This is a genomic window from Rhizobium sp. ZK1, from assembly GCF_047782645.1.
Classification (GTDB): Bacteria; Pseudomonadota; Alphaproteobacteria; order Rhizobiales; family Rhizobiaceae; genus Rhizobium.
This window is the reverse complement of record NZ_CP180587.1, coordinates 798,583-856,253: the sequence shown is the minus strand read 5'-3', so window position 1 is coordinate 856,253 and position 57,671 is coordinate 798,583. Positions and strand designations below refer to the sequence as shown.

The 57,671-nt window shown below is 60.0% G+C and carries 40 protein-coding genes and 1 pseudogene (2 of these 41 only partly in view); 19 read left to right on the top strand and 22 right to left on the bottom strand.

Translation table 11 applies throughout. The annotated features are described in order from the left end of the window. Nucleotides 1-3,409, top strand: the 3' portion of a protein-coding gene (gene uca / locus ACK9YZ_RS26550; protein WP_416068236.1) for an urea carboxylase. Its footprint begins 131 nt before the window's first position; the window shows 3,409 of its 3,540 coding nt (coding positions 132-3,540); its start codon lies off the left edge, out of view; it ends in the stop codon at nt 3,407-3,409. Between the two features lie 3 nt (nt 3,410-3,412). Continuing rightward, on the top strand, nt 3,413-5,218 hold the full coding sequence (atzF, locus tag ACK9YZ_RS26545; RefSeq protein WP_416068235.1) for an allophanate hydrolase: 1,806 nt from the start codon (nt 3,413-3,415) through the stop codon (nt 5,216-5,218). A 207-nt stretch (nt 5,219-5,425) separates the two neighbouring features. Here the strand turns inward: atzF and ACK9YZ_RS26540 are convergent, their stop codons facing one another. Next, nucleotides 5,426-6,601 carry an adenylate/guanylate cyclase domain-containing protein gene (locus ACK9YZ_RS26540; RefSeq protein WP_416068234.1) on the bottom strand — a complete coding sequence of 392 codons (1,176 nt, stop codon included), beginning with the start codon at nt 6,599-6,601 and terminating at the stop codon, nt 5,426-5,428. 251 nt (nt 6,602-6,852) lie between these two features. Between ACK9YZ_RS26540 and ACK9YZ_RS26535 the strand changes: the two genes are divergently transcribed. After that, on the top strand, nt 6,853-7,050 hold the full coding sequence (locus tag ACK9YZ_RS26535; RefSeq protein WP_183799326.1) for a hypothetical protein: 198 nt from the start codon (nt 6,853-6,855) through the stop codon (nt 7,048-7,050). Nucleotides 7,051-7,116: 66 nt separating this feature from the next. Here the strand turns inward: ACK9YZ_RS26535 and ACK9YZ_RS26530 are convergent, their stop codons facing one another. From ACK9YZ_RS26530 to ACK9YZ_RS26500, 7 genes are all read right to left on the bottom strand, one after another. Continuing rightward, nucleotides 7,117-8,952 carry a dipeptide ABC transporter ATP-binding protein gene (locus ACK9YZ_RS26530; RefSeq protein WP_416068436.1) on the bottom strand — a complete coding sequence of 612 codons (1,836 nt, stop codon included), beginning with the start codon at nt 8,950-8,952 and terminating at the stop codon, nt 7,117-7,119. Nucleotides 8,953-8,985: 33 nt separating this feature from the next. After that, nucleotides 8,986-10,182, bottom strand: coding sequence for an aminotransferase class V-fold PLP-dependent enzyme (locus ACK9YZ_RS26525; protein WP_416068233.1), 1,197 nt, complete (start codon nt 10,180-10,182; stop codon nt 8,986-8,988). A 50-nt stretch (nt 10,183-10,232) separates the two neighbouring features. Then, nucleotides 10,233-10,748 carry a RidA family protein gene (locus ACK9YZ_RS26520; protein WP_416068232.1) on the bottom strand — a complete coding sequence of 172 codons (516 nt, stop codon included), beginning with the start codon at nt 10,746-10,748 and terminating at the stop codon, nt 10,233-10,235. A 21-nt stretch (nt 10,749-10,769) separates the two neighbouring features. Further along, a complete protein-coding gene (locus ACK9YZ_RS26515) occupies nt 10,770-11,978 on the bottom strand; it encodes an amidohydrolase/deacetylase family metallohydrolase (protein WP_216760736.1) in 1,209 nt (402 codons plus the stop codon). After that, on the bottom strand, nt 11,979-12,848 hold the full coding sequence (locus tag ACK9YZ_RS26510; protein WP_216760737.1) for an ABC transporter permease: 870 nt from the start codon (nt 12,846-12,848) through the stop codon (nt 11,979-11,981). It lies immediately after the preceding gene. Next, nucleotides 12,848-13,789 carry an ABC transporter permease gene (locus ACK9YZ_RS26505; RefSeq protein WP_416068231.1) on the bottom strand — a complete coding sequence of 314 codons (942 nt, stop codon included), beginning with the start codon at nt 13,787-13,789 and terminating at the stop codon, nt 12,848-12,850. The genes ACK9YZ_RS26510 and ACK9YZ_RS26505 overlap by 1 nt, the downstream gene beginning before the upstream one ends. A 79-nt stretch (nt 13,790-13,868) precedes the next feature. Continuing rightward, nucleotides 13,869-15,395 (bottom strand): ABC transporter substrate-binding protein, encoded by a 1,527-nt coding sequence (locus ACK9YZ_RS26500; protein ID WP_416068230.1) that lies wholly within the window; start codon nt 15,393-15,395, stop codon nt 13,869-13,871. A gap of 806 nt (nt 15,396-16,201) precedes the next feature. Here ACK9YZ_RS26500 and ACK9YZ_RS26495 point away from each other — a divergent pair. From ACK9YZ_RS26495 to ACK9YZ_RS26470, 6 genes are read left to right on the top strand one after another with little or no spacing between them, the layout of a single operon-like run. Beyond that, entirely contained in the window at nt 16,202-17,200 is a 999-nt protein-coding gene (locus ACK9YZ_RS26495; protein WP_216760740.1) for an NAD-dependent epimerase/dehydratase family protein, read from the top strand. Nucleotides 17,201-17,231: 31 nt separating this feature from the next. Then, nucleotides 17,232-18,407, top strand: coding sequence for a glycosyltransferase family 2 protein (locus tag ACK9YZ_RS26490; protein WP_216760741.1), 1,176 nt, complete (start codon nt 17,232-17,234; stop codon nt 18,405-18,407). After that, nucleotides 18,401-21,412 (top strand): glycosyltransferase, encoded by a 3,012-nt coding sequence (locus ACK9YZ_RS26485; protein WP_416068229.1) that lies wholly within the window; start codon nt 18,401-18,403, stop codon nt 21,410-21,412. Before ACK9YZ_RS26490 ends, ACK9YZ_RS26485 begins: the two co-directional genes overlap by 7 nt. A 6-nt stretch (nt 21,413-21,418) precedes the next feature. Next, the gene (locus ACK9YZ_RS26480; protein ID WP_416068228.1) at nt 21,419-22,504 is read left to right on the top strand and encodes a glycosyltransferase family 2 protein; all 1,086 of its coding nucleotides are present in this window, start codon (nt 21,419-21,421) and stop codon (nt 22,502-22,504) included. Next, nucleotides 22,501-24,243, top strand: coding sequence for an ABC transporter ATP-binding protein (locus ACK9YZ_RS26475; RefSeq protein WP_416068227.1), 1,743 nt, complete (start codon nt 22,501-22,503; stop codon nt 24,241-24,243). The genes ACK9YZ_RS26480 and ACK9YZ_RS26475 overlap by 4 nt, the downstream gene beginning before the upstream one ends. 10 nt (nt 24,244-24,253) lie before the next feature. After that, complete coding sequence (locus ACK9YZ_RS26470) at nt 24,254-25,366, top strand: glycosyltransferase family 2 protein (RefSeq protein WP_416068226.1); 1,113 nt, start codon at nt 24,254-24,256, stop codon at nt 25,364-25,366. Between the two features lie 43 nt (nt 25,367-25,409). On the opposite strand, the gene ACK9YZ_RS26465 is transcribed toward ACK9YZ_RS26470, so the two are convergent. Then, complete coding sequence (locus ACK9YZ_RS26465; RefSeq protein WP_416068225.1) at nt 25,410-26,324, bottom strand: DMT family transporter; 915 nt, start codon at nt 26,322-26,324, stop codon at nt 25,410-25,412. Between the two features lie 298 nt (nt 26,325-26,622). On the opposite strand from ACK9YZ_RS26465, the gene ACK9YZ_RS26460 reads away from it, so the two are divergent. After that, nucleotides 26,623-27,825: an ROK family transcriptional regulator gene (locus tag ACK9YZ_RS26460; protein ID WP_416068224.1), complete on the top strand. Its 1,203-nt coding sequence runs from the start codon at nt 26,623-26,625 to the stop codon at nt 27,823-27,825. Nucleotides 27,826-27,877: 52 nt separating this feature from the next. Here ACK9YZ_RS26460 and ACK9YZ_RS26455 read toward each other — a convergent pair whose 3' ends face one another. From ACK9YZ_RS26455 to ACK9YZ_RS26415, 9 genes and pseudogenes are all read right to left on the bottom strand, one after another. Beyond that, nucleotides 27,878-29,899 carry a beta-N-acetylhexosaminidase gene (locus ACK9YZ_RS26455; RefSeq protein WP_416068223.1) on the bottom strand — a complete coding sequence of 674 codons (2,022 nt, stop codon included), beginning with the start codon at nt 29,897-29,899 and terminating at the stop codon, nt 27,878-27,880. 30 nt (nt 29,900-29,929) lie between these two features. Next, a complete protein-coding gene (locus ACK9YZ_RS26450) occupies nt 29,930-30,400 on the bottom strand; it encodes a GNAT family N-acetyltransferase (protein ID WP_416068222.1) in 471 nt (156 codons plus the stop codon). Nucleotides 30,401-30,412: 12 nt separating this feature from the next. Beyond that, the gene (locus ACK9YZ_RS26445) at nt 30,413-31,339 is read right to left on the bottom strand and encodes an ABC transporter ATP-binding protein (protein ID WP_416068221.1); all 927 of its coding nucleotides are present in this window, start codon (nt 31,337-31,339) and stop codon (nt 30,413-30,415) included. Further along, nucleotides 31,336-32,151 (bottom strand): ABC transporter ATP-binding protein, encoded by an 816-nt coding sequence (locus tag ACK9YZ_RS26440; protein ID WP_416068220.1) that lies wholly within the window; start codon nt 32,149-32,151, stop codon nt 31,336-31,338. The genes ACK9YZ_RS26445 and ACK9YZ_RS26440 overlap by 4 nt, the downstream gene beginning before the upstream one ends. Next, complete coding sequence (locus ACK9YZ_RS26435; protein WP_416068219.1) at nt 32,148-33,050, bottom strand: ABC transporter permease; 903 nt, start codon at nt 33,048-33,050, stop codon at nt 32,148-32,150. Before ACK9YZ_RS26435 ends, ACK9YZ_RS26440 begins: the two co-directional genes overlap by 4 nt. Next, the gene (locus tag ACK9YZ_RS26430) at nt 33,050-34,030 is read right to left on the bottom strand and encodes an ABC transporter permease (RefSeq protein ID WP_416068218.1); all 981 of its coding nucleotides are present in this window, start codon (nt 34,028-34,030) and stop codon (nt 33,050-33,052) included. The genes ACK9YZ_RS26435 and ACK9YZ_RS26430 overlap by 1 nt, the downstream gene beginning before the upstream one ends. 19 nt (nt 34,031-34,049) lie before the next feature. Continuing rightward, on the bottom strand, nt 34,050-35,744 hold the full coding sequence (locus ACK9YZ_RS26425; RefSeq protein WP_416068217.1) for an ABC transporter substrate-binding protein: 1,695 nt from the start codon (nt 35,742-35,744) through the stop codon (nt 34,050-34,052). A 365-nt stretch (nt 35,745-36,109) separates the two neighbouring features. Continuing rightward, nucleotides 36,110-36,301: pseudogene (locus tag ACK9YZ_RS26420) on the bottom strand (Lrp/AsnC ligand binding domain-containing protein); the annotation flags it as partial. Nucleotides 36,302-36,795: 494 nt separating this feature from the next. Continuing rightward, on the bottom strand, nt 36,796-36,984 hold the full coding sequence (locus ACK9YZ_RS26415; protein ID WP_216760924.1) for a hypothetical protein: 189 nt from the start codon (nt 36,982-36,984) through the stop codon (nt 36,796-36,798). Nucleotides 36,985-37,224: 240 nt separating this feature from the next. On the opposite strand from ACK9YZ_RS26415, the gene ACK9YZ_RS26410 reads away from it, so the two are divergent. The 4 genes from ACK9YZ_RS26410 to ACK9YZ_RS26395 all read left to right on the top strand — a co-directional run bounded on the left by ACK9YZ_RS26410 (nt 37,225) and on the right by ACK9YZ_RS26395 (nt 39,945). Beyond that, nucleotides 37,225-37,767: a GXWXG domain-containing protein gene (locus tag ACK9YZ_RS26410; RefSeq protein WP_416068216.1), complete on the top strand. Its 543-nt coding sequence runs from the start codon at nt 37,225-37,227 to the stop codon at nt 37,765-37,767. A 4-nt stretch (nt 37,768-37,771) separates the two neighbouring features. Continuing rightward, a complete protein-coding gene (locus ACK9YZ_RS26405; protein ID WP_216760755.1) occupies nt 37,772-38,140 on the top strand; it encodes a c-type cytochrome in 369 nt (122 codons plus the stop codon). Between the two features lie 195 nt (nt 38,141-38,335). After that, nucleotides 38,336-38,782: an SRPBCC family protein gene (locus ACK9YZ_RS26400; RefSeq protein WP_216760756.1), complete on the top strand. Its 447-nt coding sequence runs from the start codon at nt 38,336-38,338 to the stop codon at nt 38,780-38,782. A 104-nt stretch (nt 38,783-38,886) separates the two neighbouring features. Beyond that, on the top strand, nt 38,887-39,945 hold the full coding sequence (locus ACK9YZ_RS26395; RefSeq protein WP_416068215.1) for an adenylate/guanylate cyclase domain-containing protein: 1,059 nt from the start codon (nt 38,887-38,889) through the stop codon (nt 39,943-39,945). 63 nt (nt 39,946-40,008) lie between these two features. Here ACK9YZ_RS26395 and ACK9YZ_RS26390 read toward each other — a convergent pair whose 3' ends face one another. Both ACK9YZ_RS26390 and ACK9YZ_RS26385 read right to left on the bottom strand, forming a co-directional pair. Further along, nucleotides 40,009-48,504, bottom strand: coding sequence for a GH36-type glycosyl hydrolase domain-containing protein (locus ACK9YZ_RS26390; RefSeq protein WP_416068214.1), 8,496 nt, complete (start codon nt 48,502-48,504; stop codon nt 40,009-40,011). A gap of 535 nt (nt 48,505-49,039) precedes the next feature. Further along, nucleotides 49,040-50,059, bottom strand: coding sequence for a LacI family DNA-binding transcriptional regulator (locus ACK9YZ_RS26385; RefSeq protein WP_416068213.1), 1,020 nt, complete (start codon nt 50,057-50,059; stop codon nt 49,040-49,042). Nucleotides 50,060-50,199: 140 nt separating this feature from the next. Between ACK9YZ_RS26385 and ACK9YZ_RS26380 the strand changes: the two genes are divergently transcribed. The 5 genes from ACK9YZ_RS26380 to ACK9YZ_RS26360 all read left to right on the top strand — a co-directional run bounded on the left by ACK9YZ_RS26380 (nt 50,200) and on the right by ACK9YZ_RS26360 (nt 56,615). Then, nucleotides 50,200-52,533: a family 78 glycoside hydrolase catalytic domain gene (locus tag ACK9YZ_RS26380; RefSeq protein WP_416068212.1), complete on the top strand. Its 2,334-nt coding sequence runs from the start codon at nt 50,200-50,202 to the stop codon at nt 52,531-52,533. 69 nt (nt 52,534-52,602) lie between these two features. Continuing rightward, nucleotides 52,603-53,883 carry an ABC transporter substrate-binding protein gene (locus ACK9YZ_RS26375; RefSeq protein ID WP_416068211.1) on the top strand — a complete coding sequence of 427 codons (1,281 nt, stop codon included), beginning with the start codon at nt 52,603-52,605 and terminating at the stop codon, nt 53,881-53,883. A 63-nt stretch (nt 53,884-53,946) separates the two neighbouring features. Then, a complete protein-coding gene (locus tag ACK9YZ_RS26370) occupies nt 53,947-54,810 on the top strand; it encodes a carbohydrate ABC transporter permease (RefSeq protein WP_416068210.1) in 864 nt (287 codons plus the stop codon). Next, nucleotides 54,807-55,631: a carbohydrate ABC transporter permease gene (locus ACK9YZ_RS26365; protein WP_416068209.1), complete on the top strand. Its 825-nt coding sequence runs from the start codon at nt 54,807-54,809 to the stop codon at nt 55,629-55,631. The genes ACK9YZ_RS26370 and ACK9YZ_RS26365 overlap by 4 nt, the downstream gene beginning before the upstream one ends. A 3-nt stretch (nt 55,632-55,634) precedes the next feature. Next, nucleotides 55,635-56,615 carry an ABC transporter ATP-binding protein gene (locus tag ACK9YZ_RS26360; RefSeq protein WP_416068208.1) on the top strand — a complete coding sequence of 327 codons (981 nt, stop codon included), beginning with the start codon at nt 55,635-55,637 and terminating at the stop codon, nt 56,613-56,615. A 3-nt stretch (nt 56,616-56,618) separates the two neighbouring features. Here ACK9YZ_RS26360 and ACK9YZ_RS26355 read toward each other — a convergent pair whose 3' ends face one another. Next, the gene (locus ACK9YZ_RS26355) at nt 56,619-56,903 is read right to left on the bottom strand and encodes an acylphosphatase (RefSeq protein ID WP_416068207.1); all 285 of its coding nucleotides are present in this window, start codon (nt 56,901-56,903) and stop codon (nt 56,619-56,621) included. 205 nt (nt 56,904-57,108) lie between these two features. Then, a protein-coding gene (locus ACK9YZ_RS26350; RefSeq protein WP_416068206.1) for a helix-turn-helix domain-containing protein crosses the window boundary here: on the bottom strand, nt 57,109-57,671 show its 3' portion. 346 nt of this gene lie beyond the right edge of the window; 563 of the gene's 909 nt are visible here — the last part of the coding sequence; the start codon falls outside the window, past its right edge; the stop codon is at nt 57,109-57,111.

Below are 57,671 nucleotides of genomic sequence, written 5' to 3'. Positions count from 1 at the left end.
GGCCGATGAAGCTGTTCGCCTCGGCCCGGCGCCGGCCAGCGAAAGCTATCTCAACGTCGATGCCGTGATTGCCGCCTGCAAGGCGACCGGTGCCGAGGCGGTGCATCCCGGCTATGGCTTCCTGTCGGAAAATATCGGCTTTGCCGAGCGTCTGGCCGCTGAAGGCATCGCCTTCATCGGCCCGCGACCCGAGCATCTCTCAGCCTTCGGACTCAAGCACACGGCCCGCGAACTCGCCAAGGCGAGCAGCGTGCCGCTCCTGCCCGGTACCGGCTTGCTATCGAGCACCGACGAAGCACTCTCTGCTGCAGAAGCGATCGGCTATCCTGTCATGCTGAAAAGCACGGCAGGCGGCGGCGGCATCGGCATGCAGCTCTGTGGTGATCCGGAAAGCCTCAAGGCCTCGTTCGAAAGCGTGCAGCGAACCGCGCGGGCGAGCTTCGGTGATGCGCGTGTCTATATCGAACGTTTTGTAGCCGAAGCCCGCCATGTTGAAGTGCAGATCTTCGGCGACGGGAAAGGCACGGTCATCGCGCTCGGCGAGCGCGACTGCTCGCTGCAGCGGCGGAATCAAAAGGTGGTCGAGGAGACCCCTGCCCCCGGTCTTTCCGCAGCAATCCGCGCTCGCCTGCACAAGGCAGCCGTCGATCTCGGTTCGTCGGTCTCCTACGAATCCGCCGGCACCGTCGAATTCATTTACGACCCCGTGCGTGAGGAGTTCTTTTTCCTTGAGGTCAACACTCGCCTGCAGGTCGAGCATCCGGTAACGGAAGCCGTCTTCGGCATAGATCTCGTTGAATGGATGATCCGCCAAGCGGCGGGCGAAGACGTACTCTCCGGCACAGAGACCCTGCAGCCGAAGGGTGCAGCGATCGAGGTGCGCGTCTATGCGGAGATGCCGCATGCAGATTTCCGCCCAAGCGCCGGGCTGCTGACGGAGGTGTCATTCCCTGATGATGCACGTATCGACGGTTGGGTCGAGACGGGCACGGAGGTGACGCCTTTCTACGATCCAATGCTCGCCAAGATCATCGTCTCTGCTCAGGATCGCCCGGCAGCGATCGAGAAGCTGAAGGCCGCGCTTTCGAGCACATCGATATCGGGCATCGAGACCAACCTGGATTACCTTCGCGCCATCGCCGGTTCGGATCTACTCGCCAGCGGCAAGGTGGCAACAACGGCGCTGCGTGACTTTTCCTTCGTACCCGAGGTCATCGAGGTGCTTACGCCGGGCGCGCAGTCGAGTATCCAGGAACTGCCGGGTCGCCTCGGCCTGTGGCATGTCGGCGTGCCGCCGAGCGGTCCGATGGACGAGCGCTCGTTCCGCCATGCCAACCGCCTCGTCGGCAACGGTGATATGGTTGCGGCGCTGGAACTGACGGTTTCCGGTCCGGTGCTGAAATTCCATACCGATACGGTGGTGGCGCTCGCCGGTGCCAGGATGGCAATAAGCGTTGATGGAGCGAAATTGCCGCATGGCGAAGCCGTGATTATCCGCGCCGGCCAGATCCTCTCAATCGGCAGCATCGATGGGCCGGGGCAGCGGGCCTATCTGGCTGTGGCAGGCGGTTTTGCCGCTCCCGCCGTGCTCGGTTCACGCGCCACCTTCGGCCTCGGCCAGTTCGGGGGCAACGCTACAGGTACGCTGAAGACTGGCCATGTACTGCATCTTGCCAGAGAGGTTGCTGTCGGGCCGCCGAAACCGGCGACGGAGCCGGCAGAATTGACCCGTGAATGGGATGTCGGCGTTGTATATGGCCCGCATGGTGCCCCCGATTTCTTTGAGGACGGCGATATCGAGACGCTGTTTTCGACGAGCTACGAGGTGCATTTCAACAGCGCCCGCACCGGCGTGCGCCTGATCGGCCCGGCGCCGAAATGGGCACGTAGCGACGGTGGCGAGGCAGGCCTTCATCCCTCAAATCTGCATGACAACGCCTATGCCATCGGCGCGATCGATTTTACCGGCGACATGCCGATCATCCTGGGTCCGGACGGACCGAGCCTCGGTGGATTCGTCTGCCCTGCGGTGATCGCCCGCGACGAGCAGTGGAAGATGGGGCAGTTCAAACCGGGCGACCGCATCCGCTTCCATCCCGTTTCACGTTCTGAGGATCCGATTGCCGGCCCGGCGGTGCATCGGGCCAAGGAGGAGGCGGGCACACCGATCGTCGGCCACCGTGACGATGGACCCGTCTCCGTCGTCTACCGCCGGCAGGGTGACGACAACCTGCTGGTCGAGTATGGGCCGATGACGCTCGATATCGCTCTGCGGCTCAGGGTTCATCTCCTGATGCAGGCCGTATCGAAAGCGCGTCTGCCAGGGATTATCGATCTCACGCCAGGCATCCGCTCGCTGCAGATTCACTATGACGGTACGAATTTGACCCGCAAGCGCCTGCTTGGCTTGCTCGCCGAGATCGAGGCGGGCCTGCCGGCAGCCCAGGACGTCAAAGTGCCGAGCCGCATCGTGCATCTGCCGCTATCCTGGAACGATCCGGACGCGGAACTTGCCATGCGCAAGTATCAGGAGCTCGTGCGGCCGAACGCGCCATGGTGCCCGTCCAATATCGAGTTCATCCGCCGCATCAATGGTCTTGCGGATGAACAGGCGGTGCGCGATGTCGTCTTCGATGCCAGCTACCTGGTGCTCGGCCTCGGCGACGTCTATCTCGGCGCGCCGGTCGCCACTCCGATCGATCCGCGCCATCGGCTCGTAACGACCAAATATAATCCGGCCCGCACATGGACACCGGAAAATGCCGTCGGTATCGGCGGCGCCTATATGTGCATCTATGGCATGGAAGGCCCTGGCGGTTACCAGCTCTTCGGCCGCACCATCCAGATGTGGAATACGTGGCGGCAGACGCCGGTCTTTGCCAAGGACAAGCCGTGGCTGCTCGATTTCTTCGATCAGATCCGCTTCTTCCCGGTCAGCCACCAGGAGCTGGCGGAAGCCCGCAGCGCCTTCCCGCATGGCGGCTACCCCGTCACGATCGAGGAAACGGAATTCTCCTATGCGGCCTATGAAAGGGAGCTGCAGGCGAATACCGCCTCGATCGGCCGCTTCAAGGCAAGACAGCAGGCGGCCTTCGATGCCGAGCGCCAACGCTGGAAGGAGGCGGGCCTCGACAGCTTCGTCACCGACGAAGGCGTGGTCGAAAGCCTGGACGGGGATATTCCCGAGGGATGCTTCGGCGTGGCCAGCGCCGTACCCGGCAATATCTGGAAACTGCTGGTCGAGCCGGGCGTACCGGTCGCGGCCGGCGACACGCTTGCCATCATCGAATCCATGAAAATGGAAATCAACGTCACCGCACATGCGCCGGGCCGAGTCCGCGACCTGCGCGCCGGGCCCGGACGAAACGTCAAAGCGGGCGATATCATTGTTGTTCTGGAGGAATGCTGACCTATGCTGCCGACCATTCTTGATCTGACAAGCCTTCGCGCAGCCTATGAGGCGGGCACAACCCCGCTCGATGTCATCGAGACCGTGATTGCCCGTCGTGCCGCCTCGAAGGATCCGGCAATCTTCATCACGCCGACGCCTGATGACACGTTGCGGGCCGAGGCTCGCGCCCTGATGGAGCGAGCGCCAACGCCAAACAGCCTGCCGCTCTGGGGCATGCCCTTCGCGGTGAAGGACAACATCGACGTGGCGGGGCTGCCGACCACCGCTGCCTGCCCGGCTTTCGCCTATCATCCCGAGAAGGACGCAACTGTCGTTGCACGACTGCGGGCGGCAGGTGCGATCGTGATCGGCAAGACCAATCTCGATCAGTTCGCGACCGGCCTCAATGGTACGCGCTCACCCCATGGAGCGCCACGATCGGTCTTTGACTCCGACTATATCTCCGGCGGTTCGAGCTCCGGTTCGGCGGTGACGGTGGCATCTGGCCTCGCCACCTTCGCACTCGGCACGGATACGGCAGGTTCAGGTCGTGTGCCGGCCGCTTTCAACAATCTCGTCGGCATCAAGCCGACTCCGGGCCTGCTGTCGAATACCGGCGCGGTGCCGGCCTGCAAGAGCGTCGATTGCATCACCATCTTTGCCGCTGTTGTCGGCGACGGCGTCGCAATCCGCAAGATTGCCGAGGGCTTCGATGCCGCCGACGCGTTCTCCAGGCGTGCCAAGCCGGCTTCGCTTCCGGCCGCCGCCCCGCGCGTCGGCGTTCTCGACGGCGCAGAGCGCGAATTCTTCGGCGATGCCAATGTCGAGGCGCTCTACGATCAGGCAATCGACCGGGCCAGAGCGCTCGGCGCGACGATCGTTCCCTTCGATTACGCGCCATTCCGTGAGGCGGCTTCTCTCCTCTATGATGGCCCTTGGGTTGCCGAGCGCCTGGCTGCCGTCGAAGATTTCCTGGCGAGCAATGCCGCCGATTTCGATCCCACGGTCCGCAAGATCATCGAAGGCGCGAAAGGCAAAACCGCTGTCGATGCCTTCAATGGCCGTTACAAGCTCGAAGAGTTGCGGCGCAAGACGGAGGACGAATGGGCAAAGGCCGATCTGCTGCTGCTGCCGACAGCACCGACGACCTATAAGGTCGCCGACATGCAGGCCGACCCGATCGTGCTCAACGGTCGGCTTGGCCGCTACACGAACTTTGTCAATCTGCTCGATTGCGCTGCAATCGCCGTTCCGGCCGGCTTCGGCGACAACGGCCTGCCGGGCGGCGTGACACTGGTTGCGCCAGCCTTCACCGACGATGCGCTGGCTCCCCTTGCCGATGCGCTGCATCGCGCAGCCGCAGCCGGCATGGGTGTCGACCGCACTGCGGCGATGCCTGAGCAGAGCCGTGTCGCCTCGCTGACAGACGATACCATCGCCATCGCCGTAGTCGGCGCGCATCTGACGGGTATGCCGCTCAATCATGAGCTGACAACATTGGGTGGCACATTGGTAAGGGCCTGCCGCACCGCAGGCGATTATCGTCTCTTCGTGCTTCCGAATACTATGCCGCAAAAGCCCGGCCTCGTCCGCGAGCCGGGGTATGACGGGCATGGACTGGAGATCGAGGTCTGGGCGTTGCCGCCGGAGGGCTTCGGCCGTTTCGTTGCAAATATCCCTGCCCCGCTTGGTATCGGCAAGGTGACGCTGGAGGACGGTTCGGGCGTATCGTGTTTTCTCTGTGAATCCCACGCTGTCGCCGGAGCCGAGGAGATCACGGCTCTCGGCGGCTGGCGGAACTATATGCGCAGCAAATCGGCCGCTTGAATCGGAGGGGTACGGCAGTGAAATTCATAGTTCGACTGCTCATCAATGGCCTGGCGGCGCGTGCGGGCGCGCTACGAGGTCGACCTGTCATCTTTGTCCGCAGACCGCTCCATGGCCGAGACGGGGCGAAATGATGGCCACCGTGCGAGCAGCGGCGGTACAAGCTTTTCTATGGCTCCGAGCGAGAGCCGCAGCGACGGCCGAGCTTCAATCCGGCCAGGCGTAAATCACCGCAGGACGAGCGACTCCTTTGAGTGGAAAAATGCCGGCTTTCTCGAAACGGCCCGGCGCCTGCAAAACGAAATCGGCGGATGCCAGCAGACTGTGGCCGATTTCGTCGGCGACTTTCTCCATGCGCGCCGCCTCATTGACCGCTCTACCAATGGCGGTGAAGTCAAGGCGGCGGGCCGCGCCGACATTCCCATAAAAGACTTCGCCGACGTGAAGCACGATATCGACAAGCAGCTCCGGCTCCCCCGCTTCCACCCGCCTGCGATTGACGTCGGCATTGGCATCCATTGCAGCACGCGCCGCCGATAGAGCGCGGCCGCATGCCTCAGCCGGGTTGTCGATATCGGCAGGGAAGATGGCAAGCAGACTGTCGCCCATGAATTTCAGGATCTCGCCGCCCTCCTGCTCGACCGGAGCGCCGATCGCCTCGAAGTGTTCGTTGAGCCAGGCAACGATATGTTCGGGCGCATGTTTTTCATTGAGCGAAGTGAAACTCTTGAGATCAGCGAGAAGGATCGCTGCGTAAACCGCCGTACCGTCGCCACGACGGATATGACCGCTCAGGATACGATTGCTGGTCCTGGTGCCCGTATAAACGGCCAGCACATCCGCCGCGACACGCGTGGTGGCGATGCGGCAACAGGCAAGCGACAGCGCCGGCACCAACCTCTCCAGATCGGCTATAAGCCTGTCCGAAAAGCCCCCGGGGACATCAACGGCGATCGAGAAGCTGACGCCCGCCAGCGCAGTATCGCCGGGGAATGCAACGAGCTTCGTCAGATAATCGGTCGCTCCGAGCTCCGCCAGCTCAGTCAGGAGAGGAATCGGCGGAGCATCCGGTCCCGGCGGCAATCGCCAGCGGGCAAATTGCAGGTTATTCTCCAAGAGATAGGAGATGGGAGAGCGCCGGAACAATTCCTGACCCGCCTCATCATACCCTTGAACCTCGGTCGAGAAGCCGGAAGAGCGATACCAGGCAACCGAAAATCCCCGTTGCAGGGGGTCGATCGACGGCATCGCGATCGAGGCACGGAGGATCGGATATCCGAGATCCGTCAGCCGTTCCGCAACACCTTGCAAAATGGTCTCGATCGTATCCGTCGATAGTCCTTCGGCGATGATCCAATCGATCAGGTCCTGCAAGCGAGGCATGGTCACATCCTTTGGTCCCCGAATTTGTGGAGGTTTGTCCTTCTACTCCAATTTCGTCGTTGGTCCATTGGCCGTGTCATTCCCAGGCAAGGATGGCGCCGTTGCAAAAAATTCGACACTCACGTCGATTGAGGTAAGATGCATGGAACAAAATTGCCGCAGCCGCGTCATACTTCTCTTGGACACCCAAGAGCCTGTTATCGCCCTAACAAGAAGCACAACCCACTTCGAGGAAGGAAAGGAATCTGTCTATGACCGTACGGACTGTTGATGTTGTGCCGCATGACGATCACGTGGTTACGGCCAAAGAGGCCCTGGAGGGACTTTATCTCAGGCTCGAAATGGAGGCAGAGGTTCGGCTCGTCGCCGCGGCGTTGCGTGCCGGCTGGACGGCAGACGAAGCGCTTGACGCAATCGACCAGCTCCGTGCCGACGATACGAAGCATTGAGGCTTGCTGCGCAGAACATCGCTGGCCGCGGCCGCGAAAATCGGCAGCCGCGGCTTATCGGCGTGCCTAGACGGCCACCAGATGCCCCGGTGATATCTCACGGTATTCAAGCGGCTTGATCTTGTAATCGACAGGCCGGATTGGGCTCTTGATCTCGTCATTGACGACAATCCGCTTTTCGCGGCGGCGATCGGGATCGGGAACCGGGACGGCCGACATCAGCTTCTTGGTGTAGTCATGCTGCGGGTTGCCGAAGACGGCCGCCCGTGGGCCGATTTCGACGATTTCGCCGAGATACATGACGGCAACGCGATGGCTGACGCGCTCGACGACCGCCATATCGTGCGAAATGAACAGGAAGGCGAGGTTCAGGCTCTGCTGCAGATCGAGCATCAGGTTGATGACCTGCGCCTTGATCGACACGTCGAGTGCGGAAACGCTTTCATCTGCCACGATGACTTTCGGTTCCAATGCAAGCGCACGTGCAATGCAGATACGCTGACGCTGGCCGCCGGAGAATTCATGCGGGAAGCGCGAGGCCATGTCGGGCGTCAGGCCGACCTTGGTAAGGAGGTCCGCGACGCGCTCCTTCGCCTGCTTGCCGGTCCCCATCCTGTGCTCCAGATAGGGCTCGGCAATGGCATCGCCGACGCGGATGCGCGGATTGAGGCTGGCGAAGGGATCCTGGAAGATCATTTGCACGGTCTTACGCATCTCGCGCATACCCGCCTTGTCGAGCGCCAGCACATCCTTGCCATCGGCAATGACGGAACCGCTCTGCGCCTCGATCAACCGCATGATCGCACGCCCGGTTGTCGATTTGCCGCAGCCGGACTCACCGACGAGCGACAGCGTCTCGCCAGCATGGAGATCAAAGGACACGTTCTCGACCGCATGGACACGACCGGTCAACTTGCCGAAGAGGCCGGAATGAATGTCGAAGCGCTTGGTGAGGTTCTTGACCTCCAACACGGGACGGGATGCCGCGGCAACCGTGTCGGCCGTCTCGACCGGACTGTTCGATTCCCCGGTCGCCGTATTGACCACGGGAAAGCGCAACGGCCGCTCGTAACCCTGCATGGAACCGAGAACCGGCACGGCCGACAGCAGGGCGCGGGTGTAGGGATGCTTGCCGCGATGGAAGATATCCGCCGTTGCTCCCGTCTCTACCTGCTCGCCGCGATACATGACGACGGTGCGGTCGGCGATCTCGGCCACGACGCCCATGTCATGGGTGATGAACAGGACCGACGTGCCCTCTTCCTCCTGCAGCATCTTGATCAGATCGAGGATCTGGCCCTGGATCGTTACGTCGAGCGCCGTCGTCGGCTCGTCCGCTATCAAAAGCTTCGGCCGTGAGGCGAGCGCCATGGCAATCATAACGCGCTGGCGCATGCCGCCGGAGAAGCGATGAGGATATTCATCAAAGCGGGAGGCGGCCGAGGGGATCCGCACCTTTTCGAGCAGGCGGATCGTCTCGGCCCGGGCTTCGGTCTTCGACATCGACCTGTGGCAGAGCAAGGCCTCGGAAATCTGGTCGCCGATCGTGAAGAGCGGATTGAGGCTCGTCATCGGCTCCTGAAAGATCATCGCGACGTCGTTGCCACGGACCTTGCGCATCTGATCTTCGGCCAAGCCGAGAAGATCACGGCCGCCGAGCATGATCTTGCCTTCGATGCGGCTCGAATCCGCCTGCAACAGACGCATGATCGACAGCGAGGTTACACTCTTGCCGGAGCCGCTTTCACCGACGATGGCGACCGTCTCGCCCGGTGCTACGTCGAAGGAGACATTGCGAACGACAGGCTTCCAGGCGCCATCGACGAGAAACGATGTCGTCAGATTCCGGACGGAGAGAACCTGCTCCGCCGTTGTGATGGATTGTGCCTGGATGCCTGTCATCATCGCTTCCTCAACTTTCTCGGGACTTCCAAGTCAATCCGGCCACTTCAGCACACCGTCGAAGCGGCGCTTGCTGCGGTTTTCAAACGGCGTTGCGATGATCTCGTTAGAGGCGCGCGCCTTGTCGAGTTCTTCTGTCAGACGGCTTGCGACGATCTTCTCTTGACCCGGATGCAGGTTGCAGGGATCGAGATAGAAGTAGCGGTGCTCGACTTCATGGTCGCGCACGATGATCGGCGGAGAACCGCGGCCGAGCGCATCGGCGAGATCCCAGGCGGTAATGTGCGCTTCATCGGTGTCGATGATCACGCGCATGCGATCGAGTGGGTTGTTGGTCGGGTCCGGCTCGATCAAAGCGGTCACGCCTGGGCGCCCGTCCAGCGTCTGTTTCCACAGATTGAGATAGTTCGTCTCACGCTCGCGAATGCCGGCATGGTCGCGCTTTTCCCAGGCCTCCAGCGCCGCCATGACGCCGAAGATGCTTTCCTTGCCAACTTTCATGCCGCGGCCGATGCCCATGTTTTGCAGGAAGGCATTGCGCACCAGTTCCTTCTTACCGGCGACGATGCCCGAGGTCGGACCGCCCAGGAACTTGTGGCCGGAATAGAGCACCACATCGGCGCCCTGCTCCAGGAAGATCTTCAGATCATATTCCGAGGCAGCATCGACGATGACGGGGACGCCCTTGGCATGGGCGATCTCCACAAATTCCTTGAGGTTCAGAAGGCCGTAATCGACGACATGGTGCGATACGACATAGACGGCCGCGGCCGTCTTTTCGGTAATCGCATGCTCCATGTGGAAGCGGTGCGTAGAGGTCGCCTGACCGACCAGCACCACCTTGCCGCCAGCAAGGCGGATCGCCTGATCGACCGGCGCACCGTAGCTGACGACGTGGCCCATCTGGACGAGAACCTCGTTCTTTTCCGAGACGATATCCGGCAGCTTTTCGATGGCGAGGAGATTGTTTCCGGTGATCGCGCCGGCCACAGCAAGCGAAATCCCAGCGGAACAGGATGCAGTCACAAAGCCGGCTTCGCCGCCCGTCAGCCGCGCGATGACGGCGCTCGCCTTGCGCTGCAGATCGTTGATCTCGACAAACTGCGGCAGGATCGACGACATGGCAGCAACGGCTTCGGGAACGACGATCGATGCGCCGAGGCTCGTCATGGTGCCGGAAACGTTGATGACCGGGCGAAGACCGATCGATGTGCGGATGTCCTCAGACATGGGTGTCTCCAATTTCAATCTGTTGGGCCGAAACGATCACCGCATCCTCATTAATCCCTGAGCGCGACAATGGCTTCGATCTCGACGGTGATGTTTCCTGGTAGTGAACCGAAGCCGACGGCCGAGCGGGCATGAGGTCCGACCTCTTCGCCGAACACGTCGATCAAGAGATCCGAGCAGCCGTTGATGACGGCGGGATGATCGAGGAAATCCGGCACGGCATTGACCATGCCGAGCAGCTTGACGACACGCTTGACGCGGGAAAGATCGCCGAGCGCCTCATGCATGACGGAAAGTAGATTGATGCCGGTCATCCGGGCGTGGCGGTAGGCGGCCTCGACGTCGACCTCGGCGCCAACCTTGCCGACATGCATGAATCCATCAGCCTCGCGCGGCCCCTGCCCCGACAGGTAGAGCATGTTACCCTCCTGCACATGGGTGACGAAATTGGCAATCGGCGGCGGCGAGGCCGGAAGCGTAATGCCAAGCGCAGCAAGCCGCTCATAGGGCGACATGCTGATGGTGCCGGCGGTAGCGGGAGACTGGTTCACGCAAACTCCTGTCATGCGATTTCTTTTATGCTCTGCTTATCGGTAAGAATAACCGTGGCTGTGGCGCACCAGCTTGCGGGCGCGTGGCACATAACGGCTGGAGGTGAAGGCCTCGTTGCCGATCACCGCATGACGCGGCTCGAAGAGCTTCTTCAGCACCGAGACGTCGCCATTGGAATCGGTCGCCTCCAGATCGGAATCGACGAGATCGAAGACCGTGAACTCAGCCTGTGCGCCGACGGATAGACGGTCGTCCATCGACAGCTTGATGACCGAGGCCGGTGCATGGGTGACGGCATCGATCACCTTGTCGAAGGGCATGCCGACCGAGAGCAGCTTCGACATGGTCGTTGCCAGATCCCAGACCGGGAAGTTCATCGAATGGCCATGCAGGTCGGTGGAAATCGAGAAGGGCAGCAGGCCGCGGGCGATTGCCGCTTCCGCCACCTTGAAGGAAAAGGAGGCGCCGCCATGGCCGATGTCGAGACGGATGCCTTCGGATGCACAGCGTTCGGCGAGATTGAAGAGATCTTCGTCCTCCATGATGCTCGAACCCGCCTTGCCGTTGAAGCAATGGGTGACGACATCGCCGGGACCGAGGATTTCCAGCACCTCGTCATAAAGTGCCGGCGGTTCGCCGACATGCACCATCATCGGCACTTTGAGGATCTTGGCGATCTTCTTGCCGAGCTTGACGGGGGTGACGCCCCAGGAGCCGGTGATCACGTGGCTGGCGCGCACCTTGATGCCGACGATATGCTCGCTGTTTTCTGCATAACATTCGAGGATGCGGTCGAGGTCGATATCCCTGATGTCACGCAGTTCGGCGACACGGTTGCAGGCCACCAGGCCGATGGAACCGAGATTGAGGAAAGCTTTGATGCGCTCCTTCGACGGCTCGATGATATATTCACGGAAGCCGTGGAAGTTGGCTTCACCGGCAGAGCCGGCATCGACCAGCGTCGTCACGCCCCGTTGAAGACCACATTCTGACGGGCGGATCGAGATATCGGTGCCGCCATGCCAGATATGCACATGCAGGTCGATCCAGCCGGGCGAGACGAAGGCGCCATTGCCGTCTATTCGGGCTACGTCGTCAGCAACCGAAAGCTGCGGACCGAGCCTGGCGATCTTGCCATCGGCACCCACAAGGATATCAATCGCCCCATCAGGCGTGCCAGCACCGAAGCCGACAGGCTTCACATTGGTGAGGAGGAGCGGCTTGCCCGCCGTTTCACCGGTCATTCAAAGGTCCTTTCGAAGTTTGGGATCGAGCATGTCACGCAGACCGTCACCGACCATCTGCAGCGAAAGCACGGAAAGAATGATAGCGACACCTGGAAACAGCGTCATCCAGTCGGCCTGGCCGATATATTGGCGACCGGCGGCAATCATAGTGCCCCAGGTCGGGATTTCCGGGCTGACGCCGAGGCCGAGGAAAGACAGGCCGGCCTCGGCGAGCATCGCGCTCGCAAAGAGGAACGTCGCCTGCACCAGGATCGGCGAGAGCAGGTTCCTCAGCACATGACGCGTCATGATATGGAAGGTCGAAATGCCAAGCGCTTGAGCCGCCTCGACATAGGGCAGTTCACGGATCACGAGAGTCGAGGCCCGAACGATGCGGGCAAGACGTGGCGCATAGACGATCGACAGCGCAATGATGACTGTCGTCAGCGACGGGCCAAGAGCCGCGACAAGTGCGATCGCCAGCAGAATGTCGGGGAAAGCCATCATTGCGTCGATCAGCCGGGCAATCGGCGTATCGAGGTTCTTGAAAAAGCCGGCAAGCAGGCCGAGCGTGATACCGATCACAGCCGACAGTGCCACGACCGCAGCTCCGACCAGCAGTGACAGGCGACCGGCAAAGATGGTGCGCGACAGCACGTCCCGGCCAAACTCATCCGTACCGAAGAAGTAGGTTCCGCTCGGCGGCTTCAGCCGGTTGACGATCGAAAGCTTCGACGGCGAATAGGGAGCAACCCATGGCGCGAGGACCGCCAGCAGCACGAAAATCACAAGGACGAGGACGCCGATAGCGACGGTCTTGCGCTTCAGGAAGCGGCTCAGGAATTTGCGGCCTTCGCTTTCGGCCGGTTTGATCGCGATATCCGTCATCAGTAGCGCACCCTCGGATCAACGAGCAGATAGAGCATGTCGATCGCAAAATTGATCAGCACGTAGAGCGCTGCAATCACCAGAAGCGCCCCTTGAATGACCGGGTAGTCGCGGCGCAGAACGGCTGATACGACGAGATTGCCGACGCCCGGCAGACCGAAGACAGTCTCGGTAACGACTGCACCTGAGATCAGCACGGCAGCAGTCAGACCGAGAACCGTGAGGATCGGTATCAGTGCATTTTTCAGGGCATGTTTGAGGATTACCCGGCGCTCGATCAGGCCCTTGGCCCGAGCGGTCCGGATATAATCGTCGCCGAGAACATCGAGCATCGAGGCGCGCGTAAAGCGCAGGATGAGCGCTGAGGAGACGATGCCGAGCGCGAAGGCAGGCAGCGTCAGGTGGTACATGCGCTCGAGAAAGGTCGAACCCGGTCCGCCATATCCTGACACCGGGAAAAGGCCAAAGCGCACGGCAAAGACCTGCATGAGAATGAGACCGAGCCAGAAACTCGGAATGCTTGCTGCAAACATCGCAAGCGTCGTTGCCGCCTGGTCGACGAAGGAGCCACGACGGTAGGCGGCATAGATGCCGATCGGCAGCGCGATGAGGCTGGCGATGACCAGCGAGAAAATCGTCAGGAAGAAAGTCGGTTCGGCGCGATCGAGCAATGCCGAGGTCACCGGCATGTTCAGGAAGATCGACTGTCCGAGATCACCCTTCAGCAACTGGCTGATATAATAGAGATATTGCACGCCGATGGACCGGTCGAGACCAAGGCTGGCGCGCAGATCGGCAATATCCTGCGGCGTCGCATCTGGGCCGAGCATGACGGCTGCCGGATCGCCGGGTGTGACGCGCACGATGACGAAGACGATCGTGACGACGAGGAACATCACGACGATCATGCCAAGCAGGCGCTGGAGAATGTAACGTATCATGAAGTCTATCCCGGTACCGGGGCGGGCACAATGGAAGAAGGATACCGATGCGGGCGCACCGGTATCCCGCAATGGAGCGTTACTTCTTGATGGACGCGTTCCAGAAGTACGGCCACGGAGCCGGATCGACGCCTTCAAGCTTGGTCGACTTGGCCGAGACGGCATTGAAATCGCCGATCTTCATGTAGGGCAACTCGTCATACATGGCCTTTTGAACGTCGGCCCACAGTGCAATGCGCTTCTGTGGATCGACCTCGGACGTGAAGGCATCGACGACGGTCTTGCGTGCCGGTGTATCCCACCAGCCGGGCGAGCTCGGAGACAGAGAACCGATCAACGCCGGTTCTGGCAGGAAGGGGCTGTGGGTGATGTAGATATCCCAGAGCTTCGGATCGGTGCGGCGCTGCGTCAGCGTTGCCCAGTCGACGACCTGCAGGTCGACGGCAAAGCCGGCTGTCTTCAGGTATTCGGCGGCGACCTGCGCCATCTTGTAGTGGAATTCGTACTGGCGGCTGGTCAGAATGCGGATCGGCTCGCCATTGTAGCCGGCCTTCTTGGCCGCTTCGGCGGCGCCTTCGGGGTCCGCGACACTATAATTGCCTTCGACACCTGCGTTGGTATTCCAGACGTACGGCTTGGGATAGATGTCGCCGTCGAGCGTGTAGAAATCCGTGCTGCCGAAAGCGGCGGCGAGCATGTCTTCCATGCTGAGTGCCTGGCGGATGGCCTTGCGGACCTCGACGTTCTTGGCAAGGCCTTCCTTCGTATTGAAGACAAAGACCGGATAGCCGAAAGGCTTCAGGATAACCGGCTGCGATGCGCTCGAAGCTTTCAGCTTGTCGAAGGATTCAACCGGGATCGAGTCGACGTAATCATACTGGCCGGAAACGGCAGCCTCGACGCGCGTGTTCGGATCTGGAACCGGCACGAAGCGGATTTCGTCGAGATATTGGTGGCGGGCACCGCCATAACCGTCGCTCTCACCTTCGCGCGACTTGTAGCCGTCGAAACGGACGAGCTGGATGTATTGGTCCGCCTTGCGTTCCTTCAGCATATAAGGGCCGGTGCCGATGAATTCCTTCATCGGTTCATCCTGCTTCTCGGACGGGATGATGATGGCGGCGGAGTTGTTGAAGGCGAGCAACGAGGTCAGCGGCGCATAGGGCTGCTTCAGCGCGATCTTCACCGTTGCCGGATCGACTGATGTAATGGAGTCGATAAAGCCTGCAACCTGCTTGCCGCGCGAGGCGATCTTCATCCAGCGGTTCAGCGAGGCAACGACGTCTTCCGAGGACATGTCGGAGTTGTCGTGGAACTTGATGCCGGTGCGAAGCTTGATCGTATAGGTCTTACCATCCGCGCTGATCTCCGGCAGGCTTTCAGCCAGAAGCGGCGTGACGTTCCAGTTTTTGTCGAACGTGTAGAGCGTTTCGAAAATGTGCTGCGTGACGATACCGACGAGGTCGGCGGTAGAGGACATCGGATCAAGCGTCGGCGGCTCGCCGATCGTCGCGACGTTGATCACGCCGCCCTTTTCCTGAGCCATCAGGGTTGTCGGCAAAGCGACCAGCGCAGTGCCGAGAAGGAATGCGACAAAAGTCTTCATTTCATGCTCCCGGTTTAATGTTCCGCAATTATGTTATATCGATTTTTATAATAGAATATCGACGGGAGTGACCTTGTCAATCGAGAAAGTCGCTTCGTCGGCGGAAAGGAGTAGACCGCGTCCCGCTGAGACGACTTCACATTTATCATTGAAAGAGGAGCCAACATCTTTGATCCAAAATCAAAGCGCGCTCCTAACGGAATAGGTGGCCAATGAAGTGACAAAACGATGCGCGCCGTCTGCCAGTGTTGTCACCCTCGGAATTACTTGCCCCTGCTGCAGCGACATGAATAAGGCAAAAGTTGTGGCTCACGTCGAACATCGCTCCCCGAAAGATTCAACCATGAATTACGAGCGGCGCGGAAAGCACATCTTGGGTTTTTAATTACTCCGGCCTACTTCGGATGAGGTATATCACATCAGACTAAAGTCCGTGTTCCGCAGCGCACAAAAAGGCTAAACAGCCTTGTTGCTTGTAATCGAGGACATTGTAGGTGCGTTGAAAGCGATCCTCTAACACGGCTGACTAGATGGAGTTTCACCTCGCTAGCGCTCCGATTGCAGATCAAAGCGCGGCAACATCGAAGGCAACTTTCCTCGTTTAAGCCGTTGATCGTCGCGCCCGGCGCGGTGAAGGGCCGGAAATACCGACTGGGTAATTCTAATACAAATTTACTACAATTATTGCCATTAACGACAGATCTTAAGCCTGAATTCTTGAAAAACGCCGCAGTTATTGACGAGTTTACTTAATTACAACTACCCTAATATGAGCAAGATAAAACATGCGATCCGCAGGAGAAGTCATGAAGAAAGTGCTTGTAGCAGGCGGTGCCGGTTTTCTCGGATCACATCTGTGCGATAGACTTTTAAATCGCACGGACGTCGAAAAGCTTGTCGTCGTCGACAATCTTTGGACTGGGCTTGAGGCGAATATTTCCCATATCCGAGACCCCCGCTTCCAGTTTGTGCAATCCGATGTTGAAAACCTTCAGACGTCGGACAAATTTGACGAAGTATACCACCTTGCCTCTCCGGCCTCGCCGCCGTGGTACATGAAGGAACCCAAGAGAACCATTTCGGCAAACCTTATCGGAGCGTTCCGTCTTCTAGACCTTCTGAAAAAAGGAGGACGCTTCTGTTTCACCTCGTCCTCGGAAGTCTATGGCGACCCCCTCGTCTCGCCGCAGCCGGAGTCCTATAAGGGCCAGGTCGATTGCACCGGGCCACGCTCATCTTACGATGAAAGTAAACGCTGCACGGAGTCCTTGCTGTTCGAGATGCAGCGCACACAAGGCCTGGACGTTAAAATCGTTCGACCCTTCAACGTATACGGACCGAGGACCCGACCAGACGACGGCCGGGCCGTCTCCAATTTCGTCGCACAGGCCCTGACCGGCCGCCCCATTACGGTGTTCGGGGATGGTCTCCAATCCCGAAGCTGGGGCTATGTCGATGACATCATTGACGGCTTCGCACGTTATTTCTGGATGAACGAAACGGACTATAGAGGGCCGCTTAACGTCGGGAACGATCGGGAGATCGCAGTCCTGGAAGTGGCTCAGTATGTTTCGCGCCTGATGGGCGGCATTCCGATCGTCTTCGAGCCGTCACCGCCGCACGATCCAACAAACAGACGGCCAGATCTGGCGAATGCAAACTACGTGATGCCCGAATGGTCGTGCACGATTAGCTATGAGGAAGGCGTTGCAAAGACTCTCGACTGGTTCAGGCAGGACATGAAAGTCACTGCGGCGGAGGTGGCCGAGGCGGGCTCCCGCCGGTTGGCCAAGGCAGGACGCTAAACAGTCCCGGCATCTGGTGCAGAGTGTAACAATGAGCGACGTCATCCCGCGTGACATGAAAGACAATGTCTTTCCTGTGCCTATCCGATATCTGGATCTTTCGGATGACGTCGGTGCCAATGCCCCGGCCATTGACACCGGGCTCGTCGTCTTCGTATCCGAAGGCCTTCCCGTCGGTCAGGTCTATATCGAGGGGTCAGAAAACCCGGCCGCGTTGGCGGCGCGCGCCGTGTTGCCAGAAACCGTTGAACACGCTCGGAATGTGATGCAGGTGCCGATCAGGAACCGCGACGTCACCCTCCTGATCTGCACCAAGGATCGGCCGGACGAACTGGCCAGATGTCTGGCATCGATCCCCAAGCAGTCTCTATCACCGGCTGCGGTCATCGTCGTCGACAACGCCTCAACCGGCGATAGCACGCGCCGCGTCGTGGAGGCGGCCGGCGCGACCTATGTGCGCGAGAACAGGATCGGGCTGGATTACGCCCGCAATGCCGCCGTGCGCGCGGCAAAGACCGAGTTCGTGGCGTTCACCGATGACGACGTGGTCCTGCATGAACGCTGGCTGGAAAACCTGATGAAGGCCTTCGATCGACCCGAAATCGGATGCGTCACCGGCCTTGTCCTTCCCGGCGAGCTTTCCACGCCCGCGCAGTTGATATTCGAAACCCATTGGGGATTTGGCAGGGGGTATATGCGCCAGGATTTCGGCCAGGACTTCTATCGCCAAAGTGCACCATACGGGGCGCCTGCCTGGTTGATTGGCGCGGGCGCAAGCCAGGCATTCCGCCGCCAGGTATTCGACGATATCGGATTGTTCGACGTGCGGCTGGATATGGGTGCGGCCGGGTGTTCAGGCGATTCCGAATTCTGGAATCGCCTTCTCCACCACGGTGGTACCTGTCGCTACGAGCCGACGGCAGTTTCCTGGCATTTCCATCGCAAGGAGATGAAGGGGCTCGCCAAGCAGATCCGCCAATATATGAGCGGTCATGTGGCAGCCCTGCTGGTCCAGTACCAGAACACCGGAAACCGGGGCAATCTGCGGCGCATCCTGGTCGCGTTGCCGCGATATTATCTCCAGAGGTTGAAGAAACGGCTGCCCAAGGGAGCGACCTCTGACACCTTCTTTCTCAAGGAGGAAATACTGGGGTGCCTGAACGGCGCCTGGTATCTCCTTCGCCGCTGGAAGAAGCCAGCATGGTAACCGCATCGAAGCCGGACATATCGTTCCTCATCCCCGCCTATAACGCGGCAGAAACTCTGGCCGATTGCCTGCGCAGCCTGCAAAAACAGTCGGCGTCGAACTGGCAGGCGGTAGTCGTCGATGACGGTTCGAAAGACGATACCTGGAATGTGCTCGAAGGTTTTGCGAAAGCGGACAGCCGGATTCTGATCCATCGCCAGGCGAATGCCGGCGCATCCGCAGCGCGTAACACAGCCGCGGGGTTTGCGACCGCCCCTTTTCTTTGCATGCTCGATGCGGATGACTGGCTGGACCCTGTTTTTATCGAAAGCATGCTGCCGGTCGCCGCTAATGGTGCTCAGCCGGTGATTGCCTGCTGCAGCTATCGCCGCGTCACGCCGGATGGGCGGATGCTGGAGATTGAAACGCCCCCCAATCTGGCCGGCGATCGAGCAAAGCGGGAATTCTCGTCATTTTGCGCCCTGGCCATTCATACGGTGGTTTTTCCCAAGGACCTTTTCGTCCGGCTTGGCGGCATGGATGCCGAGTTGCAGACCTGCGAGGACTGGGATCTCTGGCTTCGCATGGCGTTTGCAGGGGCTGCATTCCGGAAGATCGACCAGTGCCTTGCCTTCTATCGCATGAAGGCCGGCTCTCTCTCGGGAGATCCGCAAAAAATGGTAAGGGACGCGGTCCGTGTTACCACCAGGGCGCAAGCCCTGGGCATGGAAGGGAAACAGTCGGCGGACGATAAGGATGCGCGGTGGACGGCGCCGGCTCTCGGGCAATTGCGGATGCTTGCCTGGGCCGCTTCGGCCAACCTGTGCGTGGGGGCCGATCTGGCCGCGCTTGCAGAGCTTCTTCCGGAATTGCCCGACGCCTCGGGTTATGAAGGCTTCCTCGCCTCGGTGATACTGCATGGATTGCGAACAGGTCTGGCAGTTGCGAATGCCGCCGATCTCGTCGATCTGCAGGAACGCTGGAAACCAGCATTCCTCGACATTGTTCAATTGCTCGAACAGCACTCGCTGCCCGGGACCGGGCGTCGGCTGGAAGAGCTCATTGTCTGGTCAATCTCCGCGGCCGACATGTCCCGCTCCTTCGTGCTCGGCCATCTGCAGGTGGCTGCCGTCGATGTCAGCAAACTGATCTCTATTGCCAAGGCAGACGGGGCCGATACGCTGTTGCTGCACGTCTTTTCCGAAGGGCGACATGTCGGGTCGTATGTCGGCCCCCTGTGGGGAGACCTCTCCGTTCGCGCTCAACTCAGGCTCATCATCGATGAACTGCGGGCCGGAAATCAATTGCCCACGCCTTTGACCATTTCCTATGCCCGCTTCTGGGCAGCCGAAGCCATTCGCAACACCACGGTTTTAGGCAAAATCGTCCGTCAGCGGCGGGGGCGACGGCGGCAGCTCGGACAACTTTCCTACGCAATACGTCGGAACGCGTTCATCAAGTCCGCGGCGAAGGAAGTTGGAGACAATGATGCGCGCTTGTTGGAGGTGGAATCCCGTTCCGAGCGGCGATTCACCGGACCGGTTGGTGAGACGAGCGATGCCTCTCCCGAAATGAAAGGCAAGCAAACGGCTCTGCCGGAAGCCGCGACGAAAGAGGAATATTGGGAACGTGTTTTCGAGCGTCCGGATCCGTGGAATTACCTCTCTGTCTACGAACAGGTCAAATACGAGCAGACGCTGAGCCTTATTCCCGACGGTATAGAAAGAGCGCTCGAGCTCGCCTGCGCGGAAGGAATTTTCACGGCAAAGCTTGCACAGAGGGTCGGCTTCCTGACGGCCACGGATATTTCCCGCCGCGCCATTGAAAGGGCATCCGAGAGATGTCGGGACTGCCCGAACGCGGAGTTTCGCGTCCTGGATTTCGTCGGGAGCGAACTTCCGCCCGAGCAGGATCTGATCGTCTGTTCGGAGGTCCTGTACTACATGGACGACGAGAAGATCCTGGAACAGGTATGCCGGAAGATCGCGACGGCCTTGAAACCGGACGGTTGCCTTGTCACGGCGCATGCCCATATCCGTCGCGACGAACCCGACAGAACCGGTTTCGACTGGAATAATCCGTTTGGCGTGGGCACGATCAAGAAGGTTCTGTCGAACCTGCCTGATCTTGTGCTGGAAGAAACGATCGAGACCGAGCTTTACGCGGTCCATCGGTTCGCAAAGCGCAAGATGGCAACACCGGCCGTGCGGATCGAACCTCACGGCGTCCCTCTCGATGCCGATGTGGCCAAGCACATCATCTGGGGGCCGGCAGGCGTCGATCGCGGAGCGGCATGGACGAACGAGATTACGACTTCGGTTCCTGTGCTCATGTATCACAGAATTGCGATCGACGGGCCGGACGCACTCCGTCGATTTCGAGTCGCGCCGGAGGTCTTTCTCAAGCAGATGCAGTTCCTCCGGCGGCAGGGCTATTATACGCTGACAGCCCAGAACCTGGCCGTGCTGCTGCGTGAGGGCAAACCCATCCAAGGACGTCCCGTCGTCCTGACCTTTGACGACGCCTATCTCGACTTTCTCACCGACGCCTTCCCCATTCTGGCTGAGAACGGGTTCGGCGCAGACGTCTTCGTGGTAACGGACAAGGTCGGCGGCCGGTCGGATTGGGATGCCGCCTACGGGGAGCCGGCCCCGCTGATGTCCTGGGCCGACATCAGGATCCTGCAGCGGCAGGGGATCTGCTTCGGATCCCATTTGGCGTCTCACAGGCCGGCAAGTTCACTCGACAACGCTGCATTGCTGGGCGAAGCCGCTCTATCGCGTAATGCGCTCGAAAGCCGGCTAGGCGAGGCTGTGACATCCATCGCCCTTCCCTTCGGCTCTAGCGATTTCCGCGTCCCTGGCATTCTTGCTCACGTCGGTTACGAGATCGGCTTTTCGACAAAGCCCTCAAGGGCGAGCTCTGCCGACCATGCGCTTTCCCTGCCACGCCTTGAAGTTCGCGGCGACCTACCGCTCAAGGCCTTTGCCGAGCTGATGGGTCAGCCCGATGCGTTCATTGGATAGCAAGCAATGAGCGCCGATTTCCTCCCTTTGGTCACGGTCGTCATTCCGGCCTACAATGCCGAGAAAACGCTTATTGAAACGCTTCTGAGCGTATCGAACCAGACCTATGAATGCCTCGAGATCCTCGTGGTGGACGATGGTTCACAGGACAAAACCTACGAACTGGCAAGCGAATATCGCCTCAAAGATCCGCGTGTCAAAATCCTGCGACAGGAAAATGGCGGCGTGGCACGTGCCCGCAACCACGGAATCCGCGAAGCGACCGGAAGCTACATCGCGCCGATCGATGCCGATGATCTCTGGCACCCCCGCAAGATCGAATTGCAAGTCCAGGCTTTGGGAAGCTTAGCGGAAGGACGAGGGGTCGCCTACAACTGGTATGCGGCAATCGACGCCGATGATGTGATTTTCAGCCATTCGAGACCTGTGCTGTACAAAGGCAACGTCTTTGAAATCATGGCTCGGGAAAACTTTATCGGCAACGGCAGCACGCCGCTCATGCCTCGCGCTGATGTTCTGGCATGCGGTGGCTATGATCCGGCGTTGCGTGATCAAAAGGCCGAGGGATGCGAAGATCTGAAGCTTTATCTCGCACTTGCCGAAAGGCTGCCTTTTGCTGTGGTTCCTGGTTTTCTGACCGGATACCGGTTCACGCAAGGAAACATGTCGAGCAACGCCTACCGCATGCTGAAATCTCATACCCTGGTGATGGCAGAGGTCAGGAAACGCTATCCGCGCCTTGCCGCCGCTGCCACCACGGCGGAATTCGATACGGCACGGTGGTATCTCAACAAAGCGATTTCCAGAGGAGACCAAGATCAGATCAGGAAACTGGCGCCGATGATTGCCAGACGGTTCCCTGTGAAATTCGCCGTCCATGGCGCTCGCCTCGTCTGGCGCGCAGCCAAGAGTCGAGCGCGGCGACTGGCAAATCGATTGCCAAAGCATCCAACTCCATTTGCCCCGCCGATGCGAGACGGAGTGATGAGGATCGCATTTCCCGAAAGCGGTACATCATTCCATGATCGTGTTGAAGCGGCTGTCGCCGGTCGGGCCGGTGAGTCCATCAAGCCGCATGCCGGTGATGCATGACGACGATGCGAAAATCCGTTTCCGGCAAGCCAACAAGCGCCTTCAACCTGGTCATCGCGGCCCGTTTCCGAGAGCTTCTGCAACTCGTTCCAGGGCTCCGGATGAAGACCTCGGTGATGATCATCGTCGGCATTCTGAGCGGTCTGATGGAAATGGTCGGGATCACCTTTCTTGTCAGCCTCATTTTTCTCCTCGGCCAGCAGGGTTCTGCTTCCGGTACAGCTGTCGGCTGGCTTCCCGCATTTTTCGGTGGGTTCGATACCGCAATCTCGAAGCCGATGTTGGTCACCATCCTCATCTGCGCGATCGTTCTCAGGATCGTGCTGGGCTTTGCCAACTCCATCATTGCGAGCACTGTCAGCCATCAGATCAGCGATCGCATCCGGCGCCGTCTCTATTCAAAAATCCTGGCGATCCCGTTCCAGCGCTTTCAGCATTACGAGCGCAGCGACATCATGAACGTGATCGCCACTGAATCCTATGCCGTCGCTTCGGCTCATGCGAGCCTCGTTCGCCTCGGGATCAGTCTCGGGACCATCGTTATCTTCGGCGTCGGAATGCTTGTCATGGCATGGCCGATCGCGTTGCTCGGACTTGTCTTCGGCGTTGTCCACAATCTGACGCTCGGTCTGTTCGCCAATGCCTATCGGCGTATCGGCGAGACCGCCCTTTCGGCGGTGGAGGACTTGACGCAATTGACCTGGACCACGCTTCAGGCCTTGAAGGCGGTGAAAAGCTTCGGCCTGGAAAAACGCCATGAGAGCATTTTCAATGCCCTTTCCAAAGATGTCGGGCAAGCCTGGTACCGTTCCGACCGTTTGGGCGCGGCAACGTCGCTATTGAGCGAGGCGCTGACATTCGGCGTGATCCTGACGATCATCCTGTCTTCACAGTTTCTCCCCGTGGATTTCCGCGCAGCATTGTCGGCCACCGTCCTTCTCTACAGGCTTCAGCCGCATATCAAGGACTTCGACTCGCAGATCCTTGGCCTCCATGCCCTGGAGGCCTCCTTGCAGAACGTTCTTACGATAATTTCCGAAGCGGACGATGCGCGACAAGCCTCCGACCGAGAAGAGCTGCGACATCTGCAAGGTGAGATTGTTTTCCACGATGTTTCCTTCTCTTATGAAGGCAGCAGCGTTCCGGCCGTCAGCCACGTCAGCTTCTCCATCAGAACAGGAGAGACGACCGCGCTGACAGGGCCAAGCGGCTCCGGCAAGACAACCATCCTCAATATGCTTCTCGACCTCATCCAGCCGACGGAGGGTCGCATCACCCTCGACGGCAAGGATCTTTCGACCATCGAACGATCAAGCTGGTTGCGGCAGCTTTCAGTCTCGGGCCAGGATGTCGAACTGATGGAGGGCACGGTTCTCGACAATATCCGCTTCCGTCGCGAGATCTCCGAAGCTGATGTCCGCTGGGCCGCCGATATGGCCTGCGCGACTGAGTTTATCGAGAAACTACCCTACGGCTTCGACGAGTGGCTGGGCGATGAGGCGATAAGGCTTTCGGGCGGCCAGCGGCAGCGCATTGGCCTGGCGCGGGCGCTTGCCGGCCGGCCTGAGATACTGCTCCTGGACGAAGCGACAAATGCGCTCGACGAGGCGACGGAAGCGCGGGTGCTTTCTCTCCTGCTTAAGGAATATCAGGGCCGAACGCTGATTATCGTCAGCCACCGACCGTCCGTCGCCAGCCTGATGAAGCATCAAATCTGCCTCGTCCCGGCTTTGGCATAAGGAAGAGGCGATGGATCGAGGAGACGCTTTTCATTCCACCCTGCCGCTGGTTTCCGTGGTCATTCCGGCCTTCAATGCTTCGACATATATCGAGCGCACGCTTCGATCCGCTGCGCGCCAGACCTATCCGGCACTGGAGATCATCGTCGTCAACGACGGGTCCACTGACGACACGGCAAAACTGGTCGAGCAAATAGCGATGACGGATTCACGGATCCGCCTCCTGTCCACCCCAAACCGCGGTGTAGCTGCCGCAAGGAATACCGGAATCGAGGCATCGTCAGGTCGATTTGTGGCATTCCTTGACGCGGACGATCTCTGGCACCCGACGAAAATCGAGAAGCAGGTAAACGCTCTCAATCGCTTGTCCTCGCAGTGGGCTGCGGTCTACGTGCTGCATTATGTCATCAATCATGACGACGAGATCATTCGACCCGGCGGCTCCAATGTCGCACGAGGATATATCTATGCCCGACATCTGACTTTCAAATATATAAGCAATGGAAGCGCGCTTCTTGTCCGACGGGACATTGCACTCGAGATCGGTGGGTTTGATAGCTCCTACGCAGCAGCGGGTATCGGAGGCTGCGAAGATCTCGACTTCGAACTCAGGCTAGCCGCACGTTATTGCATCGAAGTCGTGCCCGAACGTCTGGTGGGATACAGAGAGTATCCGGGCAATATGTCATCCAATCACGTACGAATGGGCAAGGGTGCCTTGGAAGTCATCAGGCGCTCACTAGCCGCAAATCCGCAGCTTCCGAGATACGCAGCCAGGAGCGCTGTCGTACTCACTCAAAGATATGCATTCCGGCAGTATAGAGAAGCCAAGAGCCTGCATCTGTCACTCATGATTGCTTGGGCGATTTTTCAAAAGGATCCACGTTTCATACTTGGACTCGCATTGCAAACCAGCCGGCGCCTCATGAAGCGACGACTCACTCTCAAGACAACGGCGGCGAAGGTTGAAGATCCGCCGCAATGCAATAAACCGAGGTTCGACGAGCAGATCACCCCTTCGCATGTCAAATGCCCGGAGGGGACCGTGCGGTCACGACGTCATCTGATGCGGCTGACTGCCGTGGATATCAAGCTGAGTTCAATCTGTGAGAGCGCCGAGTGAAGAGCTCCCCCGGCGCTGAGATCACCATAAGACCACGTGACCTTTAATGCCCGTCAGGCGGCACGTCAGATCTGGACGTGACGTCCACCATGTTCTTGCGATGGAAGATGAAGAGGCCTGCGAGAACGATGATGAGCGAGCCAACGAGGATCTGCTTGTCGGGCAGTTCGCCGAAGAAAATGTAGCCAAGGACGATTGCCCAGAGCAGCAGGCTATATTGGAGCGGCGCAAGCAGGGATGCCGGCGCAAGCTTCAGCGCACGCGTGATCATCATATGCGCGCTACCCGCGACGATGCCGAGCGCCAGCATGGCGGTGAAGTCGAGTGCGGAGGCGGCGCGCCAGTTGCCAATACTCAGGATCAGACCTGTGACCAGCGCACCGACCGTCTGCCATGTGACGAGTGTGACATCGCCCGTCTGCCGCAAACGGCGACCAAGGATCAGCGTCAGCGCGAAGGAAAGGCTGCCGATCACGCCGAAGATCGATGGCCAGGACAACATGGCCGTCGAAGGCCTCAGTGCAATCACGACACCGATGAAGCCGATGATGACGGCGAGCCAGCGACGCCAGCCGATCGTCTCGCCGAGGAAGACGTGCGAAAGAGCCGCGACATAGATGGGACCGGCCATGTAAAAGGTCATGACATCGGCAAGCGGGAGATAGGCAACTGCGGCGTAGAAGAAGGCGACGTCACCCGTCGTCAGGATCACGCGCAGGATCTGCAGGGGCACACGCTCGACCCGAAACAGCGAGCGAGGTCCTTGCCTGGCGATCATCGGAGCAAGGATGAGAAAGGAACCGAACGAGCGGATCACCAGAACCTGGCCGACCGCAAAGCTCGCCACCAGCCATTTGCCCATGGCGTCATTCAGCGAAAACAGCAAATCGCCAAGCAGCATCAGAAGGACACCGAAGAGCGCTGCGTTTCCCGCGATCCGGCTGACGCGCAAATTCATGATTCGTCCCAATTGGTTAGGTTTCTTTTCTCCCATAGAACTTCATCCTGCCATCGTCGATTCCTGACTGAGGATTTTCATGACAGAACTCTAATCACTGAGAGGAATTCCGTGCTTGTCCGGCGTCGTCAATCGCATCGATGGCAGCGACACAGCCGTTAAAGTGATATGTGAAGAGCGACCAGAACAATCGGCATCAACTGTCGCCGCGATCACATTGAAAAGACTGAACACTTCTCCCCCTTCCCCATGTGATCGTCTTGTGGCAATGGTGAGGCTTAACCTCTGTAAAGACATCATGAAAGCGATTTCAGGTACCAATCTCGAGCAGGCCAAGTCACACAACAGGCGTGTCGTGATTGAGGCGATCCGCACCAACGGTCCGCTGTCGCGCGCCGCGATCGCCCGCATGACGGCGCTGACGGCGCAGACGGTCTCAAACATCGTCGAAGAATTGCAGCGCTCGCACCTGCTCGTGCCTGCGAAAGCGCAGAAGCTTGCCCGCGGCCAGCCGATTATTCCCTATTCCATCAATCCGCATGGGGCCTATTCCATCGGGCTCGAGCTTGGCCGCCAGCGCGCCAGCGGTGTGCTGACCGATCTCTCGGGCGCCGTCTGCGCGCGCATCGAACGCCATATCGAACATCCGGATCCCGAACAGGCGATGCCGGTGCTCGGTTCTATTGTCGAGGATCTGCAGCAGGCATTTTCCTTCGATCGCGATAGGCTGCTCGGTGTCGGCATGGCCCTGCCCGGCCGTTATGCAGACGGAGGTATCACGTCACTCAGCCCGCAGAACCTACCCGGCTGGCAGGACTTCCCGGTCGGCTATGAGCTGGAACGGCGCGTGAAGGTGCCGGTGCTTGTCGAGAATGACGCAACGGCTGCGGCCATCGGCGAGCGCCTGCACGGTGTTGCCCGCGGCTTCAGCAGCTTCGTCTATCTCTTCCTTGCCGGCGGCGGCGGGATCGGCGCCGGCATGTTTCTCGACGGGCATCTCTACAAAGGCAGCCGGCACAATGCCGGCGAGATCGGCCACATCATCGTCGAGCCCCACGGCCGGCTCTGCAGCTGCGGCAAGCGAGGCTGTCTGGACCGCTACGTTTCGCCAACTGTGGCCTATGAATTCATGGGTATCGCCGATGCCGAGGAGCTTTCGCCGGATGAACTCGACGCGCTGATCGCCGGACGTGAAGAAGGCCTCAGCGCATGGCTGGATCAGGCTGTCCAGCCCCTGCGTCAAACCATCGATTTCCTTGAGCTTGCCTTCGATCCGCAAACCATCGTACTCGGCGGCAGTATCTCGACCATCATGATGCGCGGGCTTGCGGAGCGGCTGGAGCCGCTGCACCTACCGATTGATCCGACCGGGGAAAGAACCATTCCACGCGTCATGATCGGCATGACCGGCAAGGATACTGCAATTCTTGGAGCGGCAGCCCTGCCGATCTTCTCGGAAACCAATCCCCGCTTCGACGTGTTGCAGAAGCCGATCGGCTAAGCTCCGCCTCGCTTCCCGAGGCGGAGACCAAGCTATCCCTGTCGGGCTGTAGCTAGGATTGCTGCAGCCCGTAGAGCAGCGGCATCAGCCCGGCGAGCGCCTTGAAGCGTTCCCAGGATTTTGACGATGGCTTCGTCCAGCCCGTTTCGGCAAGGGCCGAAAGACGTGGAAAGACGAGCCGGTCGAAGACGGCGCGGTCCGTCATCGGCTCGGACCAGATGCAGGCCTGAATGCCGCGCAGCTTCTGTTTCTGCGTTTCGGTCCATCCACCGACCGGATCGAACGTATAGAGTTTCTCTGCGTCCGACGTGCCGGCCCAGCTCGCACCCGGTTCGTCCCAGTCCGGCCGTAGTGCCATATCGAGATAATAGACCTGCCCTGGGCAGACGACGATCTCATAGCCGCGGTCGGCAAGCTCGGCGGAGACTTCGACATTGCGCCATGAGCAGAGGTAGCTTTTCGCCTTGTCGATGACGTCGCCATGCGCCGCCTCCTCCCAGCCGCCGGTAATGCAGCCCTTGGAAGCCAGGAAGCTCTGGATGCGCTTCAGGAATTCCGCCTGCAGGATCGCCGCGCCCGAGCCATGGATGTCGTCAGCGCCATGAGTATTGGTGATGACATTCAAGCGCTTGGCATGCGCATCGACGATATCGTCGCCGGCGAGCGTACGCAGCCACGCGAGTGCTTCCGGCGAGCCGGACCATGCGCCGAGCGGCACCTCGTCGGCGCCGATATGAATGGTTTTGAAGGGGAAAAGCTCGATGAGTTCCGAGAAGATGGTCTCGATGACCTGATAGGTCTTTTCGCGCGCCGGATTGATGCAATTATCCGGGAAACCCTGAACCGAATAGTAGCTGCCTGCTTCCTCGGGATCGCGCAGATCCGGTATTGCCTGCAGCATGGCGTAGCAGTGCCCGGGTATATCAATCTCCGGCACGATCTCGATGCCAAGCTCCTTGGCATAAGCGACGATCTCGTGGATCACGGATTTGGTGTAGTAACCGCCGGTGCGCGCCGGACTGGAGCCGAGCAGTGGCGGCAAGGCAAGGCCATGGCCCCGCCACGCGCCGATTTCGGTCAGTGCCGGATAGGCATCGATCTCGACACGCCAGGCCTCGTCGTCGGAGAGATGCCAATGGAACCGATTGAGCTTGTTCCAGGCGAGCACCGCCATCAGCTTCCTGATTTCCGCCTCGCCATAGAACTGACGGGCGACATCGAGATGCAGACCGCGCCAGCCCATCGACGGCTCGTCGACGATCTCGCCGGAGGCCGGGAACTGGAAGGTTCGCGGATGCAGGCGCGCGCCGCGCCAGATCTGGCCGAGCGTGATCAGACCATAGAGGAAGCCGGTCCGGCTGCTCGCCTCAACGGTGATCGCCTCCCCTTTGAAGCTCAATCGATAGGCCTCGGGGCCGAAACCGTCAGCCTTCTTGAGGGTTACGGCTGCAGCGCCCTCAGCGGCCGAGCGGATAATGCCTTCGACGGCGAAGAGATGATCGACCAGCATTTTGAAGCTTTCGGCTGCAGCCTTTGCTTCCGCATCATCAGCCTGCAACGTGAAACCCGCTGGCAAAGCCTGTCTTGAGGCAACCGCCACGTAATTCGGCCAGGGAATGATCGACACCTGCACCGGCACGCTGGCCGGCACGGGAAAGATCTCGGCACCGCGCTTCAATGGCGCGTTGCTGGCGGATGAACGTGTGGGTTCGAGCGCGAGCGAAACGGTGCTTCCATCCGCAAAAGCGAGATAGCCGCTTGTTGCACCATCCGTCCAATGGCGGAACTGCCAGCTCAGCGCATGGACCGAAATCGTCCAGGTCTCGCCAATGCCGAGAACGAAGCCCTCCGGCGGCTGGAATTCGGTGAAGTTCGACAGTCTCCTGGAGACCGTAGCCCCTTCGACACTTCCGGCAGGATCGACACGCCCCGGTCCGCTGACGCAGAGCGAGAAGCCGGAAAGCGGTTCGGCGGTCAGATTCTTGAGGTTCAGGACATAGGAAAAATCCTTGCCATCAGCTGGCGGGTTCCAAAGGGTCTCGAGCCGCAAGGCATGGTGTCGCGGTGTGGACATGGTCGTTTCTTTCTGTTCGGACTATGGAAATCAGGTCTTGAGCATGCCGGCATAGATGCCAGAAGCGGAATCGGGGATGGGAATGGCGCCAACGGCTTTTTCGTAGAAGGCGGATGGGCCGACGTCGCCGATGATCGCATAGCCGTAGCCCATGGCCTTCAGGTCATTGAGACTGGCAAAGAGCAGCGCCCGGCCGATGCCAAGCCCGCGCAGGCTCTCGTCCACGCCGGTCGGCCCGAAGAAGTCGGGTGCGGTCGCTTCATGACAGGAAAAGCCGACGAGCTTGCCTTCGCGCGTGGCGATGAAACAAGTGGGCGGCTGGTGCGAGATCGCAACTGTCGCCTCGCTTGCCCAGGCTTCGCCGAACTGCTCGTCGATCCAGCGGACAATCAGCTTGAGTTCAGGCGGCAGTGCACGGCGGATAGTGACGCCTGCCTTTGCCATGGCATCGGGTGACTTTGTGTCCTGCGGGAGGGTCGACAGGTTGACGAGATAATCCATGGAGATGCCCTGTTAGCTCTGCGTGCCGAGCGCACGCGTGAAGTGATTGGGACCGATCTGTTCGATGACGGTGGATTCCGGGCGGCTGAGTGACCGGACGCGCTCTGCCTGTTCGAGGAAACGTGCGCTGCCGCCGGTCACGAAGGGGCGCCTGCCATCAGGCACCGCGGAGAGCAGCAGCTGGGTATAAGGATGACGCGGATTGGAGAGCACCGTTTCGGTATCACCCCATTCGACCGTCTGGCCGGCGAACATCACGACGATTTCCTCGGCCACATGTGCAGCGGTCGCGATGTCGTGGGTGATATACAGCATCGCCAGTCCATTCTCCTGCTTCACCCGGGCGAGCAGATCGAGAATGTCCTTGCGGATGGAAACATCGAGCATCGAGGTCGGCTCGTCAGCGACCAGCACGCTTGGCGCCACCGCGAGTGCCCGGGCGATATTGACGCGCTGGCGCTGGCCGCCGGAAAGTTCATGCGGAAACCTCTGCTTCGACACGGCCGGATCGAGACCGACGCTTGCCAGCAGTCCGGCAATATCCTCCTCGAGGGCTGAGCGTGATGTGTTCTGCCGGTGGAGTTGCAGCGGCCGGGAAAGATGATGGCTGACGGTAAAGGCAGGATTGAGTGACGAGAATGGATCCTGAAAGACCATCTGCACGTCCTTGCGATAAAGACGCTCATCCTTGGCCGTCCTCTGCGCTGTCAGATCATGCCCGCGAAAGAACAGCTTGCCACCCGTCGGCCTGTCGAGGCGCGCAATGATGCGGGCGCAGGTCGTCTTGCCGCAGCCTGATTCACCGACGAGCGCCAGCGCGCGGCCGGGAAACAGCGAGAAGGAAACACCCTTCAGCGCGTGCACCGGGCCGAACTGACGCCTGATCTCCTCAAGCCGTATGACGGCTCCGGCTGGGGACGGATGTGCCTCGGGCTTCATGCGAACGCTCCTGAAAGATGGGACTGGGTTGGAAGCTGGGGAATGGCGTTCCAGAGCTTACGCGTATAGTCGTGCAGCGGCGTCTGACTAACCTGGCGCACGTCGCCGGCTTCGACGAGCTCGCCCTTCAGCATGATACCGATGCGTTGGCAGAGCTGCGCCATCAGATGCAGGTCGTGAGTAATGAACAGCAGCGAGAAACCGTATGTCCGCTGCAGATCGACGACCTGTTCGAGGATTTCGCGCTGCACGACGACATCAAGCGCCGTCGTCGGCTCGTCCATGATGATGAGTTCCGGCCTCAGCGCCAGGCAGATGGCGATGACGATACGCTGGCGCATGCCTCCGGAAAACTGATGCGGATAGTCGCCGATGCGCTGCGGTGGGATGCCGACGAGCCGGAACATCTCCTCGCCCCGTGCTCGCGACTCCTGCCGCGAGCAGCCGGTATGCCGGTAAAGCACGTCATGGAATTGTGCCTCGACCCGCATCAGCGGATTGAGCGAGTTCATCGCGCTCTGGAAGACCATGCCGATGCGTTTCCAGCGAATTTTCTGCAACTCGCGCTCCGGCATTTTGAGCAGATCCTGGCCGTCCATGCGGATGCTGCCGCCGCTGATCCAGGCCGGAGCTTTGGAAAGCCGCGTGATAGCATAGGCAATCGTGCTCTTGCCGCAGCCGGATTCACCGGCCAGACCGAAGATCTCGCCCCGCCCGATATTGAACGAGACGTCCTTGACGGCGCGAAACTCACCCTTGTCGAGCAGATAGTCGACATTGAGGTTTTCGATTTCCAGGAGATTGCCGCTCATCGGCCTGCCTCCAATTGACGGTTGCGGGCACGACTGAGACGGAACCAGCGCGTCAAGGCCGGACCGGAGCGGAGCTGCGGATTGGCAATTTCGTCGAAAGTGAAGTTGAGCAGTGCGAGACCGAGCCCCGTCAGTGCAATGCCGATCGCGGGAATACCGACATCCCACCATGCGCCGACCATGATCGCCGAGGCGTTCTGGGCATTGTAGAGCATCGTGCCCCAGGTAACTTTCAGGGGATCGCCGAAGCCGAGATATTCAAGTGTCGTCTGCGCGACGATGGCGTAGATGATGCTGCCGACCAGATTGATGCCGATCAGCGGCGTCAGGTTCGGCAGGATCTCCACGAAGATGATGCGCCAGGCCGGCTCGCCGATCATTTTTGACGCAGTAACGAAATCACGATTGCGCAGCGCCATGGTTTGAGAGCGCGTCATTCGGGCGCCCCATGGCCAGGAGGTTAGCGCGATGATCGTCATGATCGTCATCGGGCCGACCGTGCCGGCGAAAGACGCGAGCAGTATCAGCAGCGGCATATTCGGGATGACCAGGACTGCATTCGTCGCAAGATCGAGCGCCGCATCGGTCTTGCCGCCGATATAACCGGCGACGAGGCCGATCGCGGTGCCGATCACCGTGATGGCAATACCGGTCGCAAAACCGACCGAGAGGGAACTGCGCGCACCCCAGACGAACTGGCGATAGACGTCGCGGCCCATTTTCGTCGTGCCGAGCACATGTTCGGCGGATGGCGGTTGGTGCGAGCGACCGACACGCGCGCCGGGCTCTCCAGGGGCTATGACGGGCGCACAAAGGGCCATTAGCCAGAGGCCGACGACGATGACGAGGCCGGCGACGGCCTTCTTCTGGCGAAGTATGGATCTCAGCGTGAAGCTCATTACACGGCATCCCCCAGTCTGGGGTCGATGAACCCGTAGATGATGTCGACGAGGAAGTTGGCGCCGAGTGTTGCGAGCGTCATCAGCAACAGCTGCCCCTGGATGACCGGATAATCGCGGGCAATGCTCGCGGTATAGAGCGTCAGACCTAGCCCCGGATAATTGAAGACAATCTCGGTGACGATCGAGCCGCCAAAGACGGCGCCGAGCATCAGCGCAAGATTCGTCAGGACCGGCAGCATGGCATTGCGCACACCATAACCGAACATGACATTCAGATGGCTGAGCCCTTTGGCACGGGCCATCGTCACATAGTCCTCGCCGAGGATCGAGATCATCGACGAACGCATGGTCGTCTGGAATTCGCCGATCAGAAAAGGCGAGAGCGTCAGCACCGGCAGAATAGCATGCATGAAGACGCTGCCGGCAAATGTGAAGTTGAAAGCAGGATCGAGATTCGGATCATAGGCGTACCCCACCGGGAACCAGCGAAGTGAAACCCCGAACACGAAAAGCGTCGTCAGCGCGATGATCACGGGCGGCACCGAGATCATGATGACGGAGAGGGGCGAGACGATCGTGTCAAAGCGTCCGCCACGCCGCCAGGCCGAAACCGCTCCAAGCACGACACCGATGCAGAGCGAAAAGATGATGGCGGTCACAACCAGGAAGATGGTCCAGATCGTCGAGCGGCTGAGAACCTGCACGACGGTCTGGGGATAATATTTGACCGAGACGCCAAGATCGAGGGTCGCAAGACCTTTCAGATAATCGACGAACTGAAAGAGCATCGGTTGGTCGACAACGCCGAATCGTGCCTTGATCGCCTCGACGGCTGCGGGCGTCGCCCGCGGGCCGAGCTGGGCGACCATGGCGTCGACGGGGGTCCCCGGCATGAGCCGGGGAAGTATGAAATTCATCACGATGGCGAATGCCAGGGCGACCGCATAGACGCCAAGGCGTCGTCCGGAAACACGCATGTCCCTGCCCTCGACGGTCTTATTGGACCGGCTTCAAGCGCAGGAGATGCATCAGGCGCATCCGGTTGTTGTCGTGATCTTCCGGGTTCATGATCGGGTCCTTGTCGGTTACCCAGCCGGTGAAGCGTTTGCTGGAGAACTGGTACCAGGTCGGGCCGTTGAAGACAGGTACGACTGGGAAATCGTCGGCAACCAGAAGCTGGATGTCGTTGAAGATCTTCTTGTGATCATCATCCGACGTCGCCTTCAGATACTGATCGAAGAGCGCATCGAGCTTCGGATTCTGATAGCGCGAGGGGGCTCCGGTGACGCGCCCGGCATAGGCCGTCGAGAGGCTCTGATAGTAGCCGCGGAACGGTGTGGCCCCATCGGCACGCGAGTTCATGACAACCTCGAAACTGCCATCGAGGATCTGCTTGCGCCATTGTTCGTATTCGGGCGTGGCGACCGATGCATTGATGCCGGCCGCGCGCAGGCCTTCAACGGCGATCTGTACGGCGTCGATCCAATCGGTCCAACCATTGGGAACGATGATCGGGAAGGTGATCGGCTTGCCGTTCGGGGTCGTGCGGAAACCGTCGGAACCCTTCTTGTAGCCGGCATCGTCAAGGATCTTGTTGGCCTTGTCGGTGTCAAAGCCCATGAAGGCGTCCTTGTCGCCTTCGGCCTCCTTGTTGCGCCAGCCTTCAAACCGCGGCGGCAGGCCGGAGGCATGCTCGTTGACAACGGGATAGCCGAAGCCGGCAATGTCGACCATCGACTTGCGGTCCATGGCAAGGCTGAAGGCGTGGCGGAAGTTCAGGTCCTTGTAGGCCTCCAGATTGCCGTCATCCTTGGTCTTGAAGTTCATCTGGAAGGCGACGGTTTCGGCTGGCGGTTGCCAATAGCCGTTATGGTCGGCATCGAGCGCAACGAAGGTCTTGTCGATTTCCGGAATGAAGGAGCCGATCCAGTCCATGTTGCCCTCGGGCAGGATGGCGAGCATCTGGTCATTGCCGGAAATCTGCGGCAGCCTCAGGCAATCGACATGCAGCGAGGCGGCATCCCAATAGTTCGGGTTGCGGCATTGCTCGTAGACCTGCGGCGTGAAACGGCGCACCTCCGTCATTGGTCCCGACCCGACCGGCTTTTCATTCTTGAAGGCGACGGGATCGGAGACATCCTTCCAGACATGTTCGGGAACGACGGCGAGATCGGCGAGCGATTCCGGGAAGTCGGAGTTCACAGCCTTGAGGTTGATCGTGACCTCGGTCGGCGACGGCGCCTCGACGGATGCCACGGTCTCGCCGACACCGACTGTGTCGAGGGCGGCGTTCTTCAGCATCAGATCAACAGTATATTTGACGTCGGCCGATGTGAGCGGCTTGCCGTCCGACCATTTCACGCCCGAGCGCAGTTCATAGGTGATCGACTTCATGTCGTTCGAAAACTTGTAGTTCGTGGCAAGGCGCCAGACCGGCTTGCCACCGTCCTGCGCGTTGAATATGACGAGCGGCTCATAGATGAAGTCCATTGTGCTCTGCCGACGGCCGGCAAGGTCGAACGGATTGAAGTTCTGCACCCAGCTCGACTGTTCTTCGATATGCATCGTCAGCACCGCTTCCGCAGCCGAAGCAGCCGATGCACCAAACGCCATGACCGCCGTCAGGGCGGTCGCTGCCGCCCAGCCGGCACGCGCGGAAACACTGCGGCTTGCGCTCTTGTCCAGTCCCATTTTTACGTTCCCCTGTTTGTTATTTTATGAGTCAATCAAATTGATTTAATCAAGCTAACGCAAGATTTCCGATCCGGTCAATCGGGTGGAAACCAAAAATTTCGGCTTCCAACATCTGAACCTGATTTGCTTCGGCACACGCGTTGGCGGCCAACTGAGGATGCGTCGAGAAAATAAATTGTCATACTTATTGTGCGCTGCGAAAAGCTTGGCGCAAGCGCGACCCGTCAGACTGAGTTCGTTGAAATGTCGTTATTTTGATCCGGCCTATGTTGAAGCCATGACGGCTTGTTTTTCAGCACGATCAGCCGTCCAGCATCTGCTGGGCGGCTATTCCAACGACAGTCGGGGTTCAGATCAACTTCCTAAAGTCCTACAGGAAAACCTTCGAACGGCTTGATTTCCTTAAGAACGAAGGTGGTCTGCATTTCCTTGATGCGCGGCAGGCGGCGCACAACAGAGATGGCGAAATCGGCATAGGAATCGAGATCGGGCGAGACGACCTGCAGTAGGAAGTCCGAGTCTCCCGCAATGCTGTAAAAGGCAACGACCTCTTGCCGCGAGCGTAGAACGGGTCGGCGCTGATGATCGAAAGTGGCGACGACATCCTATGGGAATCCAAATTGCAGATACGTTCCTCTACTGCTCTCTTGGTCCAGGCACCTGTTGAGGGATGTCGCCCGGTCGGATGACCGGCATGTTGCCTGTGGATGGGACCGGTTCGACCAACCCGCGATCGCCAGTTGGTGGAGGCGTCAGCACGCCTTTGCACCGAGATATTTCGCTTTCCGATCTGCCATTCTCCGCCCGCCGATCCTTCTCGGATGACGACTGGCTATCCGCCTGACACTCCGGTTGCTGTTCCTTGCTGTCGGCCTGGCTCATGGCAGCCCGAGATCCGGCAACAAGCAACCAGAAGGCAAGTCCAAACAAGAGAGACTTACCGGAAAGGCGATGCATCGAAAGCCTGGTCAGGGATATTGGCCGCAAAGTCCACATTGGTGGCACTCCCCGCTCCCGAGAGGCCAAACTGCTGCGAGCGACACGGAGGTCATCGCTTCCCCTCACGAACGCGAATGCCTGGCTTGCCAATCGGCATCAGCCGAGGATCATTGATGCCTGGCCTTATGGCATCCTGCTCGCTTGACTCCTTGACCGGCGGCCCGCGCTCGACCTTGTTTTCCGGAGCATCGGGAGGTGTCTGCAAATGTTCGCGATGTTGCTTGTCGAGTTTGCTCATAAGCGCCTCCTTCTATCGGATCAATCGCGTCTCGGGCCGGGTATCCCGCGACGGCTTCTCGGACATGAACGCGGGTTGTTACCGCCAACGCCAGAGCGAGAAAGCGACAATGAACGCCATGGTGCGGACACCGTCTTGTCCCTCATATTAGGTCCAACCAGCACGGACCTCGAATGTTCCGGATAGAAACGGAGAATTGGCCCTCGGAATCTCCGCAGCCAAGCGCTATGTGGTTCCTGCATGATCATGAGAAAAGGTGAACTCGTGCAGACCGACCTCCAGAAAGACATGGCGGCTTGGTTCCAGTCGCTCGAACCTGTCGATCCCATAGAGATGATCGGACTTTGGAGAGGTGCCGGCATTCCGTCAGGACACCCACTGGACGGCGTTCTCGAGAATTTGGGATGGTTCGGCAAGCGCTTCCATCCCGACAGGCGGGCGGACCCCCTGCTCTTTCAGTGGCGTCCGGGACGGCTCGTGGCCATCGATCCGCGCTTCGCCCCTATCGGGTTGGCGATCAGGCTCGCGCCGCTGGGACGAACATCCCTTGCCCGGAACCTGTTTTCACATCTTCAGAAGGCGTTCCGCGCAAAGGGCACGACAGCCGCCCTGGAGGTTCGGACATCCGGGCAGATCGCAAGCGCTGCGATGATCTACGACGCGCAACCGATCGTCGACCACTTCAGACGAGTAGCCGATGACACCTTGGCTGGCATGATGTGCGTGCGTGACGACGAAAGACGGTTCTACTTCAAACTCACGAAGATCGCCTCCCAGACCTAGGACGATGTTGAGAACAATAGTATGGGCGATCACGGCAGCAGTAGCGGGCAGCAGTTTTGCGGCCGACGTAGATCGTGGCGCGAGAATTTTCCGGGCCTGTTCTTCATGTCACATTGTCGATGACACCAGAAGTACCTTCGGCCCCTCTCTGAAGGGTGTCGTGGGACGGCGGGCAGCGATCAAGGACGACTACGTCTACTCTCCCGCCCTGAAGAAAGCCGGCGAAGACGGGCTTGTCTGGAACGAGCATGAACTTGCGGAGTTTCTGGCAAGCCCGAGCAAAAAAATTCCGGGCACAAAGATGCGCTTCTGGGGACTCTGGAGCTTCGAAATCGACGACCTTATCGCCTTCCTGAAGGCAAATCCGTCTTAGCGTCGGCGGCCAACTGCGGCAGGCATATATGAGGTCGGTCGGCCGCCTTCTCCACGTGAAATCTCAGGACGACAGCCTCCACGATTCAAGCGCTGGCAACGCAAGACACCCTTGCTGCGAAGGATCCTCCCCCTAAACTAATTCGGGATACCGCGTCGTACCCGCGGCCGGTGCAGACCAAACTGGGAGAAAGCGATGCAAGACGCCCTCGTCGTTCGCCGCGAAACGCATCTTTCCGCGCCGCCTGCCGCAGTATTCGCCCTGCTGACGGATCCGGAAAAGATCCTGCGCTGGATGGGAACAGAAGCCGAGATCGAGGCACAGCCGGGAGGACTCTATCTCGTCAACGTGACCGGTGCGCGTTTCGCTCGCGGTTCTTTTCGCGAAGTGGTGCCGGTCCATCGCCTGGCCTATAGCTTCGGCTGGGATGGCAGCGAGGTGGTGCCGCCGGGGTCGAGCCTGGTCGAAATCGATCTGATTGAGCAGCCGGACGGAACGCTCTTGCGTTTGACGCATACCGGCTTGCCCAATGCCGAGCAATGCGCCGGCCATGCCGAGGGCTGGGCTCACTACCTTGGCCGATTGAGCACGGTTGCGGCCGGACGCGACCCGGGGCCAGATTCCTTTCATGGCAGGAAATGACCAGGCTTCTCATTTGAAGAGAAGTCGAATTCATGAGGGAGGCGACGTCTGGCTGTGGCCGCCGCCTGGCTGACATCAATTGAGCGCTATGGCATGATCGAGGCATGGATTTGCCCGCCCACCTCGCCTGGCTGATCGATGAGGCCAGCGCCTCGTCCAGCCCCGAACACTTTATAGCCGAGCTTGGCCGGCAGTTGCTTGCCGATGGTCTGCCGCTTGCGGGCGGAGCCCTAACTCTTGCCGTTCCGCATCCGATCATTGCGCGCCGCACCTGGTTGTGGCGGGCAGAAAACGATGCAGTCATCGAAGCGCTCGACTTTGCCGGCAGCTCGCTCAACAGGGCCGCAGGCGACTGGCTTGCCGGGCTGGGGCCTATACACGAAGGAGAGATCGGCCGCGGCTCCCGCAGTCCGATGTTAGGCTGGGCCGGAACCCGATCGTTTGATCCGGCTGAGGCGGATCGGCTATGCCAGGCCGCGCGCTTTGCGGCGGCACCCCTGGCAGCTCTGACCGCGCGAACGGCGCTGACAACGCTACTGGAGGCTTATCTCGGGCGGCGCAGTGCCGCGCAGGTGCAGGCCGGAATGCTCGGCCGCAGCAGCAGCGAAACCATCCATGCCGCTTTGCTTTGTGCTGATCTGCGCGACTTCACGGCCCTCTCCGAAGCGACGGAGCCCTCCCTTATGATCGCCACTCTCGATGCGTGGTTCGATCGTATTGCCGGAGCGGTCCACGCTTTCGGCGGCGAGGTGCTGAAGTTCATTGGCGACGGTGTTCTGGCGATCTTTCCCGTTACCGGCACGCCTGGTGAGGCCTGCGAGGCCTCCTTGCGCGCCGTCGCGGCCGCCCGTGCCGGCATGGCCCATCTCGATGCCGCGCGGCAAGCACAAGGCCTGCCACCGCTGCCGTTCGGCGTGGCACTGCATTTCGGCGAGATGCTCTGGGGCAATGTCGGTGCCGCCGACCGGCTCGACTTCACCGCCATCGGCCCCGCAGTCAATCTGGTCAGCCGGCTGGAGGGGCTCTGCAAGTCCCTTGGCTACCGCGTGCTGATATCAGGCGCACTCGCCGCGCAGATTACGATACAACTGGCCCCCCTGGGGGAACACCGGTTACGCGGCATCGCCGATCCCTGCGCCGTCTTCACTCTGCCAACGGATTGAACGAAGCAGGCGCGGCAATCGCTGGGGGCAGTGACACCGGTCAATCTGCCCCGCAGGGAGGTCTCAATTGGCTTCCAGCAGATACCCCTCGCTCAGCTCATCGAGCGCCGCGCCGTTGATGGTCACAGAGCAGCGACCCGTGTCCACCTTCGAAACGGAAACCTGGTATTTACCGCTCGGCAGTTCAAGCTCAGCCGAGAAGCCGTCCCATCCGGCCGGCAGAACCGGTTTGACATGCAGGCGGCCGTTCTCCGAGCGGATGCCGAGGATGCCCTCGATTGCCACGCGGTAGAACCAGCCGGCCGAGCCCGTATACCAGCTCCAGCCACCGCGGCCCTTGAGGTTGTCTTCGCCATAAACGTCGCCGGCAATCACATAGGGCTCGATGCGATAGACATCCGCGGAGGCTTTATCGAGCGAGTGATTGATCGGGTTCAGCATTTCGAAGGCGCGCCAAGCGTCTTCCCCGCGCCCCATTCGGGCGAGAGCAAGGACTGCCCAGGTGGCGGCATGGGTATATTGGCCGCCGTTTTCACGGACACCCGGCGGATAGGCCCTGATGACACCGGGGTCGTTGACCGGTTTGACGAAAGGCGGCGTCAGCAGACGGATGAATTTGCCCTCTTCATCGACGAGCTTGTCGAGGACGGCCTTCATCGCCATTTCGCTGCGTTCAGGACTACCCTCGCCCGACAGCACACTCCAGGACTGGGCGATCGAGTCGATCTTGTCCTCTTCAGACTGGCTGGAGCCAAGCGGCGCGCCATTGTCGTAATAGCCGCGGCGATAATATTCGCCGTCCCAGCCGGCCGTTTCGATCGCGTTCCTGAGCTTTGCCAGATGGTCCGACCAGCGGCCGACACGATGGGTGTCACCACGGGTTTCGGCGTAGGCAATGAAGCGGCGCAGTGCACCGGCCAGGAACCAGCCGAGCCAGACGCTCTCGCCGCGGCCGGCCATGCCGACACGATCCATCTTATCGCACCAGTCGCCGCTCATCATCAACGGCAGGCCGTTGACGCCGGTGCGCTTGATCGCGAGATCGAGGCCGAGTGCGGCATGCTCGTAGAGCGACGCGGTCTCGTCGGAAACGCGCGGCTGCAGGAAAGCATCATATTGGCCGGGGCTGAGCTGCGCGCCTTCGACGAAGGGCAGCATTTCATCCATGATCGCGGCATCGCCGGTCGCCGTGCAATATTGATCGACCGCATAGGCAAGCCAGACCGGGTCGTCGGAGATGTTCGTGCGCACGCCGGCGCCGCTGTCTGCCAGCCACCAGTGCTGGAAGTCGCCTTCCGGGAACTGGCGCCGGCCGGTATTGAGGATCTGCTTGCGAGCGATCTCCGGCGAATGCAGCAGGAAAGCCAGTGAATCCTGCAGCTGGTCGCGCAAGTTCCACGCGCCGCTCGACTGGTAGAAGGCGGTGCGGGCCATGATGCGGCAGCCATAGGTCTGATAGGGCAACCAGTTGTTGACCATGAAGTCGAGGCGCTGGTCCGGCGTCGAAACGCGCGTCCGGCCGGTGAAGCTCTTCCAGAAACCGCGCGTCTGGCCGAGAACGTCCTCGAAGCTGACGGCGCGGATCTCGGCAATGAGAGCCGACGCTTCCTCCTGCGAGGCCCCATCGCCCATATAGAAGCAGATATCACGCACTTCGCCGGGCTCGATCGTCAGATCGAAGGCCATGGCGGCTGCCGGATCGCCGTCGAGATCCATGGCATTGGAGAGGCGCGAGCCCGCCGAGACGGTCCGTGGCTGCTGGATCGTTCCGTGGCGGCCGATGAATTCGCGGCGGCTGGTGGAAACGCTCGACGGCGTTTCGCTTGCCGCAAAGGCTGCGACACGCGTTCCGAAATTCACGCTGAACGGATTGCTCGCGAAGATCGCTCCGCTCTCGCGATCGAAGCTGGAGATAATGAAGGGTTTGCTCTTCGTCGGGTTGTTGCCGAGGATCCATTCGGCATAACCGTAGATACGAAGCTTGCGTGCTTCGCCCGCATCATTGCGGATGCGCAGCTGCGTCAGCTTCACCGATTTCTCCATATGGAGGGTCTGCGTGACCTCCAGGGCGATTTCATCCTGAACTGTCGAGAAGACCGAGTAGCCGAGGCCATGTCGCGCTTCAAAGCGCGTGTCGGAGCGCTGCGCCAGAGACGCATAGGGCACGATGACGGAGCCGCGGTCGAGATCCCTCAGATAGAAGGCTTCGCCCGGTCGGTTGGCAACCATGTCATTGGTCCAGGGCGTCAGTTGGTGGTCACGGGAGTTCTGGCTCCAGGTGAAAGCCGCGCCTTCAGCCGAGACATGGAAGCCAAAGCTCTCATTGGCGATGATATTGACCCACGGATGCGGCGTCTGTTCACCGCCCGACAGGCGCATGACATATTCGCTGCCTTCGGCTGCAAATCCGCCATAACCGTTCCAGAAGGCGAGATCGCCGCCTTCGGCTGGCGCCGGGGCGCCGATGCTGCGATCCATTCTCGGTACGAGAGTGGAATCGCCCCATTGGCCGAGCAGCGCCGGTGAGCCGGAAACGGAACGCGCCTTCTGCAGCTGGTCGATGAGGCTGCCGTCGCGGCCGCGCAGCACGACGCGCGAAGCGGCAATGATGGCCTCATAGGCTTCCGGTGTCGTCAGATCCTTGCGCAGGACATAGATGTTACGCTGGATGCCCGCCACTTCGCTGGCGTGGCGCGCCGCGTCGCAAAGCTGGTCGATGGTGCGCTGCATCTCGGCTGCAGCCTCGCCGGCGCGCTCGTTGAAGATCACGAGATCGACCTCGACGCCGCGCGATTGCAGCAGGCCCTGGGCGCGCAGCAACTCCTTGACGAGATCCGTGCCAAGCTCGTCGGTAATGCGCAGCGTCATCAGCGGCGCATCGCCTGACAGCGTCGCGCCCCAAAGGACGGACTGGGACTTGAGGCCTTCGCGCACCGCCTTGCTGTCGGCACGCAGCGCCATGTCGGGATAGATGATATAGCGCGCAAAGCGCTGGTAGGCGGCCGCTTCCTTCGAGTTGACGCCGATCTGGCGCAGCTGGCTCTGCGTTCTCGTCCAGGCCTGAACAAGGCCCTGGGCGAAGCTTTCCGGCTGGCGATAGTGCTCCAGCGCCGCCTCGAGTTCGGCACGATCCGCACCTGCAATCGTCCAGAAGGTCACGCTGACCTTCTCGCCGGCCGGCACACGAAGCGTCCGGCGCAGCGACACGCAGGTGTCCATGGTGAAACCGTCGGTGCCCGAGAGTTCCGCACCAGCATCGAAGGCCGCTGCTTCGGTCAATGTCCGTCCACGGCCAAGGAAGCGCATACGATCGGTTTCATATTGCGTCGGGCCATCTTCGCCGGACGTGTCGACGATGAGCTGGGCAATCGCGACATCGGGATCGGTCAGGCCGCGTTTCTGGCGCTCGACGAAGATAGCATCGCCGCGGTTGGCGATCTCGGTCTTCAGGAACATGCGGGCAAAGACCGGATGGCCGGTGTCGACGATATCGAGCGTTGCGACCGGCTCCATATACGAGGTCACTTCGATGACACGGTCCTCGGTACCGGTGTTGGTGATCGTCAGGCGGCGGCCTTCCGCATCATAATTGCTCGCGACGAAGACTTCCATTTCGCTCGTCAGCTCGCCGACGGTCTTGATGAATTCCGCCTTGTCGTCGCTGAAGCTGACGCGGACATGCTCGTTGGCGATCGAGCGCGGCTCTGCCGTCGCAGACCACCACTCGTTCGACGCGGTATCCCGCAGAAAGATGAAGGAACCCCAGCGATCCTCGGTTGGATCGGCTCGCCACCGGTTGATGGAGAGGTTTTTCCAGCGGCTGTAGCCGGAGCCCGTCGCCGTCAGCATGGTCGAATAGCGGCCGTTCGACAACAGCAGCAATTCGCGTTCACGCGATGCCGGGTCTTCCAGGCGGCGGACTTCCGGACGCATCAGGTCACCCTGAATGGTCGCCGGCGCATCTGTCTCGTGCTTGGAGGCCATGACCGGAATGTCGCGCGGCGCCTTTTCCTGCAGCAGGAGTTCGGCAGCTTCGATCACAGGATCGGCATGGAAGAGCTCGCGCAGCAGTCCGTCGAAGGCGACGTTGGCGACGGCAGCAATCGACATGCCGTGATGGTGCGCATAATAGTTGTAGACGACAGCGCACTGCTTGCCCTCGGGCACGCGGCTTGCCGTGAAGTCGACGGCATCATGGAAACCATACATGCCGAGCGCGCCGACCGCCCTCAGCCTGTTGAGGTTTTCAAGCGCCGCAACAGGGTGATACTGGCTCGCCAGAAGCGAGGCATAGGGCGCGATAACGGCGTTCTGGCCGAGACCGCGCTTCAGGCCGAGTGTCGGCACGCCGAAATTGCTGTACTGATAGTTCATCTGGTGGTCGCGGGCGTTGAAGGCCGCTTCCGAGATGCCCCATGGCGTGCCGAGGCTGCGCGCATAGTTCATCTGCTCGAGAACGATCAGATTGTTGGTCTGATTGAGAATGCCCCCGCTGCGCTCCTGCATCACGAGCGGCGGCATCAGATATTCGAACATCGAGCCGGACCAGGAGACCAGCGCGCCGCGCGATCCAACCGGAACGACATGACGGCCGAGCTTATACCAATGCTCGGTCGGCAGATCGCCCTTGGCGACGGAGAAGAGGCTCGTCAGACGGGCCTCCGAGGCAAGCAGGTCGTAGCAGGCCGCATCGACTTCCTCCGTCTCGACCCGGAAGCCGATCGACAGCAACCGACGCTCGGGACGGTAAAGGAAGCTGAAATCCATATCGAAAGCGATTTCGCGGGCGCGATTGCCGACACGGCTCAGTCTTTCGCTGATGGCATCCACCTGCGAATGATCGAAGGCCTTGTCGGCCTGATGAAGTTCGCAGGTCTCTACGAGCTTTTCGGCCCAATGGACAACCTCGTCGCTTTGCGCCGTCTTCACCTCTCGGTCGAGGCTGCCGGCAAGTTCACGGATTTCCCGCGCCTGCCCAGCAAATCGCTCGATCAGCCCCGAAGAGAATTCTTTCTCACGCTTGCCGGTAGCGACTGCCGCTTCAAGGTCGGCAATTCGGCCATCGAGCCGGTCGTGCAGAGGGCGGACAGATTTGTTGTCTTGCCCAAGCTCGGCAAGCACCTCGCGAAGAATGGCCGCGACATCGCCAATACCATCGAGGTCGGTGTGAATGTGGGAAAGAGGAGACTTGGCCCAGATGCGGCAAGCCGACGATACGGCAATCAAGTGACCGGCAAAATTGCCGCTGTCGACCGACGACACATATCTGCGGCCGAGCGGCTTCAGCGTATCCGTATGATACCAGTTGAAGAGATGGCCGCGATATTTCTCGAGCTTATCAACCGTCTCGATCGTCTGTTCGATGCGCTTAACTGCATTTTCGAACGAAATCCAGCCGAAACGACGCGCCGAAATGACCGACAGCAGATAGACGCCGATATTGGTCGGCGAAGTACGCATGGCGACGACGGCGTGCGGCGTCTGCTGGACATTGTCCGGCGGAAGGTAGTGCTGGCCGGGAACCACGAAGTGGTCGAAGTAGCGCCATGTGCGCCTTGCGATCTTGCGCAGCTCGTTGCGGACATTGTCCGGCACATCGAGCCGGTCTTCGGTTTCCGCCGTCTGGCTGACCGTCCAGGCGATAGCCGGCGAGAGCACCCAGAGAATGACGAAGGGAAGGCCGACCATCCAGGCGCTGTCACCGGAGGAGACGGTAAAGATCAGCGCCAGAATGGCCAGAACCGGCGCCCGCCACATGACCTTGTAATGGCCGAGGATCGTGGTCTGCGCCATGGCCTGGGCGCTGGCGGCGGTGCGCCATTGCAGCATCAGCCTGCGGCTGACGAAGAGGCGGTAAAGCGAGCGAATGATGGCATCAGCCATGACGCAGGCGATATCGGCAATGAAGACGATGCGCATCGCCACCTGGGCGTTGGCATTCTCGATGTCTTTCCAGACCGTGTGCAGATGCGCCTGCAGGATGATGTCGCTGGTGCGCGGAATGATGCCATTGATCAGCGACAGGGTCGGCGCGACGAACAGGCTGAAGATCAGCAGGATCTGCCAGATGAGCGCGCCGAGCGGGTCCATCCAGTACCAGCCGAGCACGGATGCCAGGAACCAGGCGATCGGCGTCAGCGAGCGGCGCAGGTTGTCGAACATCTTCCAGCAGCCGAGCGCGGTGACGCCGCGACGGTCATCGAAAATATAGGGGAGAAGCTGCCAGTCGCCGCGCGCCCAGCGATGTTGACGCGAGACTTCGACCTCGTAGCGGATCGGGAAATCCTCGACCAGTTCGCAATCCGTCACCAGCGCGCAGCGCGCCATCGAACCTTCGAGCAGATCGTGGCTCAGAACCGAATTTTCTTTGATCCGGCCCTTCAGCGAGGCCTCGAAGGCATCAACATGGTAGAGGCCCTTGCCAGTGAAAGTGCCTTCGCCGGTAATGTCCTGATAGACGTCGGAGACGGCGAAGACGTAAGGGTCCAGGCCGCGATTGACCGAGAAGACGCGCTGGAAGGTCGATGCATCCTTGCCTGTCGTCAGCGACGGCGTCACGCGGGGCTGCAGTACGCCGTAGCCGTCGACGACACGCTGTTTCTTTTCGTCGAAGACCGGACGGTTGATCGGATGATGCAGCTTGCCGACGAGCTTGGTCACGGTGTCGCGTACGACGCGCGTGTCGCTGTCCAGCGTCATGACATATTTGACGTCCTGCGGCACGACGTTGGCGCCGGGCAGGAAGCTCGTGTTGGAACCGCCGCGCAGCAGCATGTTGAGTTCGTGCAGCTTGCCGCGCTTGCGCTCCCAGCCCATCCAGGCGCCTTCGGCCGGGTTATATTGCCGGCGGCGATGCAGGAGATAGAAGCGCTGCTTGCCATCCTCGGCATAGCGTGCTTCCAGATCGGCGATCTGGCTCAGCGCATAATCGAGGACTTCAAGATCACGGGCGTTCTGCTCCTCCTGGGCATCCGGCCAGTCGCTCAAGAGCGCGTAGTAGATCTCTCCACGCGCATTGGCGAGGTAATGGACCTCAAGGTTGCGGACGAGCTCATCGACATGTTCGCGCCTGCCGATCAGGCAGGGAATGGTGACGAGTGTGCGGGCTTCCGCTGGCAGGCCCTTCTTGAATTCGTAGCCGACCAGCCGGTCAGGCGTGATGAAGAAGGTGGCAAAGAAATTGAAGAGACCGGTCGCACCTTCGGAGGCCGGAAGCGCAAACATCAGCAGCAGCACGACCGTTGCAAAAAGCGGCATGCCGGCGTCCACGAAAACGCGGTCGACCACGATTAGTGCCAGCAACGTCAGGAGCAGCACTGGTATGGCGATCGCCAGCCAGTTCAGCTTGCGGATCGCGCGCATGAACCGCAGACCGAGCGTCGGCCGGAAGCCGATTTCCGTTTCCAGCGCCGGGCGACCATTGCCGACGAAGTAATAGCCGACATTGCCGGCTGACGCGGCGAGATCCTGGCTGCCTGCCGTCGCGCGGTCGGCCAGACGGACGGCCGCTTCGGCGATATCCATCTCCGTTTTGTCGGAGCGCTTGGCAAGCTTTTCGATCTGGCGGCGATAGCTGTTGCGGGAGCCGGAATCGAGCTCGGCATAATCCGTCTGCTGCCAGAGCAGCTTGTCAATGGTGCTGACCTCTTCGACCCATTCGGACCAGTCGGTATCGTTGATCTCGCGCAGGCTCTTGATGATGCTGCCCATCAGCGCATTGGCCGCGCCGAGACGGATCTGCTCTGCCGACATTACCGCTTCCGCATCGGTACCCTTTGCGGAAAGCTTGCTTTCGAGCCAGTTCAGCGCGGCCTCGGTCGGCTCCAGCGCATTGCGAAGGCGATAGTGCAACTGAGTGACGAAGGTCGTGTCATCGAGATTGGCAGTCAGCGTCTCCAGGAATCCGGCGGATCCGGCATCGCCAAGCGTAATCGCCTGGGTGGCCGCCGCATTTGCGCTCGACCGCATCTCGCGGCTTTTGTCGATCCGCGTCGCCACACGACGAAGATTGTCGATCAGCACGTAGCGAACGAGCGAAGGCAGCGCCCAGAGCTCGCCGATGCGCAGCGTCTCCTTGTCCTGGAACCCTTCCGTGACAGCCGCCATGCCGGCATTGCTGATATTGCTGTGTGCATGCGCCATGTAGAGCCAGGCGAGCGCCAGCGTGCGCGGCACCTCCGTCCCGTCAAGTTTGATCTTGCGCAGCTCGCGATAGAATTTTTTCGGAAAGTCGCGACGCACTTCCTGGATCGCTTCCTCCACAATGTAGTGGTTGTCGAGCAGCCATTCGGTGGCCGGCGTGATGCTCTCGCCCGCATCGACATCTGCAGCGGCGGCGCGATAGACCCTCAGGATCTCGGCCTCGTTCTCCCGGTGCCGCTGGAAGAAATCGAAATTCGTGAAGCTTGTAACATCAAGCGTACGGCTCTCCGCAAACTGCGCGGCCCGCAGCCTCAGCTGGTCATTCGACAGCAGGGGCGCGCGGATGCCGAAATCGGGATCCGCGGACGATGCTTGAACATGCGCGCTCGAAGCACCCACAATATTTTGAGAGGTCATAGTGTTTTCTCTTCTACTGGGTTCGTGTCCAACGATTGCATTCTTGCGGAACGGGATGCGAGCAGGAGCACGAGCGTTTCGAATTAGGCATCTTCATCGCTTTTGAAAGGAAGTTTACATTCAAACTGGGATTGTTCGAAATGGCGGATAGTGGTCAATAGCGACCACAAAATGAACGGGCGATTAATCGGGTTGCTCACCGGCCAAAATGGCCCCATCGGGGAGCAGCAACCGACCGCGAAGACGGATTCCTCGTCCAATAAGTGGCGGCCCTCCATCCAATTTATCGTGTCAAGACGGCCTTTATAACGAATCGACCAGGCGAAGTCGTAAATCGGCTTCGCCTGGTCGCGAATCTGAGAGGTATGGGATTTAACCGGCCGCTTGTCGGTTGGTCCGTGAATTCGACAGCTGCTTTTGTCGGCGTCTTCGACCGGTATAGCGTCGCCGTATCATAGAATTAGAACAGAAAGAGGTGCTCAGGGCATTCTGTCCCACCGCATGATCTGCGTGGTTCCGGAAGGTCACATGCCAGTCAGGTGCTTCCGCGCATTTCCACATGCGGCTCGATCAGCAGATGCCGGGCCTCCTCGCGGCCATCAATCCTGCCGAGCAGCATCTCGGCTGCAGTACTGCCAAGCCGGGCGGCGTTCTGGTCCACGCTGGTCAGGCCGACAAGCGGTATGGCCGCCATCGGCGAATTGTCGTAGCCGATAATCGCAAGGTCCTCCGGAACCCGTATCCCACTCATGCGCGCGGCATTGATGAGCGGAACGGCATCGAGATCGGACCAGACGAAGACTGCACGCGGACGATCCTTCAAGGCCAGGAAATCATTGATCGCAGCGCGACGGTCGGTCCCCACCAACGGCAGTCGGATGATGCGAGCCTCCAGACCCGCCGCCTGCATGCCGTCAAGATAACCCTTCTCGCGCTGGAGGGCGACGATGGTCGGCGGTGAATCGGCAAGATCATATCCGAGCATCGCAATGTCTCGGTAGCCGGACCGCAATGCAGCCTCGACTGCCAGGTGAGCGCCCCTGCGATCATCGGAATTGACCGTGTCGTAGGTCAGGGCATGCGGCTCGTGATGGGCGATGACGACGAGCGGAATCTGGCGCGCATAACGCTCCAGCACCTTGCCTGATATGCGCGGTGCAATGATCAGCACGCCATCCATGCGATTATCGATCATTGATTCGATCATCGAGGCCTCGATCGGGCTTGTGGATCGGCCAATCCCGATCAACGCCTTGAAACCGCTTTCCGAAAGGGTTGCGTTGGCCTCTTCGATGACGCCCGCCAGGAACGGGTTCGACAATTCGATGACCAACACACCAACCGTCTGCGTGCGGCCGCGCATGGCGCGCGCTGCGACGGAAGGTCGGTAATTCAGCTTTTCGATCGAGATCTCCACCTTCGTTCGCAGGATTTCGCTGACGCCGTAGGCATTGCGCAGTACCTTCGATACCGCAGCGATGGAGACGCCAGCGTCCTGCGCCACATCACGGATCGTGACCCTGTCCCTCATCGCGTTAACGGTCTGATTTTTCATTCCAAATTGCCTCACTCTCAGGTCTCGTGAAAATTATAGGCACAAAACCTCTTGCGCGGCAATCGATAGTGTAGAATGATATACATAGAACGATACACACAGGTGGCCGCCGGAGGAATTGGCGGTTGAGGAGGTTCTAAATGAAGACTGTTTCGGCCCACGGCATCGCCGGGGAAGACGGGCTTGCCGGTTCTGCTTTCCAGTTTACGGCGTCGATGATCGCCCCGTCCTGCGACGGTGGGCAGGCGACGGCCGGCACCTTCGTGTCGCGTGAATTCACGCTCGAAGCGGTTCCGGCTGAAGCAACGTTGCGCATCTCGGCGCTCGGTCTCTACCGCGCCTTCATCAACGGAAAGCGCGTGGGCAGCGACCTCCTGACGCCGGGCTGGACCTGCTACGATGATCGCATCGCCTATCAGACCTATGAGGTCGCACAGCTCCTGCAGCCCGGCGGCAACCGTATCGAGATCTGGCTCGGTGATGGCTGGTACCGCAGCCAGCTCATGTGGGCTTCCAATCCGATCGTCAACTGCTGGGGTGACCGGACAGCGGCAATCGCAGAATTGCGCGCAGGCGGCGAACTGCTCCTGAAGACGGATGACGGCTGGAAGAGCGGCTTTAGTCCTGTCGTGCGTAACGGGATCTATTTCGGCGAGGATTATGACGCCCGCATCCGTCCGCAGGACAGCCACGGCGTCGATCTCCTTCCCTTCGATAAGGCCTTGCTCGTTCCGCACGAGACCGGTGCGGTTAAAGAACTGGACGCTCTCTCACCGATCGACAGCTGGACGGAGGCCGATGGCCGGACCGTCTATGATTTCGGCCAGAACGCCGGTGCCTATATCCGCCTGCGCCTGAAGGGTGCGGCCGGGGCGCAGGTGCGCGTGGAGCATTCCGAAGTGCTCGGCCCTGACCGCTTCTTCGACAACCGCAATTATCGCAGCGCGCGTGCCGAATTGACCTATACGCTTTCGGGGCAAGGCGAAGAGGATTATGCGCCGCTCTTTACCTTTTTTGGATTCCGCTATGCGCGCATCACTGTGATCGGCCAAACCGAGTTGGTCGCGGTCACCATGGTGCCGGTGACCTCAGTGCCAACAAGCGCCGGTGGTTTCACCTCTGGTGTTACGGCCGTCAACCGGCTCGTCGAAAATACCATCTGGTCGCAACGCTCAAACTTCATTGAAGTGCCGACCGATTGCCCGCAGCGCGACGAGCGCCTCGGCTGGACGGGCGATGCCCAAGTCTTTGCCGGAACGGCCTGCTGGCTTGCCGATAGCCAATCCTTCCTCAAGAAGTATCTCCGCGATGTAATCCACGACCAGCGTGCCAACGGCGCGGTCTCGCATTTTTCGCCCGATCCGACGCGATTGCACCCGATCGACGGCCGCGGCGATTGGGCGGGCTCGACCGGTTGGGGCGATGCAATCGTCATTATCCCCTGGCAGCTTTACCTGCATTACGGCGACAGCGCTGCTCTAGAAGAGTGCTTCCCGGCAATGCTGCGCTGGCTCGATTACCTCTGGGGCATCTCGGATGGGCCGATCATCCGCCCGCCCGCCGTATGGGGCGCGCATGGCTTCACCTTCGGCGACTGGCTCCAGCCGGTCGGGGATAACCGCAAGCCGCGCCCGACCGTGGCGGATGATTGCGCAGCGACCCTTTACCACTTTATTTCAACGCAACTGACGGCAAAGATCGCTCGTATTCTTGGTGAAAACGTCGAGGCCGCGCGGCTCGACAAGCGCGCTGACGAGATCAGGGCCGCGTTCAAGCACGAGTTCTTCGCGCCCTCCGGCCGCATTGCGCATAACGACCAGACCTCATGGTCCCTGGCATTCCTCTATGGCCTCGTTCCGCCGGAATATGAGCCGGCTGCCCGCGACTATTTCCGCAGGGTGGCCGAAGAGACCGATGGCGTCATCGGCACAGGCTTCATCGGCACTCCTGCCCTGCTGCCGGCACTGACCCGGCTCGGCATGCTGGACCTTGTCGAAAAGATGTTCCTCAACCGGAAGGTTCCGGGATGGCTTTACCAGGTCGAGCGCGGCGCGACATCGATCTGGGAGCGATGGGACGCGCTCGCCGAGGACGGCACGATCTATGATCCCGATATGAACAGCTACAACCACTATGCCTATGGCGCGGTATGCCAATGGCTCTTCGAAGATGTTGCCGGCATCAAGCCGCTGGAAGACAAGCCGGGCTTCGAGGAAGTCGTCTTCGATCCCGCGATCCTGCCTGCTCTCTCGCCGGTTGCAGCCTGGCATGACACGCACTTTGGCCGTATCGAAGCTGGGTGGACCCTGGAGGAGGGAGCCGTCACATGCCGTCTCGTGCTGCCGCAAGGCGTGACAGCGCGTCTGCAGGGCAAAGGCGACCGCAAGTCATTGAAGGCAGATGGCACCCTGATCGAGCAAGGTGAGGAGATCAAGCTCGGCGCAGGAGAACATACGATTACATTTTCTATCTGATGCGGTTGCTCGCGGATTTTCGATCCGCGGGCAAGCAGCCCAACGCATTCCGGTCTTCAAGAGGAGGAAATGACTATGCGAATGACGAAGTGCAGCATCCTTGCAGCCAGTATCATGGCTCTTGCCGCTGGAGTGGCGCATGCAGATGTGACCCTCAGCGTGCTGATCGACACCAATCCGGAGACGATTGCCTCGTTCGATGCCGTTTCCAAAGCCTATATGGAAAAGCATCCCGACGTCACATTTGACGTCGAGCAGCGTGCCGGAGGCTCGGAGGGCGATAACATCATCAAGACCCGGCTCGCCACAGGCGAAATGGCCGATGTCTTCCTATATAATGGCGGCTCCCTCTTCCAGGCTCTGAAGCCGCAGGAAACGATCGCAGATCTTTCCGATCTTCCATCGGAAGCCGGTATTCTCGACAGCTTCAAGAAGGTCGTCACCAGCCCGGACGGCCATGTTCGCGGCCTTCCATTTGGTCCTGCCATGGGCGGCGGCATCTTCTATAATAGAAAGATCTATGCCGATCTCGGGCTGACGCCGCCGAAGACATGGGCGGAATTCATGAGCAACAACGAGAAGATCAAGGCAGCCGGCAAGGTCGCTGTGGCGCAGACCTATGGCACAACCTGGACCTCGCAGCTCTTTGTGCTTGCCGACTTCTATAACGTCCAGACCGAGGTTCCGAATTTCGCGGCTGACTATACCGCCAACAAGATCAAATATGCCACCACGCCTGCTGCCCTGCGCGGCTTCGAACATCTTGAGGAGGTCGCGAAGGGCGGTTTCCTCAACGCGGACTTCGGCGCGGCGACCTTTGACGACGGCATGCGCATGGTCGCCACAGGCGAGGCCGCGCACTATCCGAACCTCACCTTCGGTATCGGCAACATCCAGCAGAATTTCCCTGACAACCTGAAGGATCTGGGCTTCTTCGCTCAGCCTGGAACGGACGCTGCCAAGAACGGCCTGACCGTCTGGATGCCTTCGGCGCTCTATGCTTCCGCAAAGTCCGAAAACCTGGAAGAGGCCAAGAAATTTCTTGATTTCGTCGGCTCCAAGGAAGCCTGCGACCTGATGGCGAAGGCCGTTCCGTCAGGTCCCTACCTCGTCAAGGGATGCGAACTTCCCAAGGACATTCCGCCGGTTGTTTCCGACATGCTGCCGTATTTCGATACCGAGGGACGCAACGGTCCGGCGCTCGAATTCCTCTCGCCCGTCAAGGGACCGGCGCTCGAGCAGATCACCGTCGAGGTCGGAACCGGCATACGCTCCGCCAAGGATGCGGCCGCCCTCTACGATCAGGATGTCGAAAAGCAGGCCAAGCAGCTCGGCCTGCCGAACTGGTAACCTTCCAGCCGATCTCCCACTCACCTCCTTGAGCCTGCGTGGGGGACGCTTCACGGTGTCCATATGATAAAACGCAAGTCACCCTATCCCTACTGGTTCGTCCTGCCGGCGGCGGTGATATTCACCGTCCTCTTTCTGGCACCGACGGTCGCCTCCTTCTGGTTCAGCCTCACGCGCTGGGACCTGTTCACCACGCAGTTCATCGGCCTGGAAAACTACCGACAATTCTTCCGCGAACCCTTCCTGATCCAGGGCCTCGTCAACACCGTCATTTATGCGGTGCTGACCTCAGGCACGAAAACCGTTCTCGGTCTTCTACTCGCGGTATTATTGACCTCCGGCCTCTGGGGACAAGGGCTACTGCGCACCGTGATCTTCTTTCCGGTTCTGGTATCGACTATCGGTGTCGGCATCACCTTCTCGGTGCTCATGCATCCGACCCGCGGGCTGATCAACGTGGCGCTCGCCGCCATCGGCATTCATGGCCCCGGCTGGCTGACCGATCCGGCTCTCGCGCTCTATTCCATCGTCTTCGTCGACCTATGGAAGGGTATTGGGCTTGCGACCGTGATCTATATCGCAGGGCTCGCATCGATCAGCCCCGACTATTATGAGGCCGCCCGCATCGATGGGGCGACCCGCGCCCAGATGTTCTTCCGCGTGACCGTCCCGCTCGTCAAGCCCGCGACGGTGACGGTCGTGACGCTCTCGCTGATCGGTGGTCTCAGAAGCTTCGACCTGATCTGGGCAATGACGCGCGGCGGCCCCGGCTTTTCCTCGGATGTGCTGGCAAGCGTCATCTACAAGCAGTACCAGGCGGGCTTCTATGGCCTTTCAACGGCCGGAAACGTGATCCTCTTCCTCCTTATCGGCCTCATTGTTCTGCCGCTAACGGCCTGGTTCAATCGCAAGGAGGTGGATCTATGAGCCGCCGCCAACTCTATACCGGGATTGCGGCACTGGCCGCCTGCGGCGTGATCTTCGTGCTGCCTTTCCTCTTCATCTTTATCACTGCCGCCAAGACGAAACAGGATGCGGCAACGCTGAGATTCAGCTGGCCGGTCGAGTGGCAGCTCTGGCAGAATTTTATGGAGGTCGTGCAGACTCGCAATTACATGCTGCTGCTCGCCTACTTTAACTCGACCGTCATCACGGTCGTCGCCGTCACCCTGCTGGTGCTGTTCGGCGCCATGGTCGGCTACGTGCTGCAGCGCCGCCCCTCGCGCTGGAATGCGGTCATCTATGGCTGCGTGCTCGCCGGCCTGATGATCCCGCCGGCGATTGTTCCGACCATATGGGTGCTGCAACTGCTCGGCCTCTTCAAGACCTTGTCCGGCATGGTGCTGATCCAGGTCGCCTATGGCCTCGGCTTCACGGTTCTCCTGTTTCGCAGCTTCATCGCAACCATTCCGCGGGATCTCGACGAGGCGGCCATCATCGACGGGGCAAAGCCGTTCCAGATCTTCTTTCGCGTCATCCTGCCGCTTTTGAAGCCGGTCACCGTGACTGTCATCGTCGTTCAGTCGATCGCCATCTTCAACGATTTCACCAACCCGCTCTACTACCTGCCAGGCCGGGAAAAAGTCACCGTCCAGCTCACGCTCTATAATTTCCAGGGGCAGTTCCAGACCCAGTTCAACCTGTTGTTCATGAACATCCTTCTAGTGACCATTCCGCCCCTGATCGTCTTCATTTTCTTCAACCGGCAGATCGTTGCAGGCATGACCGCCGGTGCAGTCAAGGGATAGACCATGACATCAGTTGTACTCGAAAGTGTCCGCAAGAGCTTCGGCAGCCTGGAGGTGATGAAGGGCGTCGATCTCACCGTCGATGCCGGCGAATTCTGCGTCTTCGTCGGTCCGTCCGGTTGCGGGAAATCGACGCTGCTGCGCATCATCTCCGGACTGGAGACACAGACGTCGGGCAAGGTCTTCATCGACAGCAAGGACGTCACTTATGCCGAGCCGTCCGAGCGCGGTATCGCCATGGTCTTCCAATCCTATGCGCTTTATCCGCATCTGACTGTCGCAGAAAACATCGGCTTTGGCCTGTCGCTTGCCAGGCGACCGAAGGCGGAGATCGCCGAAAGGGTGAAGCAGACAGCTGATATCCTGCAGCTCTCGCATCTGCTCGATCGCAAGCCGAAGGCACTCTCCGGTGGTCAACGTCAGCGCGTCGCAATCGGTCGGGCGATCATCCGCAATCCGAAAGTCTTCCTGTTCGACGAGCCGTTGTCAAACCTTGACGCGTCACTTCGCTCGCAGATGCGCATCGAGTTGACCGACCTTCATGCCAAGCTCGGCGCGACCATGATCTACGTCACCCACGACCAGGTCGAGGCCATGACGATGGCCGACAAGATCGTCGTTCTGAACGGCGGTCAGATCGAGCAGGTCGGAACGCCGATGACGCTCTACAACAATCCGGCCACTCCATTTGTCGCAGGCTTCATCGGTTCGCCGAAGATGAACCTGTTCGAGGGAGAGATTGCGGCGCGGGAAGGCTGCAAGACCTATGGTATCCGCCCTGAACACGTCGCGCTCTCATCCACTGAAGGGAAATGGCAAGGCAAAGTGCGTCACATCGAGCGGCTCGGTGCCGATACGGTAGTCTATCTCGATGTGCCGGAATTGCAGACACTTGTCGCACGCACGGACGGTGACCGGCCGGTCAAGATCGGCGAGACGCAATTCGCCTCGCCACTCACCGGGAAGGAACACAGGTTCTCCTGATCTCTATCGGACGATACGAAAGTCGCTCGGCACCTCATCGAGCGCGGCCTCCTCGGCCTTCACCTCCGATACCGAGGAGCCGGCGGGACCGCTCCAGAAACGCTCAAGCATGGAACCGGTCGCGGCCGGAGAGCCGATGATCAGCGCGCTGACCGAGCCGTCAGCCTCATTCCGCACCCAGCCCGTCAAGCCGAGTTGGAGGGCCTGGCCGCGGGTCCAGGCGCGATAGCCGACGCCCTGCACGCCACCGGTAATGCGTACACGAAAAGCATCCAGGGTGACGGTCATTTGAAGTCCTCTCTGGCAACGAGATGAAGATGCCGCTGCTGGCCTTCATTGCAAGGGTCTTATTTCGACCAGCGGAAGACCCACGCATTCAAGACATCTTTTCATGGCATCTCTTGGCTCTTGGGCAGCTATGTCAGCGCCCGAGCGAGACTAGGCGATCGGCCTCCGTGATCAAGACCCATTTCGAAGACAAACCAAGGGCGTCTCAACCGGCGGCAGAGAGAGTGCTGATCACCGAGCGCATATCCCGCCGGAAATCGGATGGCGACATGCCGGCAATATTCCGGAAGGATTTGTTGAAAGCACTGATGGAGCCGAAGCCGCTATCCATCGCAATTTGAAGAACATTCGCCCCTTCGCCCATGAGCTGCGCCTGAGCATGTGAAAGACGCAGCAGATTGATATATTTGCTGATCGTCATGCCCGTCGTCTTCTTGAACAGGTTCATCGCATATTTCGGATGAAGATCGACCGCGCGAGCGATTTCGACGGTGTCGATGTCCTGCAGGAAATTGCTCGCAATAAAATCGCACATGCGCGCCACGCTGCGGGAAAGATGCGAATTGGGCTGCTCAAGTCCCTCGACGCCGGTGCCGGGCACCATCAGGTATGATTCCAGGGCAATCCGTTCGATGCGCAGAAGCAATTCATCGACGGCGTGCTGCGTTTTCCTAGGATCGTTGGATTTCGCATAGTCGTACCAGCGGGGGAAATTGGCCTCATCCGCCGCGTCGGTCGCCGATGTCAGCAGAATTTCTCCCTTCATCA

Excerpts from the sequence above, each read along its gene's own strand:
- atzF (WP_416068235.1), top strand. The coding sequence starts at position 3,413 with ATGCTGCCGACCATTCTTGATCTGACAAGCCTTCGCGCAGCCTATGAG.
- ACK9YZ_RS26540 (WP_416068234.1), bottom strand. The coding sequence starts at position 6,601 with ATGCCTCGCTTGCAGGACCTGATCGATTGGATCATCGCCGAAGGACTA.
- ACK9YZ_RS26535 (WP_183799326.1), top strand. The coding sequence starts at position 6,853 with ATGACCGTACGGACTGTTGATGTTGTGCCGCATGACGATCACGTGGTT.
- ACK9YZ_RS26530 (WP_416068436.1), bottom strand. The coding sequence starts at position 8,952 with ATGACAGGCATCCAGGCACAATCCATCACAACGGCGGAGCAGGTTCTC.
- ACK9YZ_RS26525 (WP_416068233.1), bottom strand. The coding sequence starts at position 10,182 with ATGTCTGAGGACATCCGCACATCGATCGGTCTTCGCCCGGTCATCAAC.
- ACK9YZ_RS26520 (WP_416068232.1), bottom strand. The coding sequence starts at position 10,748 with ATGACAGGAGTTTGCGTGAACCAGTCTCCCGCTACCGCCGGCACCATC.
- ACK9YZ_RS26515 (WP_216760736.1), bottom strand. The coding sequence starts at position 11,978 with ATGACCGGTGAAACGGCGGGCAAGCCGCTCCTCCTCACCAATGTGAAG.
- ACK9YZ_RS26510 (WP_216760737.1), bottom strand. The coding sequence starts at position 12,848 with ATGACGGATATCGCGATCAAACCGGCCGAAAGCGAAGGCCGCAAATTC.
- ACK9YZ_RS26505 (WP_416068231.1), bottom strand. The coding sequence starts at position 13,789 with ATGATACGTTACATTCTCCAGCGCCTGCTTGGCATGATCGTCGTGATG.
- ACK9YZ_RS26500 (WP_416068230.1), bottom strand. The coding sequence starts at position 15,395 with ATGAAGACTTTTGTCGCATTCCTTCTCGGCACTGCGCTGGTCGCTTTG.
- ACK9YZ_RS26495 (WP_216760740.1), top strand. The coding sequence starts at position 16,202 with ATGAAGAAAGTGCTTGTAGCAGGCGGTGCCGGTTTTCTCGGATCACAT.
- ACK9YZ_RS26490 (WP_216760741.1), top strand. The coding sequence starts at position 17,232 with ATGAGCGACGTCATCCCGCGTGACATGAAAGACAATGTCTTTCCTGTG.
- ACK9YZ_RS26485 (WP_416068229.1), top strand. The coding sequence starts at position 18,401 with ATGGTAACCGCATCGAAGCCGGACATATCGTTCCTCATCCCCGCCTAT.
- ACK9YZ_RS26480 (WP_416068228.1), top strand. The coding sequence starts at position 21,419 with ATGAGCGCCGATTTCCTCCCTTTGGTCACGGTCGTCATTCCGGCCTAC.
- ACK9YZ_RS26475 (WP_416068227.1), top strand. The coding sequence starts at position 22,501 with ATGACGACGATGCGAAAATCCGTTTCCGGCAAGCCAACAAGCGCCTTC.
- ACK9YZ_RS26470 (WP_416068226.1), top strand. The coding sequence starts at position 24,254 with ATGGATCGAGGAGACGCTTTTCATTCCACCCTGCCGCTGGTTTCCGTG.
- ACK9YZ_RS26465 (WP_416068225.1), bottom strand. The coding sequence starts at position 26,324 with ATGAATTTGCGCGTCAGCCGGATCGCGGGAAACGCAGCGCTCTTCGGT.
- ACK9YZ_RS26460 (WP_416068224.1), top strand. The coding sequence starts at position 26,623 with ATGAAAGCGATTTCAGGTACCAATCTCGAGCAGGCCAAGTCACACAAC.
- ACK9YZ_RS26455 (WP_416068223.1), bottom strand. The coding sequence starts at position 29,899 with ATGTCCACACCGCGACACCATGCCTTGCGGCTCGAGACCCTTTGGAAC.
- ACK9YZ_RS26450 (WP_416068222.1), bottom strand. The coding sequence starts at position 30,400 with ATGGATTATCTCGTCAACCTGTCGACCCTCCCGCAGGACACAAAGTCA.
- ACK9YZ_RS26445 (WP_416068221.1), bottom strand. The coding sequence starts at position 31,339 with ATGAAGCCCGAGGCACATCCGTCCCCAGCCGGAGCCGTCATACGGCTT.
- ACK9YZ_RS26440 (WP_416068220.1), bottom strand. The coding sequence starts at position 32,151 with ATGAGCGGCAATCTCCTGGAAATCGAAAACCTCAATGTCGACTATCTG.
- ACK9YZ_RS26435 (WP_416068219.1), bottom strand. The coding sequence starts at position 33,050 with ATGAGCTTCACGCTGAGATCCATACTTCGCCAGAAGAAGGCCGTCGCC.
- ACK9YZ_RS26430 (WP_416068218.1), bottom strand. The coding sequence starts at position 34,030 with ATGCGTGTTTCCGGACGACGCCTTGGCGTCTATGCGGTCGCCCTGGCA.
- ACK9YZ_RS26425 (WP_416068217.1), bottom strand. The coding sequence starts at position 35,744 with ATGGGACTGGACAAGAGCGCAAGCCGCAGTGTTTCCGCGCGTGCCGGC.
- ACK9YZ_RS26415 (WP_216760924.1), bottom strand. The coding sequence starts at position 36,984 with ATGAGCAAACTCGACAAGCAACATCGCGAACATTTGCAGACACCTCCC.
- ACK9YZ_RS26410 (WP_416068216.1), top strand. The coding sequence starts at position 37,225 with ATGATCATGAGAAAAGGTGAACTCGTGCAGACCGACCTCCAGAAAGAC.
- ACK9YZ_RS26405 (WP_216760755.1), top strand. The coding sequence starts at position 37,772 with ATGTTGAGAACAATAGTATGGGCGATCACGGCAGCAGTAGCGGGCAGC.
- ACK9YZ_RS26400 (WP_216760756.1), top strand. The coding sequence starts at position 38,336 with ATGCAAGACGCCCTCGTCGTTCGCCGCGAAACGCATCTTTCCGCGCCG.
- ACK9YZ_RS26395 (WP_416068215.1), top strand. The coding sequence starts at position 38,887 with ATGGATTTGCCCGCCCACCTCGCCTGGCTGATCGATGAGGCCAGCGCC.
- ACK9YZ_RS26390 (WP_416068214.1), bottom strand. The coding sequence starts at position 48,504 with ATGACCTCTCAAAATATTGTGGGTGCTTCGAGCGCGCATGTTCAAGCA.
- ACK9YZ_RS26385 (WP_416068213.1), bottom strand. The coding sequence starts at position 50,059 with ATGAAAAATCAGACCGTTAACGCGATGAGGGACAGGGTCACGATCCGT.
- ACK9YZ_RS26380 (WP_416068212.1), top strand. The coding sequence starts at position 50,200 with ATGAAGACTGTTTCGGCCCACGGCATCGCCGGGGAAGACGGGCTTGCC.
- ACK9YZ_RS26375 (WP_416068211.1), top strand. The coding sequence starts at position 52,603 with ATGACTATGCGAATGACGAAGTGCAGCATCCTTGCAGCCAGTATCATG.
- ACK9YZ_RS26370 (WP_416068210.1), top strand. The coding sequence starts at position 53,947 with ATGATAAAACGCAAGTCACCCTATCCCTACTGGTTCGTCCTGCCGGCG.
- ACK9YZ_RS26365 (WP_416068209.1), top strand. The coding sequence starts at position 54,807 with ATGAGCCGCCGCCAACTCTATACCGGGATTGCGGCACTGGCCGCCTGC.
- ACK9YZ_RS26360 (WP_416068208.1), top strand. The coding sequence starts at position 55,635 with ATGACATCAGTTGTACTCGAAAGTGTCCGCAAGAGCTTCGGCAGCCTG.
- ACK9YZ_RS26355 (WP_416068207.1), bottom strand. The coding sequence starts at position 56,903 with ATGACCGTCACCCTGGATGCTTTTCGTGTACGCATTACCGGTGGCGTG.